The sequence below is a fragment of the Mesorhizobium sp. WSM4845 genome, assembly GCF_055811455.1.
Genome location: NZ_JBVVQA010000002.1, coordinates 332,928 through 384,133, shown reverse-complemented (window position 1 = coordinate 384,133; position 51,206 = coordinate 332,928). Strand labels below are relative to the sequence as shown.

59 protein-coding genes, 2 tRNA genes and 2 pseudogenes (1 of these 63 only partly in view) are annotated in these 51,206 nt (G+C 59.9%); 21 read left to right on the top strand and 42 right to left on the bottom strand.

The genetic code is table 11. The annotated features are described in order from the left end of the window. Positions 1-263 precede the first annotated feature (263 nt). Both AC0L2C_RS04245 and AC0L2C_RS04240 read right to left on the bottom strand, forming a co-directional pair. On the bottom strand, positions 264-1,103 hold the full coding sequence (locus AC0L2C_RS04245) for an ATP-dependent DNA ligase (RefSeq protein WP_473522799.1): 840 nt from the start codon (positions 1,101-1,103) through the stop codon (positions 264-266). 229 nt (positions 1,104-1,332) lie between these two features. Continuing rightward, positions 1,333-1,632: a DUF982 domain-containing protein gene (locus tag AC0L2C_RS04240; RefSeq protein WP_473522781.1), complete on the bottom strand. Its 300-nt coding sequence runs from the start codon at positions 1,630-1,632 to the stop codon at positions 1,333-1,335. A 354-nt stretch (positions 1,633-1,986) separates the two neighbouring features. Here AC0L2C_RS04240 and AC0L2C_RS04235 point away from each other — a divergent pair, with 354 nt between their 5' ends. Then, on the top strand, positions 1,987-2,133 hold the full coding sequence (locus AC0L2C_RS04235; protein WP_473522780.1) for a hypothetical protein: 147 nt from the start codon (positions 1,987-1,989) through the stop codon (positions 2,131-2,133). A 326-nt stretch (positions 2,134-2,459) separates the two neighbouring features. Here the strand turns inward: AC0L2C_RS04235 and AC0L2C_RS04230 are convergent, their stop codons facing one another. Together AC0L2C_RS04230 and AC0L2C_RS04225 are read right to left on the bottom strand one after the other, a co-directional pair. After that, entirely contained in the window at positions 2,460-2,732 is a 273-nt protein-coding gene (locus tag AC0L2C_RS04230; RefSeq protein WP_473522779.1) for a hypothetical protein, read from the bottom strand. 27 nt (positions 2,733-2,759) lie between these two features. After that, positions 2,760-3,059, bottom strand: a complete 300-nt coding sequence (locus AC0L2C_RS04225) for a DUF1236 domain-containing protein (protein ID WP_473522778.1) — start codon at positions 3,057-3,059, stop codon at positions 2,760-2,762. 909 nt (positions 3,060-3,968) lie between these two features. Here AC0L2C_RS04225 and AC0L2C_RS04220 point away from each other — a divergent pair. From AC0L2C_RS04220 to AC0L2C_RS04205, 4 genes are all read left to right on the top strand, one after another. Continuing rightward, the gene (locus tag AC0L2C_RS04220) at positions 3,969-4,202 is read left to right on the top strand and encodes a hypothetical protein (protein ID WP_473522777.1); all 234 of its coding nucleotides are present in this window, start codon (positions 3,969-3,971) and stop codon (positions 4,200-4,202) included. Positions 4,203-4,815: 613 nt separating this feature from the next. Beyond that, positions 4,816-5,574, top strand: coding sequence for a Crp/Fnr family transcriptional regulator (locus tag AC0L2C_RS04215; protein ID WP_473522776.1), 759 nt, complete (start codon positions 4,816-4,818; stop codon positions 5,572-5,574). A 15-nt stretch (positions 5,575-5,589) separates the two neighbouring features. Further along, positions 5,590-5,877, top strand: a complete 288-nt coding sequence (locus AC0L2C_RS04210; RefSeq protein WP_473522775.1) for a DUF6894 family protein — start codon at positions 5,590-5,592, stop codon at positions 5,875-5,877. Between the two features lie 101 nt (positions 5,878-5,978). Continuing rightward, on the top strand, positions 5,979-6,254 hold the full coding sequence (locus AC0L2C_RS04205) for a hypothetical protein (protein ID WP_473522774.1): 276 nt from the start codon (positions 5,979-5,981) through the stop codon (positions 6,252-6,254). Positions 6,255-6,267: 13 nt separating this feature from the next. Here AC0L2C_RS04205 and AC0L2C_RS04200 read toward each other — a convergent pair whose 3' ends face one another. From AC0L2C_RS04200 to AC0L2C_RS04190, 3 genes are all read right to left on the bottom strand, one after another. Continuing rightward, positions 6,268-6,567: a hypothetical protein gene (locus tag AC0L2C_RS04200; protein WP_473522773.1), complete on the bottom strand. Its 300-nt coding sequence runs from the start codon at positions 6,565-6,567 to the stop codon at positions 6,268-6,270. A 222-nt stretch (positions 6,568-6,789) separates the two neighbouring features. Further along, a complete protein-coding gene (locus AC0L2C_RS04195; protein ID WP_473522798.1) occupies positions 6,790-7,005 on the bottom strand; it encodes a DUF768 domain-containing protein in 216 nt (71 codons plus the stop codon). A gap of 437 nt (positions 7,006-7,442) precedes the next feature. Then, the gene (locus tag AC0L2C_RS04190) at positions 7,443-7,637 is read right to left on the bottom strand and encodes a hypothetical protein (protein ID WP_473522772.1); all 195 of its coding nucleotides are present in this window, start codon (positions 7,635-7,637) and stop codon (positions 7,443-7,445) included. A 541-nt stretch (positions 7,638-8,178) separates the two neighbouring features. Between AC0L2C_RS04190 and AC0L2C_RS04185 the strand changes: the two genes are divergently transcribed. After that, positions 8,179-8,916: a DUF4336 domain-containing protein gene (locus AC0L2C_RS04185; protein WP_473522771.1), complete on the top strand. Its 738-nt coding sequence runs from the start codon at positions 8,179-8,181 to the stop codon at positions 8,914-8,916. 21 nt (positions 8,917-8,937) lie between these two features. Here AC0L2C_RS04185 and AC0L2C_RS04180 read toward each other — a convergent pair whose 3' ends face one another. Both AC0L2C_RS04180 and AC0L2C_RS04175 read right to left on the bottom strand, forming a co-directional pair. Further along, on the bottom strand, positions 8,938-9,159 hold the full coding sequence (locus AC0L2C_RS04180) for a hypothetical protein (protein ID WP_473522770.1): 222 nt from the start codon (positions 9,157-9,159) through the stop codon (positions 8,938-8,940). Between the two features lie 606 nt (positions 9,160-9,765). Further along, on the bottom strand, positions 9,766-10,620 hold the full coding sequence (locus AC0L2C_RS04175) for a helix-turn-helix domain-containing protein (protein WP_473522769.1): 855 nt from the start codon (positions 10,618-10,620) through the stop codon (positions 9,766-9,768). A 211-nt stretch (positions 10,621-10,831) separates the two neighbouring features. On the opposite strand from AC0L2C_RS04175, the gene AC0L2C_RS04170 reads away from it, so the two are divergent. Next, positions 10,832-10,898, top strand: a tRNA-OTHER gene (locus AC0L2C_RS04170). Positions 10,899-11,110: 212 nt separating this feature from the next. After that, entirely contained in the window at positions 11,111-12,391 is a 1,281-nt protein-coding gene (locus AC0L2C_RS04165) for a tyrosine-type recombinase/integrase (RefSeq protein WP_473522768.1), read from the top strand. A gap of 31 nt (positions 12,392-12,422) precedes the next feature. Here the strand turns inward: AC0L2C_RS04165 and AC0L2C_RS04160 are convergent, their stop codons facing one another. The 5 genes from AC0L2C_RS04160 to AC0L2C_RS04140 all read right to left on the bottom strand — a co-directional run bounded on the left by AC0L2C_RS04160 (position 12,423) and on the right by AC0L2C_RS04140 (position 16,393). Further along, the gene (locus tag AC0L2C_RS04160) at positions 12,423-12,578 is read right to left on the bottom strand and encodes a non-canonical purine NTP pyrophosphatase (protein ID WP_083918691.1); all 156 of its coding nucleotides are present in this window, start codon (positions 12,576-12,578) and stop codon (positions 12,423-12,425) included. After that, the gene (locus AC0L2C_RS04155) at positions 12,511-12,669 is read right to left on the bottom strand and encodes a hypothetical protein (protein WP_473522802.1); all 159 of its coding nucleotides are present in this window, start codon (positions 12,667-12,669) and stop codon (positions 12,511-12,513) included. Before AC0L2C_RS04155 ends, AC0L2C_RS04160 begins: the two co-directional genes overlap by 68 nt. Positions 12,670-12,786: 117 nt before the next feature. Next, a complete protein-coding gene (locus tag AC0L2C_RS04150) occupies positions 12,787-14,121 on the bottom strand; it encodes a hypothetical protein (RefSeq protein WP_473522767.1) in 1,335 nt (444 codons plus the stop codon). Continuing rightward, on the bottom strand, positions 14,118-15,263 hold the full coding sequence (locus tag AC0L2C_RS04145; RefSeq protein ID WP_473522766.1) for a caspase family protein: 1,146 nt from the start codon (positions 15,261-15,263) through the stop codon (positions 14,118-14,120). The genes AC0L2C_RS04150 and AC0L2C_RS04145 overlap by 4 nt, the downstream gene beginning before the upstream one ends. Further along, positions 15,260-16,393 (bottom strand): hypothetical protein, encoded by a 1,134-nt coding sequence (locus tag AC0L2C_RS04140; protein ID WP_473522765.1) that lies wholly within the window; start codon positions 16,391-16,393, stop codon positions 15,260-15,262. The genes AC0L2C_RS04145 and AC0L2C_RS04140 overlap by 4 nt, the downstream gene beginning before the upstream one ends. A gap of 134 nt (positions 16,394-16,527) precedes the next feature. Between AC0L2C_RS04140 and AC0L2C_RS04135 the strand changes: the two genes are divergently transcribed. Both AC0L2C_RS04135 and AC0L2C_RS04130 read left to right on the top strand, forming a co-directional pair. Continuing rightward, on the top strand, positions 16,528-17,676 hold the full coding sequence (locus AC0L2C_RS04135) for a pyrophosphatase (protein WP_473522764.1): 1,149 nt from the start codon (positions 16,528-16,530) through the stop codon (positions 17,674-17,676). Then, positions 17,673-18,341: a uracil-DNA glycosylase gene (locus AC0L2C_RS04130; RefSeq protein WP_473522763.1), complete on the top strand. Its 669-nt coding sequence runs from the start codon at positions 17,673-17,675 to the stop codon at positions 18,339-18,341. Before AC0L2C_RS04135 ends, AC0L2C_RS04130 begins: the two co-directional genes overlap by 4 nt. On the opposite strand, the gene AC0L2C_RS04125 is transcribed toward AC0L2C_RS04130, so the two are convergent. From AC0L2C_RS04125 to AC0L2C_RS04075, 11 genes and pseudogenes are all read right to left on the bottom strand, one after another. Then, a complete protein-coding gene (locus AC0L2C_RS04125) occupies positions 18,342-19,118 on the bottom strand; it encodes a hypothetical protein (protein WP_473522762.1) in 777 nt (258 codons plus the stop codon). Then, positions 19,090-19,767 carry a C1 family peptidase gene (locus AC0L2C_RS04120; protein ID WP_473522761.1) on the bottom strand — a complete coding sequence of 226 codons (678 nt, stop codon included), beginning with the start codon at positions 19,765-19,767 and terminating at the stop codon, positions 19,090-19,092. The genes AC0L2C_RS04125 and AC0L2C_RS04120 overlap by 29 nt, the downstream gene beginning before the upstream one ends. Then, entirely contained in the window at positions 19,767-20,786 is a 1,020-nt protein-coding gene (locus tag AC0L2C_RS04115) for a protease inhibitor I42 family protein (RefSeq protein WP_473522760.1), read from the bottom strand. Before AC0L2C_RS04115 ends, AC0L2C_RS04120 begins: the two co-directional genes overlap by 1 nt. Continuing rightward, entirely contained in the window at positions 20,787-21,158 is a 372-nt protein-coding gene (locus AC0L2C_RS04110; protein ID WP_473522759.1) for a helix-turn-helix domain-containing protein, read from the bottom strand. Beyond that, positions 21,155-21,496 (bottom strand): hypothetical protein, encoded by a 342-nt coding sequence (locus AC0L2C_RS04105; RefSeq protein ID WP_473522758.1) that lies wholly within the window; start codon positions 21,494-21,496, stop codon positions 21,155-21,157. Before AC0L2C_RS04105 ends, AC0L2C_RS04110 begins: the two co-directional genes overlap by 4 nt. Before the next feature lie 78 nt (positions 21,497-21,574). Next, the gene (locus AC0L2C_RS04100) at positions 21,575-22,186 is read right to left on the bottom strand and encodes a dTMP kinase (RefSeq protein WP_473522757.1); all 612 of its coding nucleotides are present in this window, start codon (positions 22,184-22,186) and stop codon (positions 21,575-21,577) included. 202 nt (positions 22,187-22,388) lie between these two features. After that, positions 22,389-22,649: pseudogene (locus AC0L2C_RS04095) on the bottom strand (hypothetical protein); the annotation flags it as partial. A 1,191-nt stretch (positions 22,650-23,840) separates the two neighbouring features. Then, a complete protein-coding gene (locus tag AC0L2C_RS04090) occupies positions 23,841-24,323 on the bottom strand; it encodes a hypothetical protein (protein ID WP_473522756.1) in 483 nt (160 codons plus the stop codon). 313 nt (positions 24,324-24,636) lie between these two features. Continuing rightward, a pseudogene (locus tag AC0L2C_RS04085) lies at positions 24,637-24,732 on the bottom strand (SMC-Scp complex subunit ScpB); the annotation flags it as partial. Then, positions 24,726-25,025, bottom strand: a complete 300-nt coding sequence (locus AC0L2C_RS04080; RefSeq protein WP_473522755.1) for an NEL-type E3 ubiquitin ligase domain-containing protein — start codon at positions 25,023-25,025, stop codon at positions 24,726-24,728. The gene AC0L2C_RS04080 and the pseudogene AC0L2C_RS04085, both read right to left, overlap by 7 nt. Further along, the gene (locus tag AC0L2C_RS04075) at positions 24,973-25,224 is read right to left on the bottom strand and encodes an NEL-type E3 ubiquitin ligase domain-containing protein (protein WP_473522754.1); all 252 of its coding nucleotides are present in this window, start codon (positions 25,222-25,224) and stop codon (positions 24,973-24,975) included. Before AC0L2C_RS04075 ends, AC0L2C_RS04080 begins: the two co-directional genes overlap by 53 nt. 388 nt (positions 25,225-25,612) lie before the next feature. Between AC0L2C_RS04075 and AC0L2C_RS04070 the strand changes: the two genes are divergently transcribed. From AC0L2C_RS04070 to AC0L2C_RS04060, 3 genes are read left to right on the top strand one after another with little or no spacing between them, the layout of a single operon-like run. After that, entirely contained in the window at positions 25,613-25,867 is a 255-nt protein-coding gene (locus tag AC0L2C_RS04070; RefSeq protein ID WP_473522753.1) for a helix-turn-helix transcriptional regulator, read from the top strand. A 60-nt stretch (positions 25,868-25,927) separates the two neighbouring features. Beyond that, positions 25,928-26,179 (top strand): helix-turn-helix domain-containing protein, encoded by a 252-nt coding sequence (locus tag AC0L2C_RS04065; protein WP_473522752.1) that lies wholly within the window; start codon positions 25,928-25,930, stop codon positions 26,177-26,179. After that, positions 26,179-27,369, top strand: coding sequence for a site-specific integrase (locus AC0L2C_RS04060; RefSeq protein WP_473522751.1), 1,191 nt, complete (start codon positions 26,179-26,181; stop codon positions 27,367-27,369). Before AC0L2C_RS04065 ends, AC0L2C_RS04060 begins: the two co-directional genes overlap by 1 nt. Positions 27,370-27,475: 106 nt before the next feature. Here AC0L2C_RS04060 and AC0L2C_RS04055 read toward each other — a convergent pair. Next, positions 27,476-27,551: transfer RNA gene (locus AC0L2C_RS04055), tRNA-Ile, on the bottom strand. A 237-nt stretch (positions 27,552-27,788) separates the two neighbouring features. Here AC0L2C_RS04055 and AC0L2C_RS04050 point away from each other — a divergent pair. Further along, positions 27,789-28,499, top strand: a complete 711-nt coding sequence (locus tag AC0L2C_RS04050) for an SIMPL domain-containing protein (RefSeq protein ID WP_287239949.1) — start codon at positions 27,789-27,791, stop codon at positions 28,497-28,499. Between the two features lie 245 nt (positions 28,500-28,744). On the opposite strand, the gene AC0L2C_RS04045 is transcribed toward AC0L2C_RS04050, so the two are convergent. Both AC0L2C_RS04045 and AC0L2C_RS04040 read right to left on the bottom strand, forming a co-directional pair. Next, positions 28,745-29,107, bottom strand: coding sequence for a hypothetical protein (locus tag AC0L2C_RS04045; RefSeq protein ID WP_128247787.1), 363 nt, complete (start codon positions 29,105-29,107; stop codon positions 28,745-28,747). A 253-nt stretch (positions 29,108-29,360) separates the two neighbouring features. Further along, entirely contained in the window at positions 29,361-29,807 is a 447-nt protein-coding gene (locus AC0L2C_RS04040; protein WP_091595075.1) for a YcgN family cysteine cluster protein, read from the bottom strand. Positions 29,808-30,018: 211 nt separating this feature from the next. Between AC0L2C_RS04040 and AC0L2C_RS04035 the strand changes: the two genes are divergently transcribed. After that, positions 30,019-32,163 carry an OmpA family protein gene (locus AC0L2C_RS04035; protein WP_473522750.1) on the top strand — a complete coding sequence of 715 codons (2,145 nt, stop codon included), beginning with the start codon at positions 30,019-30,021 and terminating at the stop codon, positions 32,161-32,163. A gap of 290 nt (positions 32,164-32,453) precedes the next feature. Here the strand turns inward: AC0L2C_RS04035 and AC0L2C_RS04030 are convergent, their stop codons facing one another. The 3 genes from AC0L2C_RS04030 to AC0L2C_RS04020 form a co-directional block, all read right to left on the bottom strand. Further along, entirely contained in the window at positions 32,454-33,320 is an 867-nt protein-coding gene (locus tag AC0L2C_RS04030) for an SDR family oxidoreductase (protein WP_473522749.1), read from the bottom strand. Between the two features lie 343 nt (positions 33,321-33,663). Then, positions 33,664-34,314, bottom strand: coding sequence for a helix-turn-helix transcriptional regulator (locus tag AC0L2C_RS04025; RefSeq protein WP_473522748.1), 651 nt, complete (start codon positions 34,312-34,314; stop codon positions 33,664-33,666). Positions 34,315-34,322: 8 nt separating this feature from the next. Further along, on the bottom strand, positions 34,323-35,195 hold the full coding sequence (locus tag AC0L2C_RS04020; protein ID WP_473522747.1) for a S1C family serine protease: 873 nt from the start codon (positions 35,193-35,195) through the stop codon (positions 34,323-34,325). Positions 35,196-35,467: 272 nt separating this feature from the next. Here AC0L2C_RS04020 and AC0L2C_RS04015 point away from each other — a divergent pair, with 272 nt between their 5' ends. Beyond that, the gene (locus tag AC0L2C_RS04015) at positions 35,468-36,415 is read left to right on the top strand and encodes a S1C family serine protease (protein ID WP_473522746.1); all 948 of its coding nucleotides are present in this window, start codon (positions 35,468-35,470) and stop codon (positions 36,413-36,415) included. A gap of 3 nt (positions 36,416-36,418) precedes the next feature. On the opposite strand, the gene AC0L2C_RS04010 is transcribed toward AC0L2C_RS04015, so the two are convergent. Together AC0L2C_RS04010 and AC0L2C_RS04005 are read right to left on the bottom strand one after the other, a co-directional pair. Beyond that, the gene (locus AC0L2C_RS04010) at positions 36,419-37,330 is read right to left on the bottom strand and encodes an arginase family protein (protein ID WP_287176508.1); all 912 of its coding nucleotides are present in this window, start codon (positions 37,328-37,330) and stop codon (positions 36,419-36,421) included. Positions 37,331-37,441: 111 nt separating this feature from the next. After that, a complete protein-coding gene (locus tag AC0L2C_RS04005; protein ID WP_023799742.1) occupies positions 37,442-37,864 on the bottom strand; it encodes a VOC family protein in 423 nt (140 codons plus the stop codon). A 67-nt stretch (positions 37,865-37,931) separates the two neighbouring features. Here AC0L2C_RS04005 and AC0L2C_RS04000 point away from each other — a divergent pair, with 67 nt between their 5' ends. Further along, the gene (locus AC0L2C_RS04000) at positions 37,932-38,549 is read left to right on the top strand and encodes a TetR/AcrR family transcriptional regulator (RefSeq protein ID WP_473522745.1); all 618 of its coding nucleotides are present in this window, start codon (positions 37,932-37,934) and stop codon (positions 38,547-38,549) included. Here AC0L2C_RS04000 and AC0L2C_RS03995 read toward each other — a convergent pair. After that, positions 38,491-39,438, bottom strand: a complete 948-nt coding sequence (locus AC0L2C_RS03995) for a LysR family transcriptional regulator (protein WP_128170293.1) — start codon at positions 39,436-39,438, stop codon at positions 38,491-38,493. The two genes, AC0L2C_RS04000 and AC0L2C_RS03995, sit on opposite strands and share 59 nt — an antisense overlap. Positions 39,439-39,546: 108 nt before the next feature. Between AC0L2C_RS03995 and AC0L2C_RS03990 the strand changes: the two genes are divergently transcribed. Then, positions 39,547-40,188, top strand: coding sequence for an FMN-dependent NADH-azoreductase (locus AC0L2C_RS03990; RefSeq protein WP_287239961.1), 642 nt, complete (start codon positions 39,547-39,549; stop codon positions 40,186-40,188). A gap of 97 nt (positions 40,189-40,285) precedes the next feature. Here AC0L2C_RS03990 and AC0L2C_RS03985 read toward each other — a convergent pair whose 3' ends face one another. From AC0L2C_RS03985 to dnaG, 6 genes are all read right to left on the bottom strand, one after another. Continuing rightward, a complete protein-coding gene (locus tag AC0L2C_RS03985; RefSeq protein ID WP_027151173.1) occupies positions 40,286-40,579 on the bottom strand; it encodes an HlyU family transcriptional regulator in 294 nt (97 codons plus the stop codon). Between the two features lie 106 nt (positions 40,580-40,685). Continuing rightward, complete coding sequence (locus AC0L2C_RS03980) at positions 40,686-41,357, bottom strand: PadR family transcriptional regulator (protein ID WP_473522744.1); 672 nt, start codon at positions 41,355-41,357, stop codon at positions 40,686-40,688. Between the two features lie 135 nt (positions 41,358-41,492). Continuing rightward, positions 41,493-41,873 carry a thiol-disulfide oxidoreductase DCC family protein gene (locus AC0L2C_RS03975; RefSeq protein WP_473522743.1) on the bottom strand — a complete coding sequence of 127 codons (381 nt, stop codon included), beginning with the start codon at positions 41,871-41,873 and terminating at the stop codon, positions 41,493-41,495. 182 nt (positions 41,874-42,055) lie between these two features. Next, positions 42,056-42,349: a GYD domain-containing protein gene (locus AC0L2C_RS03970; RefSeq protein WP_091595053.1), complete on the bottom strand. Its 294-nt coding sequence runs from the start codon at positions 42,347-42,349 to the stop codon at positions 42,056-42,058. Positions 42,350-42,551: 202 nt separating this feature from the next. Continuing rightward, positions 42,552-44,573, bottom strand: a complete 2,022-nt coding sequence (gene rpoD / locus AC0L2C_RS03965; protein ID WP_027151164.1) for an RNA polymerase sigma factor RpoD — start codon at positions 44,571-44,573, stop codon at positions 42,552-42,554. A 385-nt stretch (positions 44,574-44,958) separates the two neighbouring features. Continuing rightward, the gene (gene dnaG, locus AC0L2C_RS03960) at positions 44,959-46,935 is read right to left on the bottom strand and encodes a DNA primase (protein ID WP_473522797.1); all 1,977 of its coding nucleotides are present in this window, start codon (positions 46,933-46,935) and stop codon (positions 44,959-44,961) included. Between the two features lie 384 nt (positions 46,936-47,319). Between dnaG and AC0L2C_RS03955 the strand changes: the two genes are divergently transcribed. Together AC0L2C_RS03955 and AC0L2C_RS03950 are read left to right on the top strand one after the other, a co-directional pair. Then, entirely contained in the window at positions 47,320-48,072 is a 753-nt protein-coding gene (locus AC0L2C_RS03955) for a hypothetical protein (RefSeq protein WP_473522742.1), read from the top strand. A 44-nt stretch (positions 48,073-48,116) separates the two neighbouring features. Continuing rightward, the gene (locus tag AC0L2C_RS03950; protein ID WP_473522796.1) at positions 48,117-48,698 is read left to right on the top strand and encodes an RES family NAD+ phosphorylase; all 582 of its coding nucleotides are present in this window, start codon (positions 48,117-48,119) and stop codon (positions 48,696-48,698) included. A 213-nt stretch (positions 48,699-48,911) separates the two neighbouring features. Here AC0L2C_RS03950 and AC0L2C_RS03945 read toward each other — a convergent pair whose 3' ends face one another. Both AC0L2C_RS03945 and AC0L2C_RS03940 read right to left on the bottom strand, forming a co-directional pair. Further along, positions 48,912-49,277: an RcnB family protein gene (locus AC0L2C_RS03945; protein WP_023799752.1), complete on the bottom strand. Its 366-nt coding sequence runs from the start codon at positions 49,275-49,277 to the stop codon at positions 48,912-48,914. A 120-nt stretch (positions 49,278-49,397) separates the two neighbouring features. Beyond that, positions 49,398-49,619 (bottom strand): hypothetical protein, encoded by a 222-nt coding sequence (locus AC0L2C_RS03940; RefSeq protein ID WP_473522741.1) that lies wholly within the window; start codon positions 49,617-49,619, stop codon positions 49,398-49,400. Between the two features lie 44 nt (positions 49,620-49,663). Here AC0L2C_RS03940 and AC0L2C_RS03935 point away from each other — a divergent pair, with 44 nt between their 5' ends. Further along, positions 49,664-51,206, top strand: partial view of a Na/Pi cotransporter family protein gene (locus tag AC0L2C_RS03935; protein ID WP_023799754.1) — the 5' portion only. The gene runs 122 nt beyond the window's last position; only the first 1,543 of its 1,665 coding nucleotides appear in the window; it begins with the start codon at positions 49,664-49,666; the stop codon falls past the right edge of the window.

Below are 51,206 nucleotides of genomic sequence, written 5' to 3'. Positions count from 1 at the left end.
CTTTCTCTTCATCAGTCCGTCCTTCAATCGAGGCCGGACTCTAATCTCAGATGGAGGAAATTACCCGTGGCAGGTCAGGATCATAGGGCCCTCGGGCAGGTTGCCCGGAAACCATTCAGGAGGATTGTCGCCATCGTTCTTTTGTCCACGGCCAACAAGTTTTCTGCCTCACTTAAGTTCCAAGTTTCTAATGCAAGATAGTTGACCGAAGAGTTTTCGCTCACCGTGTCGAACACTCCCGCAAACGGAGGCGGAATTCCCGGTCATTCTTCCTCCCAAAAATCCTGCAGTGAGGCATGGCGAAGATCGTCCTCGCCCCTGAGGTGCTTCACGCGGGCTTTAATTCCCGGCTTAACCCACTGTGTTGCCGGCCGCTTTGGCATTTCCTTGGGCGGTGGCCCGGCATGTTCCTGGACATGTTTCCAAAGCCGCTCCCGCATCTCGCGATTGACGCTGACAAACGCGCTGCCGACATACTTCCGGGTGCCTGGCTCGGCCATCAGGGCAAACGCCGGCTTACCCCTCTCGCGTTCGACGCCAAGGAGCTCGAACTCGCTTTCGGTGAAGGACTTGGTTTTCAGCCAATTGGTGGTCGGGCCGCTGCGATATTTGCTGTCCCGACGCTTCGATACCATCCCCTCCAGGCCGGCCGTGTCGATCAGATGATAGATCGCATCAGCCTCGCCTGGCATTGTCTCACTGAACTGGATGCGGCTGTCGGACCCTATTAGGCCGGCCAGGATTTCCCGGCGATCCTCAAGTGCCATGTCGCGCAAGTCGTGGCCATTGAGATGCAGCAGATCGAACGTGACGAAATAGAGGTCGTGCTGGCGCCTGGTGATTGCCTTGCGCAACGCGGCAAAATCAGAAAGGCCAGCCTCATTCAAGATGACGACTTCGCCGTCGATGATGGTGTTCTCTACGTTGAGACCTTTGGCTGCCTCGGCCAGATCGCGGTACTTCGATGTCCAGTCTAGTCCGCGGCGAGTGAAGATCCGCACACCGTCGGCGTCGATGATGATCTGGGAGCGGTAGCCGTCGAATTTGGCTTCATGCATCCAGTCATCGCCTTGGGGTGGCTTGGCTACCAAGGTCGGCATCATCGGAGGAATGAACTCAAGCCGGCCGCCGGCACTCACTCGTTTAACCACCAAATTGACTCTAGGCTCATCCGATTTGACAGCCAGGGGAACGGAACGTGACCATTTTACTAAATTAGCAATGATGCATGAGAGCCTTATGGTAGAACTAGCCGGCGTGCCGCCCCAAACCCCAGCCGGTCAGGCCCGGCGGCTTCTCGTGATCCTTGAGGGGCTGTCGGGCCGCTCGCACTTAATGAGTGGAGCGCAGCAACCCCTCCTCCTCGGCAGCGGCCTCGAACGCCTTTCTTACATCGTCGGGCGTGCACTCGCCTTTAATGAGAGCGACGCAGGCCTCGATGGCCTCCTTCCACTTAGGTCCCCGCTTGGTCCACTTCATGAGTTCCGCCGCGGCACCCTCGGCATTGGTACATACGTAGGTGAACCCAGGTCGGTCGGTTCCGATGTAGACCGGAGGGTGAAACCAATGAATACCCATGAGGGTGCCGCCGCCATTTTCGCCTGAGTTAAGAACGGTTGGATCGCCAGCCATGGCTACCTTTCCTACCTCTGAATTATCATTGGCCGGCAAACGGGACGGGCAGCACTCGGTTCCGCCGCTGGCTATGGTCGACAAGCGGTAAGACTGAAGTCCCTGCGTCATGGACATAGGGCTGAGGGCCGGCAACCAGGACATTACCATTGCATTGATATTGGGCCGCCGAGCAAAGTCCCTTCATCGGTGGTTCACCGGGTGCCCGCGGTTTGCCCCTGAACAGCGGGCACCCGAAATCACTCCCTAACTGCGGAGAGAGCTGTGACCCTTATCCAAAGCAGACAGAACGTCGATGAGGTCGCAGGGCGACCCGCAAACGACAATCAAACCCCTAGCCCAACAGATTTCTCGGTGGTTGATCTCGTTTCGTCGAGCGACGACGAGGTCGCTGCCCTTGTCAGGCGAACAGAGAACCTGGCCCTTGCCGTCATTATAGTAATGGCGATCTTCCTGATCCTTGCACCGGTGGTCTTCATTGCCCTGGTGTATGGGATCTAGGTATGGGATCTGAGATGTCCCGATTAGCGCCAGTAACTTCCAATTTTACGCACTAATTCGATTCTAGCGGCAAGCTTATATTAGCCAGAGTGAACGGAACGTGGTTCCGCGGCTCCTGGCGGGGTCGTGGCCAAGTGCGCGTGCTTCTGGAAGATTGCAATCTTGTCGGGATAGGTAATCCGGATCTCGCGTCCGCATCCCTCGCACTTGTAATGGGAAACGACCTGAAACCAGCTGCCGTTCTTGACGACGGTGAAGTTGCACTGCGGGCATTGGAAAGTCAGACCAACAGAGAACAGGCTGGGAGACAGGGACATTGCAGCGCGTCACTCTGGAAGATTGAAGCCGGGTTGGTTGTCCAGCTCGACGACAAAGGATACGGCAATCAAATCATCGGCAGGGATTCTGCCCTTGCCGTCCTCCATGACGGCTGCGACCTTTCGAAAGGTCTTCAGTTCACTCTCGGTAATCCGGGCGCCGCGCATCCTCTCGCTGAGGTAAGCCACGCGCATTCGCAACGCCGGGGACGCTCCAGTCTCACGGTTCGACATGGTGATCACATTCCTCCCTTGCTTGCAGCCCGCCACACCTTTCGGCACGGCGGGCTGTCCTCCCAGTCGCTTAGCTCATTCGATGATTTTGATGATCTTGCGGGTGCCTGGATCAACGACAGCGGTCCGGTTGTCGACCACCACGTAACTGTATTTGGTGTCGGGAACTTCATGAAGCTCGACCGTATCGGGCAGCGTTGAGCCGATATTGAGTTCTACTCCAGGGATTTTCACCGAGGCGAGCGGCTGTTTCTTCACATATTCCCTGATGACCGTCTCCTGTTCAGGCGCGATGACTACGTCCTGAGCAACAGCGGCGCCTATACCCGCCAGCAGCAGAAATCCCGCGGCGACAGTTGAAAGACGCATGCTCATAATTGCCTCCTTGCGTGAGTTCGGTTGCGCTGCACGAAGTCGTCTTCGCGCCAACCCCATCCAACCTCGGGGCGGCCGCAAATGTTCCTTGATTGGGCTTCGGTCCCCTCAAAGGTAGGACCTAAGTCTGACATTGCTGATCGCAAAGGACGAGGACGGGGTGCAGCCCGGAACCGCGACTGCCGGCCACTCGTTGCTTTCCACGTGCTCATAGGAGGAGACCATGGAGAATAGTGTCCACCAAGCTCGCTGGTTACTCGCTCCGGTGTTCGCGGTATCGATCACATTCCTGGCGATAGGAATCATCATTAGCTAGGGGCCAAACTTGAGATCTGCGCAGCAAAGTCCCTTCCTGCGCTGATAAGTGGACCACCCGCCATTCCTCCATTGTGGCGGGTGGTCTGCAGAAAAGAACGCTGTCCCGCAAGGTCGGCATCATCGGAGGAATGAACTCTAGCCGGCCAGCACCGGCAGTCACTCGTTTGCGCACAGGTTCGAGTCTAGGCTCATCCGATTTGATGGCTAGGAGAACGGACCATGACCATTTTACTCAGTTAGCAATGATGCATGTAGCGGCATATAGTTCGCCCAGCCGGCGACCCCAACGCCCCCCACTGGCTAGGCGCGGCGGCCCGATAGTCACCCCGAACTGCTATCGGGCCGTCCCGTAGAAAAATCGCACGGTAGCGGCCGACCTGAGCCGAGGTAGAACCAATAGGCGATGGCTTCGGCCGACGGGGTCCGCTCGACTTGGACGCCGCGCCACTAGCATCCTCCTTGAGGGATCTCGGGTCAAAAGTGTAGTAATACTTAATTTCCTGAATTGTATCTTGATGGCGCGTTGTCTTCACGAGTCGTACATGTCAGCTTATGGCATTATAGTTGTTCACTGGCCAAGGAGTACATTCGATGAAGAGCGGGAAGTCTTCGAAAGGAAAGACAGATAAACTTGTCCCGGAAGAACAGGCACGTCGTGAATTTCTGAAGAATGCCGGGCGTTTTGCTGTTGTAACACCTCCATCTATTGCCCTGTTGCTTGGCACGAGCCTGAACTCGCAAGCTATTGCCAAATCGCATGGCGCACGTCCCGGACATGGATGGGGCAGCAAGAAACGCATCTCTGCTCCTGGCCGCAAGCGTTAGAATGGTTTCTTTGGTCGTTCTGGGCGATCATAGATGACGCGCGTATGGCAAGCGGAATGCCGGCCTCAATTTGAGGAGCGTAGCAACCCCTCCTCCTCGGCAGCAGCCTCGAAGGCCTTCCTTACGTCGTCGGCTGTGCCCTCGCCCTCATGGACGCCATGCAGGCCTTAACTGCCTTTTTCCACTTAGGTCCCCGCTTGGTCCACTTCATGAATTCCGCAGCGGCAACCTCGACGTTATTGCAGCCGTATGTCAGCCCAGGTCGGTCGGTCTCGATGTTGACCGGAGGGTGAAACCAAAGGGTTGCCATGATACCTCCTACTCAGGCGAGAGATATACGCTCGCCTCCTTGGCCGCCGCCTCAAAGGCTTCAGGGACCTCTTGGGGAGAAACTCTGCCCTGAAAGCGTCAACGCATGATTGGACCGCTTTCGTCCACCTCGGCCCCTTTGTGTCCCACGCCATGAGTTCCTCGGCGGCTCCCTCAACGTGGCTGACCCCCATGGCGAATGCAGACGCTAGATGCGCAACTTCATCCCGGGCGTGTCCACCTCTTATCCGGCATCAGCAGCGTGGAACGTTTGCGGCGAATGCAAGTTCGGCAGGTGACGCCCATGGAGGTAACCAAGTCCTTGTGTCCAGCTTTCTCCTCGGACGTGCTCATCCGCAAGCTGCGTCGCGTCGCTGACATCAGCGATGATGACGCCGCAGCCTTAGGAGGCCTCACGATTCAGGAGAAGGATGTTCCGGCTAACAGGGAAATCGTCATAGAAGGCGATCGACCAACCAACTCATTTGTCGTCTTGGACGGCGTGGCATGCTCATACAAGCACACTGGTGCGGGAAAGCGGCAGATCACCAGCTTCTTTGTCGCAGGCGATCTCCCGGATCTGCACGGCATCCATCTGGCAGTCATGGATTGCAGCTTCTCGAGCATGACGCCCGTGAGATTGGGCTTAATCCGCCACAGCGCTCTTCGCTCGATTTGCGAACAGCGCCCGCGTGTTGCAACCGCGTTCTGGCGATCGACCCTGATTGACGCTGCGATCTACCGGGAATGGGTCACCAACGTCGGGAGACGGGACGCCTACGCGCGTACGGCCCACATGTTATGCGAACTCATTGTGCGGTTGCGGTTTGCAGGACGCATTGAGGACCACGTCGCGGATTTACCGATCACCCAGGCAGCATTGGGTGATGCGGTGGGTTTGTCCGCGGTTCACGTGAACCGCACGCTTCAGGCGCTACGAGGTGACAGGCTGATCGCCACGTCAGGTACAAAGTTGCGTGCTCTCGATTGGCCGGGTTTGGTTCAGGCAGGGGAATTCGATCCGACTTACCTGCACCTGAAGGACCCCGACGTGGCATTCTGATGCCGGAAAGCCGATATGCCAAGATATTTCTTTGATAGCGGCGATCACCAGCATCTCGTGGAAGACAACACGGGTCTGGAATGCGAGGGGATTGAGGCAGCGCGCAATGCAGCCGTCGAAGGATTGACTGAGCTGGCAAAGGACGAACTGAAAGGTCCCGATGGGCAGCAACTCATCATGGATATAAGGGACGAGAGTGGCAGAAAGGTTCTGAGGCTTACCCTGTCCCTGGTGATCGAACCGCTTGAGGTAAATGCCGTCTCGCCGACATCCAACAAAGATGAACCTCGACGTCGCGGTTGATCTGACCAGGAGAACGACATGCAAGCGAGACTTGCGCGATCGCAATCGCGTGTCCGCCGACGACGATTACGAAGTGGAATATTTCGCTCGCGAGAATGGGTATGACAATCGAGCAGGTCTGCGAGCTCATCAAGGCCAAGGGCAACGATCGGTCAGCCCTCATAGAAGCCGCGAGGGCATTGCGGGAGCGGAAGAGATACCGGACCAACAACGAAGGCACGGGATATCGAGGCAAGGACCACGACCAGCCAATCAAGCCCGAGGTGGAGCATTTCGAACACTGCCCCATATGGGGGCAGGATTTCGACATGCGCGATCTTGGCCAGGTGCTTCCCCATGCGGAGCCGGAGCACCAGGCGCTGCAGCCTGTGAGTTAAATGAGAGAAGGACTCAAGCACGCCATAAAAAGTACCAACGAGCGATGGCGTATCCTGCCAAGCCCAACATAGTGAGCGCATACAGAACCAGGAAAAACGGAACCACGGACGGTTGACTGTCGAGGGCGGCGTCAGCTTCTTCCCATTCCCCAACCAGATTGCGATCCCGCCTGGCCTCCGTGACCGCCAAACCGTCCGGGCCAATTTTACCGTCGATCTCTCTCGAAATTCTTTTTGTGATATCGGCTAGGATCACTGGATCCTCGGGCAGGTTGTCCCCTTCAGGAAGATTGTCGCCATCGTTCTTGTCCATGGCGCCAACAATGTTCTCTGCCTCACTTATGTTCCAAGTTTCTAATGTAAAATTTTGACCAAGACCCGATCCAACGGCACCGGGAAGGGAAAGCGCGGCTGTCGGGGACCAGCACAATCGACCGTCAAGCAGCCACCAAGACCAGCAGTGCGACGCCCGATGGCATAAGGAAAGCGCGACCCTCGCGCGCTTCAGGCGGGCGCTCGTGGATAAAACCATTACTCACAATCCCGGGTCGAAATGCACAATGGCATTAAGGATGGTGCGGTAGAGACTGTCGACTTCCTCGTCGATCTCTTCACGCCTGATGCCCACTGACTTCGCGTCGGCAAACAGCTTGTGCGTCAGCTCATTGATCGAAATTACATCCGGCCGGGCCGTTTTAGGAACGCTGTTCGCAATCCACTTGTGCAGGAAAGTGATGCCGCGTGCGCTCATCTGGGCATAAGCTACCGAACGGACATTAGTTCCAGCTTGAACACGAACAACAAAGCGGATGAACGAATTTCGGAACAAGAGGAACAAGGCGCTATGTCGCAAGTTGGGTTCCGTAGTGGGAAGGAACATCTAACCATGGGCGAAGATAGAAAAAAGTGAACCCGAGCGGCAAAAGGAACTCCAGGCGCAGGCGCTCGCACGTGAAACCGGGATCACCCGGGATCAGGCTCTCACGCTCATAGAATTGCTCGGAATCCCACGATGAGGTGGCTATTGGCGACATCATCGAGAATGAAATCGTAGATCGTCGCGGGGTCAGTTCCGGGGGTATGGGAGACCCTCCTGCCGTAAGCCGGCCCTACGGCTGCTGGCGTGACAACTGTGGCGCGAAGGGCGGCTCAAAGCCCTGCTGGCTCTCCGTTGTACACACCAGCTGCTCAGTTCCGTCGCGCGGAGCGACGCGCCACACCGGCGACGCTAACCGGCGTGAGCGGACGCCCGACTTTGGCCTCAGCTGTGGAGATAATGCCGTCGAACACGCCTGGGATTATAAGCTGCTCTGGGGCCCCGAGTCCGAGAAACCCGACGGTTCCGGCAAGCAGAACAATTCTCAGTTTTCTTGAGGTGGTCATTTGCTGCCTCCTGGTGAGAGATGTGCCGGCCTAATGGTCCAGTTCTCAGTGCGCGCCAAATTTCGAACCCATTGATTGAAACCGTTTTCCAAAGAGTGCGCCCGAACAAAAGAGAGAACTATGTGGGAGCGAGCCTATTCGGTATCAGTCGCAAGTATCGAGCCGCTGACCGTCCCACATAACGTGGTCACCGGCATATTTAAACTATAATTCGACTTTGTTTGGAGGCTCATGGGATCACGCCTTCGCCTTCAGCCTCAACAACGGAAGGGCAGGAATGGGTCCGGATCGCGACCTTGGTCGCTTCCGCCGCAAAGGGCAGGAGTTGGCGCGAAGTCGCCGCTAGCGTAGGAACGAGGGATGTCCGCTTTTAAGGGACGGGGCGCGCCGGTGGAACGACCGGGATAGGCGCGAAGCTGCCGTTGGTATGTTGCAACATAATGATTTATTTTGGCCAGCAGACGAACCCGTCACGCAGTTCCCCGGAACAGATCCTCTCGAAGCGTGTTGCGCCAGCTCCAAGCTGAATTGAAGCACAACCATGAAGCCCGAAGACGCCACCTACCCTCCTCTTGATGTCGCCAAGCCTGTCGCCCCTGGGATCTGGATCGTCGACAGCGGACCGCTGAGCGTGATGGGCATTCCAGTCCCGGTGCGCATGACGGTTATCCAGCTCGGGAATGGCGGGCTCCTGCTGCATTCACCAACACGGTTCGCTTTTGAGCTGAGAAAGCAGCTCGAGCAGATTGGTCCGATAGTGCATCTGGTTGCGCCAAACAGTGCACACTGGACCTTCCTCAAGGAGTGGCAGAATCATGTGCAGGGAGCATCGACTTGGGCCGCTCCGGTCTTGCGCCATCGGGCAAAGGTCCGCCGGGCCGGCGTCAGGATCGATCACGATCTGGCCGCAGCGGCGCCGGACGCCTGGTCGAAAGATCTCGATCAGGTTCTCGTTCCAGGAGCCGGTGGGTTCACCGAAGTCGCGTTCTATCATAAGAACAGCCGAACTATGGTGCTTACGGATCTAGTTCTGAATCTTGAGCCGGAAAAGCTGCCGTTCATTATCAGGCCGGCGGCGCGCCTGTTAGGCGTCACGGCACCTGTGGGGAAGGCCCCCATTTACCTGCGGATGATCATCAAACGGAAGCATGAGCAGGCGAAGGCTGCCGCGGAGCGCCTCGTGGCTTTTCAGCCAAAGCGCGTGATCTTCAGCCATGGCCGGTGGTTCCACGAGGATGGGACGACATTACTTCGCCAGTCGCTGGCCTGGCTTCTCTGAGCGCGGCCGCAGAGAAGATTGTCAGGAAGTAGCCATCAACTCCCGTTGCCGTTCCCATTCGACGGGCAAACCCCTGACGAGCGCCTGGAGCTGAACCCCCATGGACTGCCGTCCGTCGAGTATGGCTTCGACCAGATCGGGCGCGAGCAGCGTCAACTGGAGGACGTGGGATACGAAGGAGCGGTCAAGCCTTTCGGCCGCGGCAAGTTCGATCACCGTTGCGAACTCGCTTGTTTCCAGCATGTTTCCACCGGAACGCCCGCGCCAGCGCCCGGATCAGAGTGTTGTCGATGCGTGGCCGTGCTGGAGTCCATTGCTGTGCGCCGGCGGGCGAGATGATGATCTTGCGGCCACCACGCTTGCGCTTTGCTTGGCCTGGGCGGCCCCGCGTTCCGCAACAGTTTCGCGCCATTCCCGTTCGGCGTCAGCAATCACCCCGCGGGCTTCGGCGGAATCTTTAGAACGCTTGCGAACGGGCGGGAAAGCCCTAGTCGCAGGTCAAGCATCGCCGCGAACGCGCCGGAATGCCAGGGAGGATGCACGGCTCAGAAATGAAATTTAATAGGCCGTCCTTAGCGTCTTGGTCAGTGCGATCTACGGCGCCTCCATTGAAATCATTGGGTAATTCTTCGTCGATCATGCTCAATACCCCCCGTGTTCCTATCCCAAAAACTTCGTTCAGGAAAAAAACCTGCGAAAGAGAGTGGGACGGGTCTAGCGAAAAATGGGCTTTTTGGTCTGACCCTCCCCCCCGCCGTGTTCATGTGGCAGTGGTGCCGTGCTTGGTGGTGTGTAGGTGCGCTCGTCACTGGTAGAACTACCAGTGACGGCCCGCCGGAACTTCCGTACCTACCCATCCTGTGCCCCGTCCTGGTTGTTGCTCCCCGTCGAGTCGCCGAACAACTCGGGGTAGAGGTGCGGGTTGGCGCGCTGGAACGCTGTCGGACGTGACCTTGGCAAGACCCTCGGCTCGCTCGCAGCTGCAACCGGGGCCGGCTTCGGCCGAGGCGGCAGCGCCTTCCAGCGCTGTTCGCGGAGATACCACGCGAAGCCGCATATCAGCTTTCGGCCGATTGCCTTATTGGTATCCGCGAAACGGGTAATCTCGCCGTATGCATCCCGGCGATCTTCAGGCGACAGATCCAGCCAGGCGGCCAAGGCATCGTCCCGGCTATCCGCAAAGCCCGATGGCCAAGCACGGCGTGCCCGCTCGAATTCTTTCTCGTCCTCGCGCGCGCTCTCTCTCGTTCGTTTAACAGGGATCGTTAACATTGGTGCCCGCTCATACGTGGGCACCCCCTGCCCATCTATACGTGGGCACCGCTGCCCACCCGTGGGCACCCCTGCCCGCTCGTGGGTACCCTCTGTTGCGGCAGCCGCGTCGGCATCAGTTTCGACGGCGTCATCGAGGTCAGGCCTATCGAGCACAACGCGGTATTCGTGCGCCGCGTCGGCACCCGAGTCGCGGACCTTTGCGCGCTGCTGCAGGTATCCCGCCGAGACCAGGCGAGTGATCGACCGCTGCACGGTGGCCCGGCCGCATCCCAACTCCTTCGCCATCTTCACCTGCGATTGGCAGCACCAGCCGCGATTGTCTGTATGGCGCCCCAACAGTGCTAGGACCTGAAGGTCGCGCCCTTCCAGCAACGGGTCGGTGACCGCATCGGCGGGGATGATCGAAATACGTGGACGGCCGAGGCTCATGCGTGCCGGCCGTTAGCTTCTCGGATAGCGGTAACCGCCTCATGCGCGGTCAGTCCGAAACGGCATTTCAGCGCGGGAATTGTCGGGCGTTCGCAGGTGTTGGAGTTCGCGAGATACCAAGCCGCCGCGATCTCGATGGGGTTTGACAAACTAGGGCTAAGTGATTGATTTTTGGAGCGGGGTTTGACGGAAGTTTCGCTGCAACCCCTTGATATTGGCTGATCAACGTTTGACTGAAAATCCGCGTGTCGGTGGTTCGAATCCGCCTCTGGGCACCATCCCCTCTTCTCCTGACACTCTCTTTCACCGAAGCTTCAACGCTTCTGTCTCAGCAATTGACTGAAATCCCTACAGATTTCGGCGCGTAAAGCGCAAATGGTCGGGTTTTGTGGAATTTCGGCGCAGTTGGTCCAACGAGGCGGGGGGCTGGTATTTTCGCTGGTATTGGAGATCCTGATGGTATCGATGCAGCCAAATGGAGGTCCCGAAAATGGCCCTTTCCGACGTAAAATGCCGAAATGCCCGACCCGTTTCCAAGCTCGTGAAATTGTCTGACGGTGGCGGGCTCCAGCTTTGGGTGCAGCCTACCGGATCTCGCCTGTGGCGCCTCGCCTATCGTTTTGGCGGCAAGCAGAAGCTTCTTGCGTTGGGCAGCTATCCTCTCATCTCCCTCGCTGAGGCACGCGAGGCGCGCGATACCGCCAAACGTCTCCTCCTACGTGGCATCGACCCCGCACAGGAGCGTAAGGCGCAAAAGGCTTCGGCGGAGAACACCTTTCGCTCAATCGCCGAGGACTATGTCGACAAGCTGAAGAAGGAGGGACGTGCCGACCGGACCATCACCAAGGTCAAATGGTTGCTCGACTTTGCGTATCCAACGTTTGGGGACAAAAGCGTTCGGGAGATCGATCCGGCCACAATTCTTGCCGCTCTCCGGAGCGTGGAGGGTCGCGGTCGGTACGAGTCGGCCAGGCGACTGCGCTCCACCATCGGCAGTGTGTTTCGATATGCAATCGCAACCGCGCGCGCCGATGTAGATCCGACGATCGCCCTGAGGGGCGCACTCGTCGGTCCGACGGTCACGCCGCGTGCCGCGGTTACCGATCCTAAGGCCTTGGGAGGCTTGCTGAGGGCGATCAATGCATTTGACGGACAGCCTACAACCCGAGCCGCCCTAAGGCTGATGGCCCTGCTGTTTCCCCGCCCCGGCGAGCTGCGCGCGGCCGGATGGGACGAGTTCGATTTCGAAAGGTCGGTGTGGAGCATCCCTGAAGGACGCATGAAGATGCGACGGCCGCACCGTGTACCTCTTTCCAGGCAGGCGGTCAGCGTCCTGACCTCACTTAGAGAAATCTCTGGTGGTGGATCGCTGTTGTTTCCTAGTGTTCGATCGGGTTCGCGTCCGATTTCCGACAACACGCTTAACGCCGCCCTTCGCCGTATGGGCTATGGCAAAGAAGAAGCTACCGCGCACGGTTTTCGAGCAACGGCATCAACTCTGCTAAACGAATGCGGAAATTGGCATCCGGATGCCATAGAGCGGCAACTGGCCCACATCGAAAACAACGACGTTCGTCGTGCCTACGCCCGGGCTGAGCATTGGGAAGAGCGTGTCAAGATGATGCAGTGGTGGGGAGATTATTTGGATGAACTCGAGAGCAAAAGCGCGCTAGTGATCTCGATCGGGCGACGCGGCAAGCCTGCCGTTCATACACCATCGCGACCGTCCACTTTGAACCCAACAGCGACGGCATACCAAACACCGAGATGAATCTCCAACCGGACGACCAAATGGGCGTAGGTCATCCCGCCACCGTCGTCGGGCAGAAAAGGACGTCCCAGTAGAACTCCCGCGATCCCCGAGGCGCGCGAGCGATAGTCCCCATCGTCTCACCTACGAACGTATGAGTCTGTCTCGCCTTCGGAATGATGCGAGTCGACGAGCGCGCTTTCCGCACGCGCTTGGCTGTCCGGCGACGGCATGAACAGCAAGGTCAGATGATAGCTGCTCTCGTAATGCGCGACTTTGCCTTCCGCGCCGTTCTTCATCGACTAGTCATGAGGCCGCGTCATGGCGCATTTGCTCAAAGCCATAGAAGTTAGGGTTCTTCGGTCGCTCGAACATCAGGTCTCGAAACGCCATCCGAAGCTACGATCAGCTCTCCGCTATACCAGAACCTTTTCGAGGTCCAAAGCATCCCTGCGAAGGCGGCCCGAAGCCAATGTTCTGTAGTTCCCAGTAGGCAGTTTGCCAGCTTGCAGGTTTCGTTCTGGGCGCTCCCACGCATAGAAAGGTCCGGTTTTGAGCTTGGTCTTTCCTCGGCGGCTCCATATTGCAGCTTCGTACTTCGCATTCGCGCGGATTGTAGAATCATTTGATGACAGTGCCAGCGCTTCCAACATTTCGGCCGCCAACTCACTTGTGGCCGAGAAATAGGGCCGCCCAAGCTTGCGGGCTTGCACCAACGTGTTAAGGCAGCGCTGATCAAGACTGAGTGAGGTTTTGTCGGCTCTTGCTGCAATCATCCATGCCCACACGACATATCCATCGCTTATCGGGTCATGTTTGTTCCAAGGCCATGGTCCTTCACCCGGCAGCCGAGGGACCGCCCCGGCCCTGATATCGGCAAGAGCCCAAGAAAGGTCTGTCCACGGGTCCGCGTCGAGCTTTCCTCGACGATCCGACTGAAAACCGGAAATTCTTTCCAAGCCGCCTGGATACGATCCGCTCGAACCAGCAAGTACCAACGAAAGGCTGGGATCAGGTGCAACCAAGCGCAACGCCAGCTCTGGACCGAAGCCGGATTTGACTAATGCGATTTCTGCGTTAAGGCCGGTCTCGAACAGCGGCACGTTAACTTGCCAGACTTGGTCGCCTTCAATGCCGACGCTCAAACGCAGCCGCTCCTTAGGCCGAAACGCTAGAGAACCAAAATCGATGATGATCTGGTTGCCGTCCTTTCGCGGATGGAGGCCCTCGACTCGCTGAAAAGCGCGCCACCCTCCCCTCCGAGCCGAAGTAAGATCGATCGAAAGACCAATTGAGAAGCGCTTTTCCAAACGTGAAGTGACCGGCGTAGTGGCGCTCGAAAATTGCTTCGCGGCATATTCAGCCAAGTTGGGGGAGACCACTGGCACAAGATCTTCGTCCATGTCGACAGGCACCGCAGAGGCCGTTCGGAACGACTCATACGCTTGAATGCGGCTTGGTCGAAAATTAGAGGCCACTGGCGTCCTTCGCGGCTTCTCGCCTAGTTCGACGATAAAAGGGTTCACGCCGCCGACAATGTTGATTTTCGTCGTCGTTAAGGCCCCCGTCGTGAGGTCTTCCGCGTAACACAAAAATGTCCCGGCCTGCAGTTGCGTCTCCGCAACTCCATCTTTGTTGCTCAGAAGATCAGCTCCGCTTAATTCACGTTTCATACCGATTAGACGGAAATGGTATGGGACATGCGCTGGCCCGACAATGCGGACATTGTGAACATCATGATCGCCGATCATTCCACGAGCTCCACGATCTGGGCGGGAGGAGCGGCTGTGAAGACTTGATCTTGATACGAGGGATTCCCGCCTGGGAACTGCGCCGAGGTTGTGTAGCGCGTGAGATCGGGGTCGACACGAAACCTCCACGCCAACTCAGCGTCGTGCTTGGTAAAAATCCGCCCGTTTCCATCATTCGCCGTGACAGAGACCGCGGCAAGCATGTGGCTTTCGACCGCCGTCCGTACGACGACGGGAATCTGCGGATGTGGTACCCTCAGCAACTTAACATCCCTGTTGAATTGCGTAAGAGATTCTGTTTGCAGATCGGTATTGTTGAAGGCGGCATTTGCGATACGACCTAGCGTAAATAGGATCTGCTGTCCGGTCACGACCCAGCCGTCGGGATTGGTGAATTCGACGCTTGCTCCACTTAAGCCTTCGATCAAGGCCTGCGTGAAGAATGGCGGAGCCCCATCGGTGGGAGCCCATGCGCTGGTGCCAAGCCTGGATCCGGCCAGCGAAACCGAGCTTGTCCGGCGTCTAGTAAGCGCGGTAATATCGGGGGTGATCAGAGCTGGGCTTTGCGCTCCATTGATCTGCTGAAATATAGCTGGAATGACTTCCTGGCAGGCGTCCAGAAAGACCCAACAACCATCGGCTTGCAAAGTTGGCAGCGCCGACGCCAGCTGCGTAATGTTAATCGATTGCGCCCATGGCCTGTGCTTGATGGATCGGATATCTTCTAATACAGCAACGGCCGTTGTATCGCTGTCGGTCACGCCGTGCGACGCCATATAAAAAAACATATGATCGCCTGGGCGGCATCGTCCAATCCAGTGATCCCCGGCAGTGTGATAATTGGCTTCGTTGGCTGGCTCGACAACATCGTCGACCCGGGGATCGTGATCTACGACGCCCAGGCTGAGCGTGTCCTGTCCGGCAACCTGGGCGGGATCGGACAACAACACCTCGATCGAACCGAGCGGGGCGACCAAGCTGTCGGCCCGATCAAGAAGGAAGCGGACCATAGCGCGTGCACCAGCGGTCGTCGCCACTCTGTCGGCCGACCCGTTGGCGCTGAGGCTCGGAAAGCGGCCACATCCGATGATGAATGCGTGGGTCTGAGGCGCGTTGCCTGGCCGAAGGTAGATTGTCGTCACGGCGCAAGCCCTATATTTTTCAGACGAGTGTTCAGCCGGGTGTAGAACATCGTGCTGGAAAAATACGCGCCGTGAGCGTCAAGCACGCCTGCGATCGTATCAACGGAGAAATCCTCGCTGCCTTCAAAAATCGGCGATGTGACAAAGGAAAGCACGTCCATCTTGTCAAAGGCATTCCACCAGTTCTTGACCGCCTTTGGAGTCGGTACCGATTTGGATTGCCCCGAGAATTCGGAGGTGCTTGCCTCATAGAGCTTCATTTCCTCAAAAAGCGCGACTTGTGAACCAACAGTAAGAAAGAGATCGACCGCGAATTTCGTCCCAATGGCTGCGGAAAAGCTCTCGACAGTTTCGTTGCTCGAGAGCAGGTCATAAAGGATTACGCCGCCCATGCTGTGGCCGATCAATACGAATGGCTCGTCAGGGTTTCTCTGTTTGCCTGCGGCAACAATCGCCTCGGAAACTGACTTGCGAATCTGGGTGCGAGCGTCGTTTTCTCGCAGGTACCGAAAAACATCCCCGATAAAGATCGCGAGACCCGGCGTGATCTTTTCCCGACCAGCCCGGGCGAACGGGCCGTTGACGAGATTGGAAGCCCCGCTCTTTATCTTGTCGGCTGCGGCTTTCACATGATCGAGAAATCCCAGTCCCTGAAAAGCGGCGCCAGCCTCGGCCTCTTTGCGCAGCCGATCGCAAAACTGTTCGTCGTCGATCGCGGTCGCCAACCATGCAGGCTTTGGCTGGGCTGCCGCATATCTGGCTGCTTTCATCCAAAAGAGTTCAAAATCCTGAGCGGGCGCCTCGTTTGGGTCCGAGAGTGCGGCGACTGAAAGTGCCCCAACCACGGCGGCGAAATCCATTCGGGCGGCTTCTAGTATTTGAGAACCATCGCCTTGGGCCAAGGCGGCGCCAATACCAAGTGCCTGGTAATCGGCATCGAAGTTCGGAACCGACGCCAATTTCCACTGAGGGTCCGCGCCAAACTCACCCCAATAGGGATTGCGGATTGTGAAGTCCGCTGACGAAAACGCGAGTTCCTTGAAACGACGATCACGTATCGCGACATTCGCGTCGAAACCGGCGTCTGATTTTCTGTTGGCAACGCCGTGAACAAAAACGACCTGCACCATTCCCGCCCCCCTTAATATTTGTAGTTAATCTTGAAAGCCTGTGGCTAGCAAGCCACAGCACCTACAAATTCAAAGTCTCCGATTCCTATTTCCCGAATAGTCTGTCACCCTCGTTTCATAGGGAGGATTCGGGGATGGACGCTTCTACGATTACGCTGAATGATTACCAGACAGCTGCGAAAACCACAGACAAAACGCACGGCAAGGCGGCCGGTTTGGGTTTGCCCATCCTTGGATTGTTCGGGGAAACCGGCAGTCTCCTGAGCGAGGTAAAGAAAAAACAGCGAGACGCTAACGCATACGACTCGTATGAACGCGGTGTGCTCGAGGAGTTCGGGGATGCGCTTTGGTATCTGGCGATCATCGCGGCGCAAGCGGATCTTTCGCTCGAAGAGCTGGCTGCGGACTTCCGCCATTCGCCCGATGGGCCGCTTACCTTCGCGCAGCTACAGCCGCAACCTAGTCTTCGACTACCATTTCCAACCCCCGAGGTGTCACGGACCCTTCTGAAGCTCGCGAACGCTGTTGGAAATCTTGCCAACGAGCACGGCGAAGCTGTTTCCAAAACGGACAGACCGTTACTTCTCAGTAAGTTGTCGGTCATTTTCCGAAGTCTTATTGACGCCGCCACCGAAGCTGGCGTGACATTAGGCGATGCCGCCGTTCGCAATATCCTGAAGGCACGAGACAAATGGCCGCTCGAACGGACGCCGCCACCTTTGTTCGACATCGACTTTCCCCCGGAGGAGCAGTTGCCGCGGCAACTGGAGATTGAGATCTTCGAGCGGCCGAGCGGCGGGAAAACCTATGTGTACCAGCGGTGCAATGGCGTTAATATTGGTGACCGGCTTACCGACAATAACGTGGTCGAAGATTTCTATCGTTTCCACGATGCGTTCCACTATGCTTACGCAGCCGTCCTTGGGTGGTCGCCGGTGACACGGGCGCTGTTGAAGGTGAAACGGAAAAGCAAAACCAAAGTGGACGACGGCGAAGACGGTCTACGAGCGATCATCGTTGAGGAAGGCGTTGCAGCCTACGTTTTTTCCCGAGCGAAGGAGCACGGCTTCTTTGAAAGCCGCGACGAGGTCGATTTAAACTTGCTGAAGGCGGTCAAGGGATTTGTTCATGGCTTCGAGTCCGAAGCTTGCCCTTTGTGGCTTTGGGAACAGGCCATCCTCACGGGCAATTCGGCCTACCGGTATCTTAAGGAACATCGTCGTGGACGGTTGGTTCTCGATCTAGACAAACGAAGCATGACCGTGCAGGAGCTTGCGCCATGAAAGCTGCAGCCTTTGTCGAAGAACTGGCCTCGTACAGGTTTGAAAACGCGTTCAATCCATACGTTGACGCTTGCCCAGATTTCGATACCGACGAAGCGCCGACGATCCGGCGCAGGAATCTCGAAGCGGTTCTGGATGCCGCGTTAGCGCGGGGCATTCATTCATTCTGGATCGCCCGCGATCTGGGCTATCGAGGCGGCCGTCGTACTGGACTCGCGCTAACTGATGAATTGCATCTCGATTGGCACGCAGATTTGCTCGGCACGGAGCCGTTGTGCAGAGCAACTAAAGGACCTCCGATTGCCGAGAGAACGGCTGCGATCGTCTGGCAGATGTTGAGATCGATCGAGCAGCCGATTTTTTTATGGAACGTCTTTCCTTTCCATCCACATGCAGCCGGGGATCCGATGACCAACCGCTGCCATACGAAAAGCGAGAGGCTCGCCTGCAAGCCCCTGCTTGAAAGTCTGATCGCCGCCCTCAGACCGAAACATCTCGTCGCAATCGGCCGCGATGCGCAGTCCGCCCTCGCCGATCTTGATCTGGCCGCAACAGCGGTACGGCATCCAAGTTACGGCGGGCAGAATGAATTTATAGGTGCACTTGAGACGTTTTACAGCATTCGGGGAAGATCGGTCCCGCCGACACAGCTGCATCTTCTCTGATCAGGCGGCTTCTCTAAGGCTTCCTGTCGCTCGAGCCTCATTAAGAAGGTCACTCAGGCTTTCCCTGTCCGACGGGCAGTCGACCACGGCATGAGTCGAAACGATCGTCAGGCTTCCCACGCCGACTTTCACCTCGTCTGCAACGAATTTCATCAAGCGGCCGAGGCCGATGAGATTTCCCAGAAGCCGTTCGATGTAGTAGTGATTGCGGTACATCGCCGTCAGCAGAAGCTTGCGTTCGGGCCCGTCCGTAAGCTTGAAGCTTAGGAAGCTCAGGCACTGTCTGTTCATCAGAGGACCGGCGTCACGGATGGGGTCGTAGATAGTGATCTCGTAAACGTTGCGGAAACACCTGCCGGAAGCAACTTGATCGCGCATCTTCGTTACCATTTCGTCCAGGGGATTGAGGAATTTTCCCTTTTTCTGCAGCGGAAAGGTGATCATGCGATCGAAGTACCGTCCCCAATCGCCCTTTTTGATGCGCGGAAGAACCTTGGTTCGGTAAACGTCATAGAAGGCGGGAGCCTTATGTCTCAAGAATAGAGAGCGCGGAAAGATGGTGTTGGCGACAGTCTCTACAGGATACCTCTCGTATTCCCGGAGGTACTCATCGACAAGGGAGATAACCTCTAGGTCGGCGTCGCTCATGACTGTCGGGTTGGCGACGTCCACGATGACGTTTTGTGCATCGTGGCTGCCACTGGCCGAATTGACGGCAGCGACGGCCGCGAGCCAAGCAGACGCACAGCTAGGCTGCGTTTTGATGGGCAGATACACCGACTTCCTCCTTCAGCACCGCGATCCGGCGCAATCTCTGTGAAACGTAATCCTCGGTAACCCACGCATGGCCGTTCGAACCCCAGAACAGTCCCCAGGAATTGCGCACGAGCAGAGCCCTTCGCCCCCCAACGATCCCAGCGCCTACCGCGATAACGGCATGACGGGTGACATCTTTCTCGCCAGGATAGCCTGCGACAATTCCTTGACCGCCAGGGTTGTAGAACGCCTCCCCGATGTACAGCACTATTACGGTCGGAGATCCTCCCAGCAAATTCGCAAGGATCTCGTCAAAAGACCCCGGACCGCGCTCGAAGTTTCGAAAATACCTCGTCGTAACGACGGGCGGCCCCCAATGGCTCAGGTCCCCAGGTAAGTCTGCAAGATAAGGCCAGCTCGTTTCGGGAGGCTGTCCATCGTCGCGAATCGCTTCAAGGATGTGCAATAGGAGCGCACCTTGGCTCGGCGACAGACCTGCACGCCTCTGCGCGTGGTAAAAGACAAACTCGGCCGAAAGCGGATCCCACCCATCGCGAACCGCCGCATGGCAATCGCTCACAGCAAAAGCCAGGCATGTAGGGCGAATGCCCTGATCACGCACGTCCCCAAACATGCTGCGCAGGTCATAGGTGAGCGACGGCCCCGACATTACGCGGCCTCCAGTCGGAAACGACGTTCCGCACGTGACCAGCCAGCGACTTCAGGACCATAAAGATCGACGTCGAGCGTATAGTCATTGACCACGCTGCCGGGCTGCCAAGGCCGCGCTTCTGTCATCCGCACGGTGCCTTGCTGCTGCCTCACTGATTGCGCGACGATCCTTCGAACGACGGGCCCCCCTGCATTCTCCTCCCCGGTCACTTCCCGGACATCTTCCCTGACCGCGAATGCATCCGGCGTCAGTTCGTCAACGCGCCATAGGTAGCCTGCGCCAGCGTTTTCTTTCAGCCGCATCACAAAAAGGTCGTCGGGGCCGCCGTGAAGAACTTCGCCTTTATCTGCCTCGCTCAGTTCCCAGACATCACCATAGTAGGCTGTCGGCTCGACCTCGCCGAGGATACCCTTCTTGATCTTCTTCGGCTCTATGTCGGCGAGGCGTTTTGCATCTGAACGGCTGATCAAATTATAGCGGGCAAGCGTCCAGCAGGTAGCGGAGTAGCTCGTGCCGGCCCGCAGCGAAAGCTGATACACAATTCGAGGTTGGGGAAGATCAGGCTTCGTCCAGCCGTGTCGCTTACAATGAAAGAGCACCAGCCATTGAGGTAGAAGAAATGACGCGGCAAAAGCGTCCGCTTCTACCTCTTGAAGATTGGTATCCCGTGAAGCCGCAAAGGGGCTGCGGCGTAGGATCGAATCGTCATCAAGGCTTGGCTTGTGCTTGAGATAAAAATGTCCGAGCTCGTGGGCTGCGGTAAACCGTTGCACGCTGAGTGGACGCTTGGTGGTAATAAGCACTCCGGCGACTGGCTCGCTCATGAATGCCCCTAGCAGGCCGTCCAAAGGGCGAAAGATCAGCGGCAGGTTGAGATGTGCCATGACACCAAAGACATCGATCTGACCATTCAGGAGGCCATTGGCGCGTTCGATCCTATCTCGTATCGCTAGATCGTTTTGCAGCCGACCCGCCGCAGCCATCGCTTTTCGAATGGCATTCTCGATCGCCGTCATCTATTCTTCCTCGATCGATGAACGGCTCTTCAGGAAGTCAGCGAAGCGGCTCAGTTCTTCAAGGTCATTTGACGACAGCTTGGATGCCGTGCGAGCCAAATGGTGCACCGGCTCCGAAATGTCCGATGAGTCGGCATCCCCTGTGAAGTAGCTGACCGGTCGCCGGTAAAGCGTGGAGAGCTTTCGTAGCTCGATGACATCGACCTTACGCTGACCTGTTTCAATATTGGAAAGGGCGCTCCGCGGAATGTTAAGGCGGCTGGCGACCTCGTCCTGGCTGAGCCCGACATATTCCCTACATTGACGCAATTTGTCAGCGATGGCTAAACGTTCGGCCTCGTCCGACTTTCCGTGGCTGGCGGGGCCTTTCATGCGACCGCACCTTCAAAACGTTTCTCCCAAAGCTTGGCCAAGCGTGATGTCACATCGTCGACAGCTTCCTGGATGGATTCATATCCCCCTGGACGTACAGCCGCCTGACCCACCTCGAAGCCAACCACCTCATCAAGGACACAGAGAATTTCGACTACGGTGTGGGAATCGACATGAATCGCTTTTACGACCAGTTCATTTTGAGATTTTGGAAGTAGAACACCTTCAAATTCCGCCAGATCCTTGATGGATTTTATGAGCTCAGCAAGCAGCGTTTCCTGAACGTGATCGAGGGGAAAGGGGGGAACTTTGACTTTAGTGCTCGGATCGATTGGCAAGGCGCGACTCCAAGAATGGTACCACCACTTAGCATTGTTTGTCCGATATTCCAACAGGTAATGTCTGAAATTCGGACATCAGCTCTCAAGCTTGCTTCCGATCAGCGTCACAATGGCCGACGCGGCTTCTTCGGGTGTCCGCATGTTCGAGACGATTTTCACTGGATAATGAGAACCTTCCTCAAGTGCGAGACTCCGGTAAGCGTCACGCAGCCTCAACCAACTGCTGATCTCGTCAGCCCGATCGATTGGCTGATCCCGATCGAGAAGAATGGCAAGTGCCGGCTGAAACTTATCCCAGACAAGTCGTTCGGCTTCCACGAGTGTTCGCAAGCCGGCTTGATGAACACCGGCGGCCGCGCCATAGACGAGCGTCGACCACCAGAAACGATCGAGGATGATATGTGTCCCGGATTGCAGCGCTGGCACGATCAGCCGTTCGATGGCATCAAGGTGAGCAGCAATATGAAGCGCCTGCTTCGAGAGCTCGCTCATTGTCGCTATTCTAAATGCCGCCGGGTCGTGGTGAATACGATAAACGACTGCGCCAAGGGTGCCTTCAGCTTTCCCCGGAAAGCTCAAGAATTCAAAGCGGCCAGATCGTTGCACTAAGGCGACCTTCAAGAGATCGATCGTCGTCGTTTTGCCAACTCCGTCCGGTCCCTCGATAAAGAATAATTTTCCAGACATTTACGCTCCCATATACCCGTCAATAGATATGCAGAATGGCTTCTAGTTAAACCGTCAGACTCAGCAAAACGCCAGCGTCGCAGCCGAGGCTTTCATACTCAGCGGCCATTGATGCGGCAAAAGGTTTAACCGCAGTTTAGGAGCTGGTCCGAATTTTGGCGGAAGATCACCCCGTACTCTGAGACCGCCGAACTCATGCGAATCACGAGGCTTCTACTGTTCGATACAGGACAATTCGCCCCGTCGGTACAAGTTGGGAAAGAAAGTCGAAGTCCCGAATGTTTCCCGTGAGCACACGCGCACCCAGCTGCCGCGCCTGCAGGCAAACCAGAGCGTCGTTGACGAACTTTCGTTCGTGACCTTCGCCTTTTGGCAAATTGCTCATTCGGAAAAGCAGGCCGGCGAGGATGCCGGATTGCCCCCAGATGGCAGTGTCTGGGGCGTGAAGTCGGTGCTCGGGTACCCTCCGCCGCTTTCTCCTCGCCGGCCGCCTTGCGCAATTCCAGGCGATGCAGGACCTCATCGACGCGATACCGGGTTTCAGGATGGACGACTTTCCGCGCAAATTGCGCTCGGACATCACCGCCCAGATGCCGGTCCCCAGATCCGACCAGGACAGATCGAACGGCCTGTCGCGCTCGGACTCGGCTCGAATGCCCCTCAAATTGATGCTGTCGAAGCGAAGGCTCTTGGCACAGAGCGGCGTGGTCTGCGCGCGAACCCCAAACTTGAGCAGCACGGTACGCACATCCGATTCCGAACTGCCGCTGTCTTCGGCGATGGCCTTGATCCAGCCGGACTCGGTCGGCTCGATGGTCCGTTCCTTTCTCATGATTTTAATCCAATAATCTTGGCCAGGCGTTGTTCGACTTACTCCCGGATGGTCGGTATCACCTTGGATCGTGTTTCCGTACTCAGGGTGCTCGTACTGCCATTCCTTCAGCGCAGAACCGCTCTTGCCGCTGGCAACCCGCATGATCAAAGCCAATCGATCACGATACCACTCCAACTCCGGGTGATCCTGAACGCACCTTTCCAGGAACGAGATCGCCTTCGATGATATGAGGTACTCGTACCGACGAATCTTGCCGTCATCACCGGCGAGTTGCATCGGTCTCGTCAGGCCGTAGTAGCTCAGCATGGCAAGGGCATCCTCGACATTCTGGTAGGCGCCGTGCCGCCAGCGGACCATCCGCACCATTCTGACGGAAGGCTCGTCGTCGAGGAAGATGCGCTTGACCGCTTCCAGCAGCTCGGGCTCGCGGGTTTCCTCGTAGAGATCCAGCAGGGCGTCACTCAAATAGTCGGGATAACGGACAAGGAAATCCATGGCCATCAAGCGCTTCTCGGCTCGAAAGACTTTCACGACCTCCTCTGTGGGTTTGGCGACGTCTTCGCCGCCCGCAACCAAGATGAAGAGCAACCTAAGCGCGTCGCGATGCCTGTAGCTCGGCTCGCGCGATGCTCGTGAAGGCGGCGAAGTCTCGCCCTCCGGCCCCTCCCCTTCAACCAAAATATCCATAGCGGAAGCGCCCCCCAACAGGGACGATGATATCTGAAATGATTTGATTTCGCGAATCTAGTGTGACCCTACCTCGGCATATCCTGAGGTATGTGGGGGTGAAGGAAACGGTGGAAGGGGCCACCTCGACCATCACGCCGGTTCGGCTTCGGTCTTTTCAGACTGCTTCATTTCCGCTTGGTTCTCCCTCCGAGAAGCCTTGTTGGCCAGGTACTCCTCTAATTCTGCGGCGTGGTTCTCGCAGCCTTTTGCCTGCTTTCGAAGAAGCGAGACATGGTTAGAAAGTTCGTGCCTTGTGCAAAGGCCTATTGGAACCAGGGAGCGTTCACCATCGCGAAGCACAGGATACGATTTGACCAAGCGAGTGTGGCCGGGAAAGACCATCTGTGGAGACGCAGGATCGTCGCTCATCCCCACGCGCTTCAACATGCGTGTGACGACACCTACCAGTTCCTTCTTAGCGAACGCTCTATAGAAGTCAGCATGCGGGCCCGCGAGAGGTTTGCTTTTGAAAATATCTGCAACGACTTGGCTTGGTTGTGCAATCTGGCCAGCATCCATCCGCTGCCCAATAAGTTTATGAAGCTCCGACAATAGTGCAGAGTCTTTGGCCATGAACTTCGTCCCATCAACTGTTGAATGGAGAAACCGGTGCGGCTGGTAGATATTATCGACCCCTCTCAGGGCTCACGGCATTCAACGCAACTTGGCCGAAGCTGTGACTGGTGATCATCCACCGATTCTAAGAATTGTCAAAGCCATTGTTCTGCCTTTGTTCGAGTATGCGAGTGACTGCCCAAAAAGTGACGAGAGCGACAGGCCCCGACGAGTGAGACGCAAGACCCTTCAGTCGGAATCGCGCTATGTCCGAAATTTGCTGCATATTTCGGACAATGACTGAACAAAATGTCGAGGTCGTCGAACGCCCGATGTCGCCAGCCAACAGCTTTTCTTTGCTGAGCAATCCGGCATCCTCGAGCGCCTCGAAATCCGGCAGGTCGCGCAACGTGTCGAGCCCTATCTCGGTGTCAGCATCTGAGCCGTCGATGTCGGGGCACGGGCGCTTTCGAGCTCTCGGACCTTCTCGTCCGCGATTCCCTCCAGCGCTTTCAAGCGGAACATGACCCGACCGAGATCAACGAAGGCGGCGATCCCTTGATTATTGTCATAGACCCCGTTCTCGACGTCTGCGATCAGGCAGGCGTTTTGCATGCCATCCCAGGCCAAAGTCACGCGGTCTTCGCAGCTCTCGATACCCGCCAAATCAAAGTGCTGCGTCGCGCAATTGCGGGTTGGTCGCCGCCTCGCGCAGATCATTGGCCACATCCTGCCGGAATTTTGCATTGCCAGAGTTCGCGTTTTCCGACAGCCGGTCTAGGAAGCGCGTGTATTCCTGGGAGCCCGGCTCTTTTGCACGCGACTGGGACGGGCAAGGAGAATGCTGGGGACGCCAGCCTGCCAGCGGGCTATTTGGACTTAGTCGTCTCCGGCACTTGGACGCGGGGCTACCGCGCAAAGCTGCCGATCGCGGTGCGGCGCCATCGTCGATGTCGATCGGCTGATCGAGGGGTCTTCAATATGGAGGCATATTGGTTTCGGCCCATAACAATGCTGTGGCGGCGGTGTTCGCCGGCCCTCGATAACGGCTCAAGTTTCCACGCTATAGGAGGCGGCGAAGGCGGGGGAGCAATTCATTGCGGAGCCGTTCGCCGATAGCTCTCTTGCCGTGATCCACCCGTTCACACGTTGCCGCCAGTTTACGCCGAACGAACTTAGTCAGACCGCTTCCGCTTAAGGCCCTTTCCTTCTAAGTCGGCACGACCACTCGCTGGGAACTGCAAGGAGGATGCGGTTTTGTGCTTCGACACCAATACGATAGGCACCTCAGAGGCGAGACAGCGCCCATGAAGAGTGATGCAATCTCATATCCCCCACGAGGTCTAACTCGTGAGGAAGCAGCTCGCTACATCGGTGTCGGATCGACGCTTTTCGACGAAATGGTTACCGATGGGCGCATGCCGAAGCCCAAGCGCATCAACAGCCGCGCTGTCTGGGATCGTGTGGCCCTCGACATAGCTTTCACCTCTTTGCCGGATAAAGATAGCGGTCTTCAAGAACTGCTGGAAAGAAGCAAACGGGACAGAGAAAGAAGAAAATAAATACGCTCCTTGCGTATACGCCGCAGGCGTAGTATGGTCATTGCGTGCGAAAGGCATGACATGAACGAGGATGAGAAACTTGCGCAAGAAGTGAAAGCCTGGAGGGCCAAGGGAGGATTCACTGCCGAAGCCGCAGCTAAGGTGCTGGGAATACCGAAACGCACATTCGAAGGCATAGAGCAAGGCAGAGGCTTCCCTTACCCGGTGCTCCTGCGCGTTGCCATCGAAAGCGAAGCCCTTTCGCTACAGGCGATGCTGGAGAACTCCCCGCGCGTTGAGCACCGGCGGCAGAAGTCTGGAAGGAGCATTTGATGGCTAGGCCCTTCAAAGATGCGCGATACCCTGGGGTCTCTTCGCGTCTCAAGAACGGCAAGCTAGCTTATCGCTACCGCGCAAAAGGCATGCCCGAAATCCGCCTTCCCGGTAAGCCCGGCGATCCCGAGTTCGAGGCGGCCTACGAGAAGGCCACGCAGGGTCAAGGCAAGAAGGCAGGTATCATCGATTTGCCCGGTCGGGCACTGCCAAAAACCTTTGGCCATGCCGCGCGCCGGCTTGAAACGACAATGGAGTGGCTGGATTTTGATGAAGCCACGCAGCAGAAGAATGCGCGACTGATTGAGCGTTTTCTCAACCTGCGGGTCGATCCCAACTACCCACTCACCTGGCGCGATACTCCTGTTGAACATCTCGACGCGGATCGGCTTCGCGCAATCATTGAAGGCATCTTCAGGACAAACCGCACAGTCGCCAAACACATGTTGGTCGCCATCAAGAAACTTCTATTGGTCGCGACCGATGTCGAAAAATGGATCAAGCCGCAGGATGATCCATCGCTATCTATCCGTGTGCGGGTGCCCAAATCGACGAAGAACCCAGCTTGGCCAATTGCGATGCGCGAAAGGTTCGAGGAGCGACACCCCATCGGCACAGCCGCACGCACCTGCTATGCACTCGGCTTCTGGCTTGGAAATCGGCGCGGGGATATCGCTGCTCTTGAGTGGGACGATCTTTTAACCGAAGAGATCGAACTGTTCGACGGCTCGCTGGTGCTAATCGAGGCCTTTGATTTCCGCCAGAAGAAGAACCGCAACCGCCATGGCGGGCGCGAGATGTTCATTCCGGTCGTAGACAAGCTAGCAGCGGCCCTGGAGCCGCTTGATCGCTCGCAAGGCGGCACTGTCTTAAAGAACGCCTATGGCAGGTCATTTTCAGAAAAGAGCCTGACAGGCATGATGCAGCATTGGGCACGACAGGCCGATATTCCTGACGGGTATACGCTTCACGGCCTGCGCCGTACCTTCGGCACCTACCTCGCTGAATGCAACATCCAGGCCCGGGCCATCATGGACGCCATGGGGCATTCCTCCATGACGGTGACGGATGACTACGTGCGTGAGGCCAACAAGAAGCGGATCGCGGTTGATATTGCTCGCGCGATCAACGAGCGCGAGGCCAAACGCGACGCCATGAAGCGACGGGCAAACCTCCGCATCGTCAGATAATCACACCGAGTCGGAACAAACCGGGACCACGGTCTTTGTTTTGGCCCATAATGGACCCAAAACGTTTTGGGCCGAGGGCACTTTTCCGAAATAAAATCAATGGTCATGGTGGGCCCGGAGGGACTCGAACCCCCAACCAAGCGGTTATGAGCCGCCGGCTCTAACCATTGAGCTACAGGCCCCACACGCGGCTGGATTAATGTTTTTCCCCGAATCGCACAAGGCTTTCCGGATGGGCTGGCCGAAATCGTCCAAATCAGCCCGTATTCAGACACTAGAGCGACGTGCGTCCACTTAGACGCGCAAGATGCGCTCTAACGCCTTAAATCTACGCATCGTGCTTCCCGAAATCGATTCCGATTCCTGGGCGGATGCGGTAGTCGACAAGCGCGACTGGATCGCAGACCGAGGAGATTTTTATGACCAGACATCTTTTGCCCTTGGCGCTCGCCGCCGCAATCGCTTTTCCGGCGATGGCCGGCGCGGCAGATTCGCCGCCGCCGCCCCGCATCGTCGTCACTGGCGAAGGCGAAGCGACTGCGGCCCCCGATCTGGCGCTGCTGACGCTCAGCGTCATGCGCGAGGCCAAGACCGCGCGTGCCGCGCTCGATGCCAACAACGACGCCATGGCTTCGGTGATCGCCGCAATGAAGTCGGCCGGCATCAAGGAGCGCGACCTGCAGACAGCCGGCATCCAGATCAGCCCGCGCTACAATTATACCAACAAGCCCGACGGCAGCCAGGAAGCCGAACTCATCGCCTACCAGGTGACCAACACGCTTTCGGTGCGCATCCGCGACATCGACAAGACAGGCGAGATTCTCGACAGGGCGGTATCGCTCGGCGTCAACCAGGGCGGCGGCATCTCGTTCTCCAATGAGGATCCAACGGCAACTGTCACCGAAGCCCGCAAGAAGGCGGTCGCCGACGCCATGGCCAAGGCCAGGACGCTGGCTGAAGCTGCCCGGGTCAGCATCGGGCGGGTGCTGGAAATCACCGACCAGAACGTCGCGCCGCCGCCGATACCGATGACCGCCAAGGCCTTTGATGCGGCCCGCGAATCGGTTCCGGTGCAGGCTGGCGAGAATTCCTACACGGTGCAGGTCACAGTCACTTTTGAGTTGAAGTGACCGCCACCTGAAGGCGGCTGTTGCAGCAATATTGACTTTGCTGCATGAAAAACCCCGGAGGATTGGTCCTCCGGGGTTTTTTCGAGCCGCACCCTTCTATCTCAGGGGGCTCTACTCCAGACCGACCTTCTGCGAAGGTCGTGTCTCCAGGCCGACCTTCGCAGAAGGTCATGTCCCAAGCTGACCTTCGCAGAAGATCATCCCCACCAAGCAGGCCGTTGCCGGTAGGCAAACGTGCCGAACGCTTACCGGTAGAGGACCGGGCAGCCGCGCTCATTGGCGAACACGACCACGACGCGGTCGCCATACTGGCGGCCCGCTACTTTCACGGTGCGGCGGCCGACGTCGATGATACGGGCACGGCGCAGACCCATGCGCTCTGCCTTGCCGAGAGCACGGTTTGGCGAGCAGGACCGGCGCCAGTCGCGTTCGCGGCGGCGTTCGCGGTAGTAATCATCGTCATCGCCGGAATAGACGCCGACGCGCGGTTCGTCATTGTTGCCGAAGCCGAGGTAGATGCTGTCTGCATGGGCTGTGGCGGGAATGGCGGCAAGCGTGCCGAGGCCGATAAGCGCCGAAAGGGCCACCGTCTTGATCGTGTTGAACATGTCTTCTCTCCTTCTTCAGGGCTTCCGCCCGCCTTTGATCGAACCAATGTGTCTTGGTCGAACCGATGGCGAGGAGAATGCGCTTGCGTATCTGAACTTTTTACGAACCGGCCGTTCATTTCTGGTTCATGTAGAAACAAGCAATTGCGCAGTCTTCTCGGCTTACCGGTTCTGAACAATCCGGTCGGTTCTGAACCATTTGGGTCGAAAACGCGCTGTCGGGCAGCCGGTTCCGGTTCCTGAAGGCCCGTCGCTAGGGCTCGTCGTCCAGCATGTGCTCGAAATAGTCGTCGGGCTCGGCGAGATCCGTCTCGCTGGCGCTGACCCGGCCCCGCATGGAGATGCCGGCCTCATGCACCGTCTCGGCACTGCCTGAAACCAGCCTGTGCCACCAGTAGAGATCGTGGCCCTCGGCGACCAGCCGGTAGGCGCAGGTTTTGGGCAGCCAACTGATGGTGCGTACATTCTGCGGCGTCAGACCGACGCAGTCCGGGACACGCGCCAGCCGGTTGGCATAATCGGAGCAGCGGCAAGTTTCGGCGTCGAACAGCCGGCAGCCGACGCTCGTCCAGTAAATCGCGCCAGTGTCTTCGTCCTCGAGTTTCGACAGGCAGCATTTGCCGCAGCCGTCGCAAAGCGATTCCCACTCGGCCGGGGTCATCGCCTCGAGCGTCTTGGTTTTCCAGAACGGCGTTTCCATCGACGGGATGTGGCCCCTGGCCGGGTGAAGGTCAAGCACCGCAACAGACGCAGACCCGGCCAGCACCATAGGCCGGCACCATAGGAATAACACGAAGTCGCCTTCAAAACGCCGGCCAATTGCCCTTCGTAGCCGTTAATGCCCGCTAACCGGAACCAATCCGGTTGATGAACAGTTTGGGCCGGGATGGGACGCCAAAGGAGGATTTTTAATGAAACGCCAACCACGGATTCTGGCAGGCACGGCACTTGGCCTGCTGATGGCGTCCGCGCCGTTGGGCGCATTCCCGTTGCAGGGCAGTGCCGCGTTCGACCCACCGCAGAATACCGCCACGCCGTTGATCCCCGTGCAGTCGAATTGCCCCGAAGGCGAGTCGGCAGAAGGCTGCGCACCGCAGGCGGAACCGGAGCAGAAGCCTCGCAAGAAGCGCGAGCGGCAGGCTGAACAGGCCGCGCCTTCCGGCGAGGAGCAGCAGGGCGGTCAGCGCAGGAAGCGCGAGCAGCAACAGCAGGAGGCCGAGCAGGCCGCACCTGCCAGCGAGGAACAGCCCGAGCCGCGCAGAAAGAAGCGCGAGCAGCAACAGCAGGAGGCCGAGCAAGCCGCACCTGCCAGCGATGAACAGCCCGAGCCACGCAGAAAGAAACGTGACCGGCAACAGCAGGAGGAAGCCGCACCGGCCGAACGGCCCGCCGAGCAGGCCGCACCTGCCAGCGACGAACAGCCCGAACCGCGCAGAAAGAAGCGCGACCGGCAACAGCAGGAGGAAGCAGCACCTGCCGAAAAGCCCGCCGAGCAGGCGGCGCCTGCCAGCGACGAACAGCCCGAACCGCGCAGAAAGAAGCGCGACCGGCAACAGCAGCAGGAAGCCGAGCAGGCTGCGCCTGGCGAAGAGGTCGCACCTGCAAATGACAACGAGCAGGTCACGCCGCGCAGGAAGAAGCGGGAACAGGATCAGCAGATCGAAGCCGCACCATCCGAACAGCCAGCCAGCAAGGAAGCCGGCGAGCAGGCCGAGCCGCTTCCGACCGACCAGCAAACGGCTCCCGCTGAGGGCGACAAGCCCCGGGATCAGGCCAGGGAACGCGGCAAGAAGCCTGTCGACGAACAGCCGGTGACAGGCGAGCAGCCTTCAACCGGCGAGCAGCCCGCCGAGCGCGAACAGGCCGCGCCCGCCGAAGGCGAAGGTCCGGCACAAGGCGAGGCTCCAGTGTTCGACAGCCAGAAGGATGCCAGGCGCAAGCGCAAGGGCGGCAGGGACAACGCGCAAGAGACCGGCGGCCAGGACGCGGGTGGTCAGCCCACCCAGCAGGACGGCGAACAGGCGGAAGCCCCGAGGCCGGCTCCGGTCGACCAGGGACCGCCGCCCACCGACGACAGGGCGGCCCAGCAGGCGATCAAGCTTGAGAGGATGGTTCGGGCGACGGAGGAAAAGGGCAGACGCGTTGAGCGTGCGCCCGACGAGGAAAACATTCGCCGCCGTCGTGAACGCCCGCGCGGGGTCGACGTCGTCAGGGAACTCGGCGACCGCGTCATCCTCCAGTTCAACAACCAGACGATCGTGGAAAGCGACGATGCGCCGCGCATGCGGCGTGGCGCGCGGAACGTCTACTATGAGGAGTTGTCGAGCAATCGCACCCGGGAAATCGTCGAGCGTGACAACGGTATCCAGATCGTCACCATCCGCAACCGTTACGGCGACGTCGTCCAGCGTTCACGCATCGCGCCCGATGGGCGCGAATATGTGCTGAGCTATGTCGACGAGCGACACTATGAGGACGATGGCGACTGGCGCGATCCGGGCGACGACCTGCCGCCGATTCGGATCGACATTCCGCGCGAGGAGTACATTCTGGATTCCGAGGAGGTCGAGGATCCGGAAGACTACTATGCCTTCCTAGAACAGCCGCCGGTGGAGAGGGTGCAGCGCCTCTACTCGATCGACGAGGTCAAGCGCTCGGCCCGCGTGCGCGACATCGCCCGCCGCATCGACCTCGACACGCTGAACTTCGAATTCGGTTCAGCCTCGATCCCCGAAACCGAGGTGCAGAAACTGGAAGGGGTGGCCAGCGCCATGGAGAAGCTGCTGGAGAAGAACCCGGCGGAAACCTTCCTGATCGAAGGCCATACCGATGCCGTCGGCAAGCCGGAGGCGAACCTCGCTTTGTCCGACCGTCGCGCGGAGGCGGTCGCCGAAGCCCTGAGCAATGCCTTCAGCATCCCGCCGGAGAACCTGACGACACAGGGCTATGGCGAGGAGTATCTCAAGGTCGATACGTCGGAGCCGGAGCGCGAGAACCGTCGCGTCGCCATCCGCCGCATCACCTCGCTGGTTGCGCCGGTCGCCAGCGCGAATTAACTCGCAGTTTCAGAAACCTGAACTGGTTTCTGGAATCTATGCGGGAAGACATAGCCCACCCCGGTTTCTCCGGGTTGGGCAATTTCCGGCAATCAGCCGAGGTTGAAGGAGAATGTAAGTCGCGATTTAACCAGGCATTGAATCGCGAGGTCGTCCACCCCAGATTCTGGCTAGGGCTTCCCTGCCCTGTCCCGACTCCAGCGGGACACATGAGCCCCGCCGGTACCCCCTCGCCGGCGGGGTTTTTGTTTCCTGCTTCGGTTGGGAAACGAGGGCTATGCCGGTGCCAGTCAGTAGATATTTTTCACGTTGGTTTTCGAATTCGCAAACACCTCGTCCGGCACGAAGAAATCGCCGGCAAGCGGACCTGTCGCGTCAGGCGCATAGATCGAAAAACCGCTGACGCCCTCGGCGCGCAGCACCTCCTCGTCGATGTAGAAATTGCCGGTCGCTTCGCGCGACGGCCTGAGCAGGATCGCATGCGCGGCATCGGCCATGATATCGGGCGAACGGCTCATCGCCGCCACTGTCGCCCCGCCCAGAAGATTGCGCACCGCTGCCGTATCGATCGTCGAGATCGGCCACAGCGAATTGACGGCGATGCCGTCCCTGGCGAACTCCGCGCTCATGCCCAGCGTGCACATCGACATGCCGAATTTGGCCATCGTATAGGCGACATGGTTCTTGAACCATTTGGCCTTCATGTCGAGTGGCGGCGCCAGATTCAAGATGTGAGGATTGTCGGCCAACTTCAGGTGCGGAATGCACATTTTGGAAACCAGGAACGTGCCGCGTGTGTTGATCTGGTGCATCAGGTCGTAGCGCTTCATGTCGGTTTCCAGCGTGCCGGTGAGTTGGATGGCGCTGGCATTGTTGATGCAGATGTCGATGCCGCCGAATTTTTCGACGGTTCTGGCGACCGCCTCGGCCACCTGCCCCTCCTCGCGTATGTCGCACAGCATCGGCAATGCCTTGCCGCCGGCCTGCTCGATCTCCTCAGCCGCCGTATAGATCGTGCCCGGCAGCTTCGGGTGGGGCTCGGCGGTCTTGGCCGCGATGGTCACATTGGCGCCGTCGCGCGCGGCGCGCAGCGCGATCGCCAGCCCGATGCCGCGCGACCCGCCGGAGATGAACAGCGTCTTTCCCTTGAGCGACATGTCTTGCGCCTCCGTTGCAAATCGGTTGGTCGCGATCCTTGCCCCGTGCCGTCGCCGGATACAAGAGCGGGGAGCATCGAGAGATGGTGACGCTGCGGAGGATTTCCGCGGCGTCGCGCTGCCCCTCATCGCCCTGCCGGGCACTTCTCCCCGTATAGAGACGGGGAGAAGCACGCCTTCATCACAGCTTTCGCCAACTGGCAACGTCGCAAGAATGGAGCCGTGGCTGCGTTCAGCTCCCTTCTCCCCGTCACCATACGGGGAGAAGGTGCCGGCAGGCGGATGAGGGGCAGCGCAAACTTTGACAATGGTCGCCCCACATCCTGCCTTGGGACGTCATTCACTAAACCAGCACCAGGCCTTGCCGCATGGCGATGGCGATGGCGTCGGTGCGGTTGGCCGCACCTAGCTTGATCAGGATCGCCGCGACGTGGAACTTCGCCGTATGCACGGAAATGTTCAGGCGCCGCGCGATCACCTTGTTGGGCGCGCCCTCGGCCAAAAGCGCCAGCACTTCGCTCTCGCGCGGCGACAGCACCGGCCGGCCGGCGCTGTCGCCGACCGGCTCCTCGTCGGAGAGATCGTCGTCATGGAAGGCGAAATCGTCATGTCGATCGGACAAGGGGCGGCCCTCGCCCGAGATCCGATAGCCAGCCGCCGCCAGTCGCGCGGCGGCAGCGATCAGCAGATCGTCCACTGCCGGCGGCAGCACGGCAAACACGGTATCGGCCGGCCGCTGCCGGCTCGCTCGTTGCGACAGGAGCACCCGAGGTATGACGGGATCGCTGGGCCCGCCTTCCACGCCGCCTCTTTCCAGGTAAACGCCATCGACGATCGCGACATCCGCTCTGTCGGCGCTATTGCTGCTACCGGCCACAATCGGCAGCAGATCGCCGGTCGCGGCAAGAGCGGTGGACAGGTGCTCGGCGCGCACGACGTCATCGAGCGCGATCAGCACCGTCAGCCGCCGCCCCGTGATCCTGTGACTTGCCATCGATCTTCTCAGTTTAGCGGCTTTTCGCCGATGGTCAGCACGACGTCGCGCCGTTCGCCGCCGCGCACCACGCCGAGCGTCACCGACGCGCCGGCGCTGTCCGGCCCGAGCCTGCGGATCAGCTCGCGCGGGCCGTGCACGGCCTCGCCGTTCCACGACGCGATGATGTCGCCAAGATGCAGGCCGGCCGCCTTCGCCGGGCCATTGTCGTCGAGGCTCATCACCATCGCGCCATGCGTGTCGCCGTTGCGGATCGGGTGCAGGCCGGCGCCGAGATAGCCGCGCGCGACATGGCCCTTCTCGCGCAGCGTCGCCACCGCCCGTTCGATCGTCTCGTACGGCATGACCAGCGCCCGCCGGCGCGGCCCGAACAAAAGCATGCCGATCAGTGCGCCCTTGGCGTCGAGCACCGGGCCGCCCTCGAAACGGCCACCGGCATTGACGGCCAGATTGATGCGCCGGTCGATCGTGCCGCCGCGCATCGAGCGCCAGGCCGGACCGACCTCACCAACCGATCCGAATGCAGCGAGCGACGCACCGTCGCTATTGCCGACGGCAATGGCCAGATGGCCCGGCCGCGCCGTGCCTGCCTCGGCCAGCGGCGGCACGTCCGGTGCGCCGGTCGGCTTCAGAAGGGCGGTCCCGGTGGATGGATCGCGGCCGACCAGCTCAGCCTTCACCTTGTCGCCCGAAGAAAGCGTCAGCTCGATCTCCTCGCCGGCCTCAACCGCCTCCTCGGCAGCGACAAAATAGCCGTCGCGCCAATGGAAGGCGGTCGCGGTGCGATGCTGATGCGTGGCGAAACTCGCCGTCGCCGGCGCCGCTGCGGCGGCGATATCGGCTATGGCGTCGGAAAATGCGCTCAGATTGAAGTCGCTCATGTCGGTCTCCTGGGTCTTTTTCGCATCGGCCCGAAAATCGGCATCGATTTGTCGGAAAGCACGATGCGAGAACTCAAAGTCTTAGAGCGCACTTTGAGCGTCCAATGGACGCTCATCGCTCTACCCCAGATATCGCTCGGCAGCGCGTTGGCGGGTACTCGCCTGACGGCTAGTTGGGCGTTGGACTGGCCATCTGGTCAGGTCGCGGCCGATCCGGCCGTTCCGCACATATAGGCATCCTTCATCTTGCTCTAAAGACACGGAGCCCTGCCATGTCCCTCCCCGCCCAGCAATTGCAGTTCGACGATGCGCTGCTCGACGATTATTCGGCAACGGTCGCCGATGCCGTGGACCGCATCGGTCCCGCCGTCTGCCGCATCGAGCGCATCGGTGGCGCCGGCGGCCGAGGCTCCGGCTTCGTCATCACGCCGGATGGGCTGGTCGTCACCAATTTCCACGTCGTCGGCGATGCCCGCAGCGTCCGCGTCACCATGCCGGACGGCGTGTCCAGAGAAGGCCGCGTTCTCGGCCGCGACCCCGACACCGACATCGCGCTGGTGCGTGCCGACGGCAGCTTTGGCGATATCGCGCCACTCGGCGATTCCAAGCGCCTGCGGCGCGGCCAGATCGCCATTGCCATCGGCAACCCGCTCGGCTTCGAATGGACCGTCACATCAGGTGTCGTCTCGGCGCTCGGCCGCTCGATGCGTGCTTCCACCGGCCGGCTGATCGACGATGTCATCCAGACCGACGCAGCGCTCAACCCCGGCAATTCCGGCGGACCACTGGTGTCGTCGGCGGGCGAGGTTATCGGCGTCAACACAGCCATGATCCATGGCGCGCAAGGCATTGCCTTCGCGGTTGCCTCCAACACCGCCAATTTCGTCATTTCGGAGATCATCCGCTTCGGCCGCGTCCGCCGCGCCTTCATCGGTGTCTCGGCCGACACGACAACCCTGCCGCGTCGCGCCGCCCTTTTGTCGCAAGTGTCGAGCAGCACGGCGGTGCGCCTGCGCAGTGTCGAGGCGAACAGCCCGGCCGCCAGAGCCGGCCTGAAAGAGGGCAACATCATCGCCGCCATCGACGGCCGCCCGGTCACCGGCGTCGACGATCTGGTGCGCATGCTCGACGCCGAGCGCATCGGCCGCGAAACGCTGTGCACAGTGGTGCGCCGCTCCGGCATTTCTCAGGTCCCGCTGATGCCGGTGGCGCGGACGTAATAACTATCGCGGCGCAAACAGTTGGCCAAGCAGCGAAACCAACAGCACTGCCAACTCGCCGGTCGGATCGAGGTCTGGATCGAAAATGGTCATGTCCATTCCGGTACAGCGCGGATCCGCCACCAGCGCCGCGAGGACGGCGATGAGATCGTCGGGATCGATACCGGGGCTGCCTGGTGAATCCACCGCAGGCATCACCGTCTGATCGAGCGCATCGACATCGAAATGCACCCAATAGGGCCAGCCGGTTCGCGCCAGCGTGGTCAAGGTCTTTTCCAGGACCTCTGCCGCGCCGAGCTCCCGCGCGGCAAAGACATCGATCAGCGTCATCGCGGTCGAAGTGATGTCGGGCCAGGCGAAGTCGGGGTTGCGGTTCTCGCGTTCGCCGATCTGAACCACCTGTTCGTCCGCAACAAGTGGGCTCGCGATCTCAGGCCAGTCGGTCAGCAACGGCTCACCACGTCCGGTGGCGAGCGCAAGGTCCATGCCGGCGGCCGAGCCGAGCGAAGCATCGACGTCGTAGTTGCCCGGATGGCGGAAATCGCTATGGCCATCGACATGGACCAGTGCCAGCGGACCGGATCGCCGTGCACCAGCCAGCGCGCCAAGCAGGACCGCGCAGTCGCCGCCGACGACCAGCGGGAACTCGCCTCGTCTCAGCGCGCCGGCAACCACTTCGGCGAGTCCGAGATTGAAGCTGCGTATCGCATTGCCGTTGCGCAGCCGGGTGCCCGGCTGCGGCTCCGTGTTATAGGCGGGCCGATCAAGATCAACCACTTTGAGGGGCGAAAGCGTCTCGATCAGGCCGGCTTCGGTCAACGCCTGCGGCGCACGCCACGTGCCCGGAATATGACCTGGCCTCAGCGGACGCAGGCCAAGGTTGGAGGGTGCGCGGACAAGGCAGATTTCACGCATGGAATGGGCCCAGGCTGATGAGCTCAGCATAGACCGCAAAGACATGACCGGCCACGCGGCTGAAGGCTTCAGCTGATATCTACAGACAATTCCTGCCAGCCCCTGTCTCGCTCAGCCCGCCGCGCCTTCGACAAACTGCTCCAGAAACTCGGCGCTCGGCGGGATCGGCTTGATCACGTCGATCAGCACGCCATTGGGGTCTTTGGTGATGAAATGACGCTGGCCGAAGGCTTCGTCGCGGAGCGTTCGCAGGATCGGCAGGCCGGCGGCGATGACCCGCTCATAGATAGCATCCGGGTTCTTGACCTCGAAATTGATCAGCAGGCCGGAGGTCCGGCCGCGCCCTTCCTCAGGAATGGTTTCATGATCGCCCTGGACGATGCCGAGATTGACGCGGCGATCCTCGGTTGATTGTAGATGCACGTACCAGTCGCTCTCGAACAGCGGCTTGAAGCCGAAGTGCGCGACATAGAAGGCCTTCGTGCCGGCAACGTCGCCGGTCATCAGCACCGGGTAATAGCTTGTCGTCTTCATCTTTCCTTCTCCCGTCAAATAACATACAGTCTGCATGCGAATACGCATTATAATACAGGCTGAATGTATGCAACGAAAAAGCGCGCGCCGCTCCAACCGCGATCGCACCGAAGCGACGCGCGCCGACCTGATCGCCGCGGCGCGAAAACTGTTCACCGAGAAATCCTATGCGGAGACCGGCACGCCCGAGATCGTGGCTGCGGCCGGCGTCACGCGCGGCGCGCTCTATCATCACTTTGCCGACAAGCAGGCGCTGTTCGCCGCAGTGGTCGAGCAGGAGGCGGCGGCTGTGGCGGAAGAGATCGAGCGCGCCTCGCCGCCCTCGCTGTTTGCCTGCGACGCACTGATCGCCGGCTCGGATGCCTATCTGGCCGCCATGCGCGCACCCGGCCGCACCCGGCTGCTGCTGCTCGACGGGCCGGCCGTGCTCGGCCGCGCCGCCATGGACGAGATCGACAACCGCCACGGCAACCGCTCGTTGCGCGAAGGCCTGGTTGCCGCGATGCGCTCGCAGTCCATGATGAGATTGCCGGTGGAAGCGCTGACCGCGCTGCTTGCCGCCGCCTTCGACCGCGCGGCGCTCGCCATCGAAGCAGGCGCTTCGACCGAGGACTACCGTGCCGTTCTCATGGCGCTGATTGATGGTCTGTCGCCCCAGGCCCCTGGTTCGGCTCGAACTCGTTGAAACAGCCAAGCTGGCGCTTGAACTGGTCGATCAGCCAGGCCGCAGCCGGCTTCGGGCTGCGGTCGGCGCGGTGCATGGCATAAAGCGGCGCGCGGACTTCGCGATACGGCTCCAGATCGAGTTCCACCAGCCGGCCGTTGGCCACATCGTCAGCAATCAACCATCGCGGCAGTCCGCCCCAGCCCAACCCTTCGCGCATCAGCGCATGCTTGGTTCGCATATCCGTAAGTCGCCAGGTGCGGTAGGCATAGACGCCGTAGTCGCGCCCTTTGGTGCGCTCGGACTGGTCGCTGACGACAAGTTGGATGTGTTCGCGCACCTCCTCCAGCGGCACCGGCTTGGGAAGCAGCGCCAGCGGATGGCTTGGCGCGGCCGCCGGCACCATCGACATGAAGCCAATGCGCACAAGATGCGCGTCGACCTCGCCCAGCAGGCCGCCAATACCGAGATCGGCATGTCCATTGACGACATGATCGGGGATCAGCCCGAGCGTGCCGATATGCAGGCGCAGCATCACGGTTGGAAATTGCGCCTCGAACGCCTTCAACACGCGCACCAGCACGGTGGAAGGCAGCGTCGCATCGACCGACAGCGCGACTTCAGCCTCCAGGCCCTGCTTGTGGCTGTCGACGCGAGAGCGGATGCGCTGCAATACGCCGACCATGCGCCGCGCATCTTCCAGCGTCGCCCGGCCGACATCGGTCAGATGCGGCTCGCGCGTGCCCTCGCGCTCGAACAGTTTCAGCCCAAGCTGCGCCTCGAGATTGGCGATGGCGTAGCTGATGACCGACTGCGCTCGGTTGAGCTTGCGGCCGGCGGCGGAGAAGCTGCCGGTGTCGGCGACGGTGACAAGGATCTGAAGCTGATCGAGCGTCGGGTTTGGCTGCATCGTTCTATCCACTATTTGGATGGAACATACATAAAATATACCGGTTTTTCAAATGGGTCAGCTCGCCCATATAGGTCGGGACAGTTCAGCCAACCCTGAAGACCCGCCATGTCCATCCTTCTCGTCACATCCAGTCCGCGCGGCAATGCCTCGCATTCGACCCGCATCGCCACTGAACTTGCGGAAAAGCTGCTCGCCGCCGATCCTTCGGCCAAGCTGGTCGCACGCGATCTCGTGGCAAACCCGCTGCCGCACATCGATCCGGACTATTCGACCGGCATCTATACGCCCGCCGAGGCCCGCACCCAGCGCCAGGCCGAGGTCGTCGGCGTTTCCGACGGCGTGCTCGATGAACTGTTTGCGGCCGACACCATCATCCTGGCCACCGGATTCATCAATTTCGGCATCTCGTCGACGCTGAAATCCTGGGTCGATCACGTCTCCCGCACCGGCAAGACCTTCGCTTATGGCGAGAATGGCCCGAAGGGCCTTGTCACCGGCAAGAAGGTCTATATCGTCCTCGCCTCGGGCGGCATCTATTCGGAAGGCGCGGCCGTGCAGATGGATCACGCCGTCCCTTATCTGCGTAGCGTGCTTGGCTTCATCGGTATGACCGACGTTGAAGTCATCCGCATCGAAGGCGTCGGCATGGGGCCGGATGCGGTCACTGCCGCTCTGGCCAAGGCATCAGCCAAGGTGGATGCCTTGGTGACCTCGACCGTAAGCAAACAGGCTGCTGCGGCGGCGTAGGCCACCAGCCGTCGGAAACTTGAAATCAAAGGTAGGCGCCTGACAGGGCGCTTGCCTTGTTCGTTTTAGGGAAGATGCGCCGGAGACCGAACGGGTCTCACCCGAACATCTTCTCGCCCTGCTCGTCGACCAGCTGAATGCCCTTTTTGATCGAGATGTCGACAGCGTCGTCGAGCCCGGCAAAACGATCGGCGCGGATGAATTTGTGTTCCTTCACCACGCCGTCGATTTCCTTCGAAACCACGCCGCAGGTCTGGTATTGGCCTTCCGCCTTGTACGGCGTGGCGCTGATCAAAAATCCCTTGTGCTCGATCTGCTTTGCCGGTGCAGCACTCTTTGGCTCGCCCGCGTCACCGCCGCCACCGCCGAAAAGACGTTTCAGAAAAGACATGGGCGCGCCCTCCAACGGCTATCATCCTGCATCACATGGCGTGGTGCAGGATGATTTTACTAGCGATCCTTAGGCAAACGGGCAAGGGCCGCATCCGGCCTGGAAGTCAGTCGCGCGACAGCGCTTCGAGGGCTTCGGCCGCCCCTTTCAATATCGCGATCGCCTCGGCCTGTTTTTCAGCGGGCGCGTCGGCAATGTCGCCGAGGGCTGCGCGTAGCCGGTGGCGCACGGCCTGGAATTCGTCGCGCTTTTTCGAACCGCCGCGGCCGCGACGTCCGCTATCCTCGCCATCGTCGTTCCAGCCGAACCAGTCACGCGCCTTTGCCATCTTGCGGCCGAAACGCTCGAGATGATCGAGCACATGGTCGATCATCTCGCGATTGTCATTGAGATGCGCCTGCCCTGCCTCCGTAATCGAAAACACCTTCTTGTTGCCTTCCGCCGACGAGACGGCATAGCCGGCCTCTTCCAGGAAGGTGAGCGTCGGATAGACCACGCCGGGGCTCGGGCTGTAGACGCCGCTGGTGCGTTCCTCCAGGGCCTTGATGATGTCATAGCCGTGGCGCGGCGCCTCGGCCAGCAGCGACAGCGTGATCAGCTTGAGATCGCCGTCGGCCAGCATACGCCCGGCGCGGAACATGTCGCCCGGCCCGCCGCGCCCGCCGCCCCTCATGCCGTGGCCGAATGGGCCGAAGCCGCCGCCACGACCGCCGAACTTGCCGGCCATATGCATGAAAACGCGCTCGGCATGCTCGCCGAAATGATGATGTCCGTGCATTGTCTGCTCCTTGAGTTATGTCTTACGATATATCTCAATTATGCGGATGAGGCCGTTGAGTCAAGATATATCTTACGATGTATCTGAGAACGGTGCCACTAGATTGATTTCGTCACCGAGCTTGGCCAATACCGGTTACCAGCGGCCCTTGCGCCGGTTCCAGGCATAGAGAAGATCGGCGAAGCGATTATAGGCATAGCGCGTCAGCGGCAGCACGGCGCGATTGCCGAACAGCGCGGCCAGCCAGCCCTCGCCCGGCGTTCTTAGCCAGACGGCAATTGCGACGTCGGCGCCGACCAGCAGCTTGCCGTCCGCATCGGTTGCATGCAGCCAGCGGCGGATGTCGTCCAGCGACACGCCGTATCCGGCCAGCGCCGCCGGTTCGGCATTGATGTCGCGAAACGCGATCCGCCCGGCCTTGATCGCCTCGACCAGCCGCCGCTTCTGCCTGACGATGCCGGCATCGCAAACCGGACAACGGGTATTGTACCAGATGGTCAGCAGAGGCTTGGGCATTTGTCCCGAGACGCGAGTTGAAGTGCTGCGCTGACTATCCGGGAAATACCTTCGCCCCGCAACATTTCGGGCCAGTCACTTCGGACCAGACACATTCCGCACCAAGCTGGCCAGGCGCCGTCGAGCGGCGCCTGACCGTCCGATGTCCGGCAGCTTGCGCGGGTCTATGGCCGCGCAACGCCTCAGCCGAGCGAGGCGACGATTTCGCGATAGGCCAATTCCGGGAACGCCTTGAGCGTCCGCGTCCTCACGTTACCGCCTGTCGCCAGCATCAGTGAGAAACGAGCGAGCACCGCATCGTCGGGCGCTTCGACGACCGCCACCATATCGCATTCGCCCATGGTGAGATAAAAAGCCTTGAACGAGCCGCCCATGTCTCCCAGCAGCTTCTTGGCGGCATCGAGCCGCTTCGGCGACTCGCGCACATTTCTGGCGCCCTGCTCAGTCCAGTTGATCAGCACGATATAGGTTGTCATGCACACCTCCCTCCGGAGGCCTCGGAGCGCGGCGTCACCGCCGGGGCGGGCATCCGGGGTAGTCGCCCAGAAAAAGCATCCGACACGCGATTATCCTCCCACAGCCGGTATGCTGCAAGAACAACCGCACCGCCCGGCGAGACAATCCCTGAACGAAAAAGGGCGCCGCAGCGCCCTTTAAATTGTTATTCGTTGCCCGGCATCAGCTGTCGAGGAAGCTCCGCAGCTTGCGCGAGCGGCTCGGGTGCTTGAGCTTGCGCAGCGCCTTGGCTTCGATCTGGCGGATGCGCTCTCGGGTGACCGAGAACTGCTGGCCGACTTCCTCCAGCGTGTGGTCGGTGTTCATGCCGATGCCGAAGCGCATTCTTAGCACGCGCTCTTCACGCGGGGTGAGCGAAGCAAGCACCCGCGTCGTCGTCTCGCGCAGATTGGCCTGGATCGCCGCGTCGATCGGCAGGATCGCCATCTTGTCCTCGATGAAATCGCCGAGATGCGAATCCTCCTCGTCGCCGACCGGCGTTTCGAGCGAGATCGGTTCCTTGGCGATCTTCAGCACCTTGCGCACTTTTTCCAGCGGCATGGCGAGCTTTTCCGCCAGTTCCTCCGGCGTCGGCTCGCGGCCGATCTCGTGCAGCATCTGGCGCGAGGTGCGCACGATCTTGTTGATCGTCTCGATCATGTGCACCGGAATGCGGATGGTGCGCGCCTGGTCGGCGATCGAGCGGGTGATCGCTTGCCGGATCCACCACGTCGCATAGGTCGAGAACTTGTAGCCGCGGCGGTATTCGAATTTGTCGACCGCCTTCATCAGGCCGATATTGCCTTCCTGGATCAGATCGAGGAACTGCAGGCCGCGATTGGTGTATTTCTTGGCGATGGAAATGACGAGGCGCAGATTGGCCTCGACCATTTCCTTCTTGGCGATCGCGGCTTCGCGCTCGCCCTTCTGCACCTGGTTGACGATCTTGCGGAATTCCAGGATCGAGATCGCCGTTTCGGTGGCGAGGTTCTGGATCTCGGCGCGCAGGTCGCGGATCGCGTCCTTCTCGTTCTTGGTGAATTCCTTCCAGCCGCGCGAGGTCAGATTGCCGATCGAGCGCGTCCAGTTGGGATCGAGCTCCGAGCCCTGATACTCCTTCAGGAATTCCTCGCGGCGCACGCCATAGCTTTCGGCCAGCCGCAACAGCTTGCCTTCGTTCTGCACCAGGCGCTTGTTGATGTCGTAGAGCTGCTCGACCAATGCCTCGATGCGCGCCGTGTTCAGGGATAGCGACTTCACCGCCTTGATCAGCTGATCCTTCAGCTCCTTCAGCCGGCGGTCCTGGCTGGGCGACAGCGTGCCGGCGGCAGCCAGCCGGTTCTCGACCTGCTGGTCCTGCAGCTTGCGCAACTTCTTGTAGGTGTCGGCGATGACGTCGAGCGTCTCCATCACCTGCGGACGCAGCTCCGCTTCCATCGCCGCCAGCGACAGGCTGGCTTCGTCCTCGTCTTCCTCGTCGTCATCAGTCAGACCGCGCGTGTCGCCGCCGACATTGGTGATGTCGTCCTCGTCCTCGCGCGAACGGCGCGGCTTGTCGTCGGTCTTGGCTTCCTCGATCCGCTCGACCACCGGCGCCTGCTTGGCCTCCGGTCCGGCATAGGTCGCTTCGAGGTCGATGATCTCGCGCAAAAGGATCTTCGATTCGTTGAGCTCGTCACGCCAGATGATGATGGCCTGGAAGGTCAGCGGGCTTTCGCACAGGCCCGCGATCATCGTCTCGCGGCCAGCCTCGATGCGCTTGGCAATCGCGATTTCGCCCTCGCGCGACAGAAGCTCGACCGAGCCCATCTCGCGCAGATACATGCGAACCGGATCGTCGGTACGATCGGTCGGCTCTTTCTTGGTGGTCGTCGCGGCAACGGCGGTGCCGGTCTGCTCGGCCAGTTCGTTGGCGTCTTCCTCGGCGTCGGCAGCCGCATCGGCGGCTTCGGGCTCCTCGCCCTGCTCGTCGTCCTCGACCACGTTGATGCCCATGTCGGAGAGCATGGCCATCGTATCCTCGATCTGCTCGGAGGTCACTTCCTCCGAGGGCAGCACCGAATTCAGTTCGTCCATGGTGACATAGCCGCGCTTCTTGGCGGCCTTGATCATCTTCTTGACAGCATCGTCGGAAAGGTCGAGCAGAGGGCCATCGGTGGCGCCTTCACGTTCGGTCTCGACCTCTTCCTTTTCTTTTGTCGCCATTCTTTATTTTCTCCAAGCGGCCAGGTATCTAGCCGCATAAGTATCAAGCCGCGTAAGCTGCCGTACCGGTTTATCAGATGCGCTCGCGCTAGAACGCGTTTCCCCGGGCCAGTAACTGCATCTCTCGTTAAGTCCAGATTAACCCTGGTATCTGTGGCAGGCTGACTGCCTGTCCAGTGACCGGTACCTCACATCGCTGCATTTCCGTCGACGCCGGCGCGGGTTAACGTTTCGAATCGTCCTGATTCCGTCATTCTGCCAGAAGGTCAAGCGCCTCTCGCATGATTCGCATGAAAAAAGCGAATCAATTACCCGACTTAAAGCGCCGCGGCTGATTCGACGCGCAAGCACGGTTCTGCACTTTCACTCTTTCGTAAGCTTCGACCTACACCCGCCCGGCCCTGCCCGAAGACACGCCGAACCCTTCGATCAGCGCCTCCGTTGCCTGCACATCACGAAATTGCGCCTGGATCTCGACGAGATGCCGGTAATTTTCGTCCGTGGGATCGCTGGCGAGCGCCGCTTCTGCCTGTTTCAGCTCCTTATGTAATGTGCGCGCGCTGCGCTGCAAGTGGAGCGCCTGGCTGAAGGCGTCGCGGGCATCGTCAAGTCCGGCTGTTTCCAGCGCCGGCCATTGCCGCGCCCGTTTGATCAGCGCCACCACGCGCGGCCAGATCTCGCCGCAGCCGGCACGTTCGATCGTCGCGATCACCGCGTTGCGGTCGTTGGCCATGTCATGCGCCATCGCATCGAGGATCGCCGCGTGCAATCGCTTCAGATCGGTGTTGGCGAGGTCGAGGAACTCGACATGCGCGAAATTCTCGTCGATCAGCGCCGGATGATTGACAAGAGCTGCGATGATCGTCGCCTCGCGCACCGACATCCCCTCGCTGCCGCGCTTGACCAGCGCCGAGCGGCCAAGGCTTTCGGTGATCGCGGTGCGTCCACCGGCATTGCCGCCGCGTGCGAACTGCCCGCCAGCAGCTGAGCCCTTGCCCTGAAAGCGCCCGCCGGACCGCCCATCTTGGCGCCCCCCTTGATAGGTTTGGCGCGCGCCGCGCTGGGCGCCGAAAAAGCTTAGCACTCGCGCGCGCATTTCCTGTTGGTAGTGATAGCGCAAGCTCTCGTCGCGGATGCGGCTGGTCAGTTCGCGCAGCGTTTTTTCCAGTTCCGCCCGTCGTTCCGGCGTGTCGAAGATGCCGCCGGCCGTTTCGCGCATCCACAAAAGGTCGGCGAGCGGCCGCGCCTCGGAAAGCACGGCGCCAAACGCGTCCGGCCCTTCGGCCTTGACCAGATCGTCGGGGTCCTTGCCTTCGGGCAGAAGCGCAAAACGCACCGAGCGGCCTGCCTGGACCGCCGGCAGCGCCATGTCGGCGGCGCGCCATGCCGCCTTCAGTCCGGCCTGGTCGCCATCGAAGCACAGCACCGGCTCGCCGGCCATACGCCACAGCAGTTCAAGCTGGTTTTCGGTCAGCGCGGTGCCGAGCGGCGCCACGACATTTTCGAAACCGGCCTGCGCCAGCGCGATCACGTCCATATAGCCCTCGACGGCAATCACCGTGCCGCCCTTGGCCAGCGCCCCCTTTCCCAGCGCTTGGCGCGCTCGGGCGAAATTATAGAGCACGTTGCCCTTGTGGAAGAGCTCGGTGTCGGGCGAATTCATGTATTTGGCGAGCGCATCGGCTGCCAGCGCCCTCCCGCCAAAGGCGATTATCTTGCCTCTGGAGTCCGGGATCGGGAACATGATGCGGTCGCGGAACCAATCGTAGGAAACCGGAACGTCGTCGCCATGGCGCACCAGCCCGCATGCCTCGATATCGGCCTTGGGCACGCCCTTGGCGGCAAGATGCTCCTTCAGCGCATTGCGACTGTCGGGCGCATAGCCGAGCCGGAACGACTGCTGCGTCGCCGGCGTCAGCCCGCGGTCGCGCAGATAGGCGCGGGCTTTTGCGCCTTCCGATCCCTGCAGCCGCTCCTGGAAGAAGGCGGTCGCCATTTCCATGACTTCGGTCAGGCTGGCGCGTTCCTTTTCGCGCCGTTCCTCCTGGGCATCGCGCAACGGCATCGGCACCCCGGCCATGTCGGCGATCTTCTCGACCGCTTCGGGAAAGCTCATTCCGTCGAGTTCGGTGAGGAATTTGAAGTGGTCGCCCGAAACCGAGCAGCCGAAGCAATGATAGCGTCCCTTCTTGTCCTCGCAGTGAAAGGACGGGCTCTTCTCGCCATGGAAGGGACAGCACGCCCAATAATCGCCGCGCGGCGCGTTGGTCTTGTTCCTGTCCCACGCCACGCGCTGGCCGATCACCGAGGAAATCGGCACGCGGTCGCGTATCTCGTCGAGGAAGGCAGGTGGAAAGCGCATCGGAAACGGCTCGTTTGCGTCCATATAATCACGCCGGCGAAACCCGACGACTCCTAATGCGAACCATACCCGGTTTTCACAGGGCAAAAAGAAGGCGGCCGTTGCAAGCCCCGGCCCGTAACCGAAATGTGGGATGCATGTGAGCGCACGGAGAATATCTGTGCCCACGATCTTGTAGTCGGCAGCCGCACCGTCAAGAACCCCGTGTCAATGGTTCTCATCAACTTGCCTGAGACACACCCGGCACCGTCCAGCAGGCCGCCGGCAGGCATGTGTCAAGGCTGCGCCGGAACGGCCGTTGCCGGCCTTCCGCTTGAAGAACGCCGGCACATGATATAAGTAAGTTGCGTCGATCATTACTGATCTCACCTCGTGGAGGCTCCAATGACGAACGCACTGTCCAGCATGCTCAAGGAGGCCGAAATCGAACGGCTGATGGCGGACACGCTGATGGAAAGATTGACCGCAGCAGAGGCGCCGAGGAAGGCCGGCGGAAAGAATGTAGCCCGAAGCCGGAACCTCAAGGCCGCAGGGTTAAAGCGATTGAAAGCCATCGTGAGGAAGGCGGTAAGGGACGTCTTCGACGGTGTTGGGGCCTCCGAAAAACTGGATCCCGCCGCGGTGCGGTTGCTGGAACCGATCAGCGCAGTTGTTGCAAGAAAGCGAGCCGAGATGTCGGAGCGGAACATGGAACTCTTGGTGGAGGCCATGTTGCCCGCCAACGACCCCATGTCGGCAGTCCGATCGAAGATCGAGGCTGACAACGCCAGGGCGCGCGTGAGGTTCGCGGAGGAAGTCCCCTGCATCACGAGTGCCGAGCTAGCCGAACTGGCAGGCCACAGCGCCCGCAACAGGAGCGCCACGGGATCCAGGTGGAAGGCCGAAAGGAAGGCGTTCTCCGTACAGTTGAGTGGCCGCGAGCTGTTTCCCGCGTTCCAGTTCAAGGACGGCAAGCCTGATCCGGCGGTTGCGCGGGTACTGGACGCGCTGCCGCCCGGCATGAGCCAGTGGCAGGTCGCCTTCTGGTTCGTTTCGTCCAATCCGTGGCTGGACGGAGGGGTTCCTTCGGAAAATCTGGGCAAGGTAGACGCGGTCGTCGAAGCGGCACGTAAGTTGGGAGAGGAAGCGGCAGGTTGACATCCGTCCCTGCTCCGCCTCCGGACCTGGAATGCAACGTCCTCGTGCTTCCCGCCGGGACGGAACTGCATCGCGTACACTCACGCAACCGGCGCGCCCACGAGTTCAATCCCGGCTTCGGCTCCTCAAGGTTCGCTCCCTTCACAAGCCGGAGCATCCAGGTGCCGACCATGTACGCAGCGACTTCTTTCGGATGCGCCGCATACGAGTCAGTGTTCCACGACATCAACCCTGCAGCGACCTTCAAGTCGGTCCCGCTGAGCAAGGTCGAAGAACTCGCCGGCTCGCGCATCGAAATCGATCGCAACTTGAAGCTAGCCCGCCTTTTCGAGCCGGATCTCAACAAGTGGGGCATCACCCGTCAGTCATTGATCGACACGCCGCCATCCTCCTACCCCTCAACAAGAGGTTGGGCACAAGCGATCCACGACGCCGATCAGACACTCGACGGCATGATCTGGACATCGCGGCGCTTCGACGAAGAAAAATGCCTGATCCTGTTCGGGACCCGCGTCGACACGTCGTCGATCGGCGTCGTGAGTTCCGACGATTTCGCAAGCACGCCGGGCCTGCTCGACCGACTGGTCGAACTCGGCCGACTCTCGCGCATAGTGCTGACCCTGTGACAATCCTGGCTAGAAGCAGGAGGAATCCGAAGCGCTGCAAACCGGAAGGATGCTCGCTTCTTCGGATTTCTCCAGCAGGTCAAGCCTCTGCAAGAGTTGCGATGCCAGGGATAACCATCGACTATCCGACTGAACATCCACATTCAGTTAGGCTTAGGGGCCGGTTGCAAGCCCTCCTTCCTGTCCGGCATCGCGCCGGTCGACGTTTGACGGTCAGTGCGCGGCAATCGCGCCGAAGATGATGCCGGAGACGACGCTGACCAAGAGATAGTCGTTGCCGACGCGGATCCATTCCTGGCCACGGCCCGGACGACGCAGGCCATAGTGGCGATAGTCGCGGACCGGCTGGTGGCGCCTCCAACTCGAATATCTCTGGCCGTTGCGCCAATGGTTCCTCTTGACGACGACTTTCTTCTTCACCACGACGCGCGTCTTGACGTGCCTGTCCGGCTTCTTCCAGTCGACCTGGCTGTAGGTCGACTGCGGTGCATTCGGCGCGTTCAGCGGCGCTGCCTGGCCCTGCAGGGACGTCGCAGCCAGCATCGATACGGCGACTGCGGAAAGAATGATACGTTTCATGACGGGGTACTCCTTGGTTGTCGATGCCCAAGCAATAGAGCCCGAAAAATGAACCGAAACTGAACGCACGGATTACATTTTTGTAATGATTTCAAATATTTATAATAGCTAATTCAACACTCAGCTCAAACCTGATCTGAAGCGGTCGTCGGCACTTGAGCGCGCGACCATCAAGAAGCCGGCCGGCGATGCAACCATTTTGCGATCCATCCATTTCCGACACGCCCTGTCGCGCAACAGCCGGCTGAATTGGGCAAAATTTATTATCCGGCTAAAAGTAATCGGAGTAGTATCGACCTTTGCAATGTCCTTGATTCGCCCCCTCTTTTGCGCCTTTGCCATCACGGCTCCCATATTGCTGGTGGCTGTCGGAATGCGAGCCTGACATGAGCGGTTCGGTCGTTTTGCTGCATCTTGCCGGCGCGGTGGCGCTGATGCTGTTTGCCACCCGCTTGGTGAAGACAGGTGTCGAACGCGCCTATGGCGATGTGCTGCGCCACAAGCTGCGCGCCACCATGCGCAATCCTTTCATGGCGGTTCTGGCCGGCTGCGGCCTGGCTATCGCCCTGCAAAGCTCCACTGCCGTCACCTTGCTGGTCGGGTCCTTCGCCGGCGCCGGCATCGTCAGCGGTATATCGGGCCAGCTTGCCGTGCGCGGCGCCGAGATCGGCTCGGCGCTGGTGGTCAAGCTGCTCACCTTCGACCTGTCGCTGCTGGTGCCGGTCTGTCTTGTCGCCGGCACCGTCATGTTCATGGCCACCGAGCGGCGCGACTGGCGCCAGTTCGGCCGCATCCTGGTCGGCATCGGCCTGCTGGTGTTGTCGCTGGAAATGATCGGCCAGGCCTCGGAGCCGCTGCGCCAGAGCACGCTGATGCCGGTCGTCGTCGATTACTTCTCCGGCGACCCGGTCACCGCCTATCTGCTGGCGGCGCTGGTCACCTGGCTGTTCCATTCCTCGATCGCCGCGGTCCTTTTGATGGTGACGCTCGCCGGCCGCGGCTTCATCCCGCCCGAACTCGGCATCGTGCTGGTGCTCGGCGTCAATCTGGGTTCGTCGATCATCGCGCCGCTGCTCACCCGCAATGCGGAGCCGGGCGTGCGTGTCGTACCGATCGGCAATCTCCTGATGCGCGGCATGGGCTCGCTGGCCATGCTGATCCTGTTCCTGTGGTTGAAGCCGCCGGTCGCCTTTCTCGGCGCCACCGTGCCCGACCAGATCGTCAACGCCCACATCCTCTTCAACATCCTGATCCTGGTTGCCGGCCTGCCGCTGGCCGGCCTTGTCTACCGCGTTTCGGAAAAGATCGTGGCGCTCGGCACCAAACCGGCGCCGGCAGAAGCGCTCGACGTCGTCGAGTTGTCCGCGCTCAACGACAGCGCCCTTGATGTGCCGAGCCAGGCGCTGGCCAACGCCACCCGTGAGGTGGTGCGGGTCTGCGAGACGGTCGAGATCATGCTGAAGCGCATCATCGAACTCTATGAAAGCGCCGACGCCGACAAGATCAAGGCGCTGGCCGCGCTCGACGACCGCGTCGACAAGAAACATGCGTCGATAAAGCTATATCTGGCCAAGGTCACCAGGAACCCGCTGAGCGAGGACGAGGCGCTGCGCTGCCAGGAGTTGATCGGCGCCTGCGTCAAGCTCGAACAGGTCGGCGACATCATCGTGCGCAACATGCTGGTGCATGTCAGGAAAAAGCTTGAGCGCGGGCTGGAGTTCACGCCCGAGGGTTGGCGCGAGCTTAGCGGCTTCCACGCTTCGGTGCTCGCCAACGCGCGGCTTGCCTTCAACGTGCTGGTCTCGCGCGATCCGGAGACCGCCCGCCAGCTGGTGCTGGAAAAGGATCGGCTGCGCGACCGCGAGAAGGAGACCAGCGCCAGCCATTTCGTGCGGCTGCGCGACGGCACCGCCAAGAGCGTCGAGACCA

Bases quoted from the DNA above. Each gene is read 5' to 3' on its own strand.
- AC0L2C_RS04245 (WP_473522799.1), bottom strand. From the start codon at position 1,103: ATGATGCCGACCTTGGTAGCCAAGCCACCCCAAGGCGATGACTGGATG.
- AC0L2C_RS04240 (WP_473522781.1), bottom strand. From the start codon at position 1,632: ATGGCTGGCGATCCAACCGTTCTTAACTCAGGCGAAAATGGCGGCGGC.
- AC0L2C_RS04225 (WP_473522778.1), bottom strand. From the start codon at position 3,059: ATGAGCATGCGTCTTTCAACTGTCGCCGCGGGATTTCTGCTGCTGGCG.
- AC0L2C_RS04220 (WP_473522777.1), top strand. From the start codon at position 3,969: ATGAAGAGCGGGAAGTCTTCGAAAGGAAAGACAGATAAACTTGTCCCG.
- AC0L2C_RS04215 (WP_473522776.1), top strand. From the start codon at position 4,816: ATGGAGGTAACCAAGTCCTTGTGTCCAGCTTTCTCCTCGGACGTGCTC.
- AC0L2C_RS04210 (WP_473522775.1), top strand. From the start codon at position 5,590: ATGCCAAGATATTTCTTTGATAGCGGCGATCACCAGCATCTCGTGGAA.
- AC0L2C_RS04205 (WP_473522774.1), top strand. From the start codon at position 5,979: ATGACAATCGAGCAGGTCTGCGAGCTCATCAAGGCCAAGGGCAACGAT.
- AC0L2C_RS04200 (WP_473522773.1), bottom strand. From the start codon at position 6,567: ATGGACAAGAACGATGGCGACAATCTTCCTGAAGGGGACAACCTGCCC.
- AC0L2C_RS04195 (WP_473522798.1), bottom strand. From the start codon at position 7,005: ATGAGCGCACGCGGCATCACTTTCCTGCACAAGTGGATTGCGAACAGC.
- AC0L2C_RS04190 (WP_473522772.1), bottom strand. From the start codon at position 7,637: ATGACCACCTCAAGAAAACTGAGAATTGTTCTGCTTGCCGGAACCGTC.
- AC0L2C_RS04185 (WP_473522771.1), top strand. From the start codon at position 8,179: ATGAAGCCCGAAGACGCCACCTACCCTCCTCTTGATGTCGCCAAGCCT.
- AC0L2C_RS04180 (WP_473522770.1), bottom strand. From the start codon at position 9,159: ATGCTGGAAACAAGCGAGTTCGCAACGGTGATCGAACTTGCCGCGGCC.
- AC0L2C_RS04175 (WP_473522769.1), bottom strand. From the start codon at position 10,620: ATGAGCCTCGGCCGTCCACGTATTTCGATCATCCCCGCCGATGCGGTC.
- AC0L2C_RS04165 (WP_473522768.1), top strand. From the start codon at position 11,111: ATGGCCCTTTCCGACGTAAAATGCCGAAATGCCCGACCCGTTTCCAAG.
- AC0L2C_RS04155 (WP_473522802.1), bottom strand. From the start codon at position 12,669: ATGAAGAACGGCGCGGAAGGCAAAGTCGCGCATTACGAGAGCAGCTAT.
- AC0L2C_RS04150 (WP_473522767.1), bottom strand. From the start codon at position 14,121: ATGATCGGCGATCATGATGTTCACAATGTCCGCATTGTCGGGCCAGCG.
- AC0L2C_RS04140 (WP_473522765.1), bottom strand. From the start codon at position 16,393: ATGGTGCAGGTCGTTTTTGTTCACGGCGTTGCCAACAGAAAATCAGAC.
- AC0L2C_RS04135 (WP_473522764.1), top strand. From the start codon at position 16,528: ATGGACGCTTCTACGATTACGCTGAATGATTACCAGACAGCTGCGAAA.
- AC0L2C_RS04130 (WP_473522763.1), top strand. From the start codon at position 17,673: ATGAAAGCTGCAGCCTTTGTCGAAGAACTGGCCTCGTACAGGTTTGAA.
- AC0L2C_RS04120 (WP_473522761.1), bottom strand. From the start codon at position 19,767: ATGTCGGGGCCGTCGCTCACCTATGACCTGCGCAGCATGTTTGGGGAC.
- AC0L2C_RS04115 (WP_473522760.1), bottom strand. From the start codon at position 20,786: ATGACGGCGATCGAGAATGCCATTCGAAAAGCGATGGCTGCGGCGGGT.
- AC0L2C_RS04110 (WP_473522759.1), bottom strand. From the start codon at position 21,158: ATGAAAGGCCCCGCCAGCCACGGAAAGTCGGACGAGGCCGAACGTTTA.
- AC0L2C_RS04100 (WP_473522757.1), bottom strand. From the start codon at position 22,186: ATGTCTGGAAAATTATTCTTTATCGAGGGACCGGACGGAGTTGGCAAA.
- AC0L2C_RS04090 (WP_473522756.1), bottom strand. From the start codon at position 24,323: ATGGCCAAAGACTCTGCACTATTGTCGGAGCTTCATAAACTTATTGGG.
- AC0L2C_RS04080 (WP_473522755.1), bottom strand. From the start codon at position 25,025: ATGATCTGCGCGAGGCGGCGACCAACCCGCAATTGCGCGACGCAGCAC.
- AC0L2C_RS04070 (WP_473522753.1), top strand. From the start codon at position 25,613: ATGAAGAGTGATGCAATCTCATATCCCCCACGAGGTCTAACTCGTGAG.
- AC0L2C_RS04065 (WP_473522752.1), top strand. From the start codon at position 25,928: ATGAACGAGGATGAGAAACTTGCGCAAGAAGTGAAAGCCTGGAGGGCC.
- AC0L2C_RS04060 (WP_473522751.1), top strand. From the start codon at position 26,179: ATGGCTAGGCCCTTCAAAGATGCGCGATACCCTGGGGTCTCTTCGCGT.
- AC0L2C_RS04050 (WP_287239949.1), top strand. From the start codon at position 27,789: ATGACCAGACATCTTTTGCCCTTGGCGCTCGCCGCCGCAATCGCTTTT.
- AC0L2C_RS04045 (WP_128247787.1), bottom strand. From the start codon at position 29,107: ATGTTCAACACGATCAAGACGGTGGCCCTTTCGGCGCTTATCGGCCTC.
- AC0L2C_RS04040 (WP_091595075.1), bottom strand. From the start codon at position 29,807: ATGGAAACGCCGTTCTGGAAAACCAAGACGCTCGAGGCGATGACCCCG.
- AC0L2C_RS04035 (WP_473522750.1), top strand. From the start codon at position 30,019: ATGAAACGCCAACCACGGATTCTGGCAGGCACGGCACTTGGCCTGCTG.
- AC0L2C_RS04030 (WP_473522749.1), bottom strand. From the start codon at position 33,320: ATGTCGCTCAAGGGAAAGACGCTGTTCATCTCCGGCGGGTCGCGCGGC.
- AC0L2C_RS04025 (WP_473522748.1), bottom strand. From the start codon at position 34,314: ATGGCAAGTCACAGGATCACGGGGCGGCGGCTGACGGTGCTGATCGCG.
- AC0L2C_RS04020 (WP_473522747.1), bottom strand. From the start codon at position 35,195: ATGAGCGACTTCAATCTGAGCGCATTTTCCGACGCCATAGCCGATATC.
- AC0L2C_RS04015 (WP_473522746.1), top strand. From the start codon at position 35,468: ATGTCCCTCCCCGCCCAGCAATTGCAGTTCGACGATGCGCTGCTCGAC.
- AC0L2C_RS04010 (WP_287176508.1), bottom strand. From the start codon at position 37,330: ATGCGTGAAATCTGCCTTGTCCGCGCACCCTCCAACCTTGGCCTGCGT.
- AC0L2C_RS04005 (WP_023799742.1), bottom strand. From the start codon at position 37,864: ATGAAGACGACAAGCTATTACCCGGTGCTGATGACCGGCGACGTTGCC.
- AC0L2C_RS04000 (WP_473522745.1), top strand. From the start codon at position 37,932: ATGCAACGAAAAAGCGCGCGCCGCTCCAACCGCGATCGCACCGAAGCG.
- AC0L2C_RS03995 (WP_128170293.1), bottom strand. From the start codon at position 39,438: ATGCAGCCAAACCCGACGCTCGATCAGCTTCAGATCCTTGTCACCGTC.
- AC0L2C_RS03990 (WP_287239961.1), top strand. From the start codon at position 39,547: ATGTCCATCCTTCTCGTCACATCCAGTCCGCGCGGCAATGCCTCGCAT.
- AC0L2C_RS03985 (WP_027151173.1), bottom strand. From the start codon at position 40,579: ATGTCTTTTCTGAAACGTCTTTTCGGCGGTGGCGGCGGTGACGCGGGC.
- AC0L2C_RS03980 (WP_473522744.1), bottom strand. From the start codon at position 41,357: ATGCACGGACATCATCATTTCGGCGAGCATGCCGAGCGCGTTTTCATG.
- AC0L2C_RS03975 (WP_473522743.1), bottom strand. From the start codon at position 41,873: ATGCCCAAGCCTCTGCTGACCATCTGGTACAATACCCGTTGTCCGGTT.
- AC0L2C_RS03970 (WP_091595053.1), bottom strand. From the start codon at position 42,349: ATGACAACCTATATCGTGCTGATCAACTGGACTGAGCAGGGCGCCAGA.
- rpoD (WP_027151164.1), bottom strand. From the start codon at position 44,573: ATGGCGACAAAAGAAAAGGAAGAGGTCGAGACCGAACGTGAAGGCGCC.
- dnaG (WP_473522797.1), bottom strand. From the start codon at position 46,935: ATGCGCTTTCCACCTGCCTTCCTCGACGAGATACGCGACCGCGTGCCG.
- AC0L2C_RS03955 (WP_473522742.1), top strand. From the start codon at position 47,320: ATGACGAACGCACTGTCCAGCATGCTCAAGGAGGCCGAAATCGAACGG.
- AC0L2C_RS03945 (WP_023799752.1), bottom strand. From the start codon at position 49,277: ATGAAACGTATCATTCTTTCCGCAGTCGCCGTATCGATGCTGGCTGCG.
- AC0L2C_RS03940 (WP_473522741.1), bottom strand. From the start codon at position 49,619: ATGGCAAAGGCGCAAAAGAGGGGGCGAATCAAGGACATTGCAAAGGTC.